The organism is Paenibacillus aestuarii, assembly GCF_027789125.1.
GTDB lineage: Bacteria > Bacillota > Bacilli > Paenibacillales > NBRC-103111 > Paenibacillus_E > Paenibacillus_E aestuarii.
Genome location: NZ_JAQFVF010000071.1, coordinates 1 through 46,671, shown reverse-complemented (window position 1 = coordinate 46,671; position 46,671 = coordinate 1). Strand labels below are relative to the sequence as shown.

47 protein-coding genes and 1 riboswitch are annotated in these 46,671 nt (G+C 49.4%); of the genes, 9 read left to right on the top strand and 38 right to left on the bottom strand.

Annotated features, from left to right (window positions below):
* Positions 1-152: 152 nt before the first annotated feature.
* Positions 153-401: a hypothetical protein gene (locus O9139_RS25300; protein WP_270884536.1), complete on the bottom strand. Its 249-nt coding sequence runs from the start codon at positions 399-401 to the stop codon at positions 153-155.
* Positions 402-743: 342 nt separating this feature from the next.
* Between O9139_RS25300 and O9139_RS25295 the strand changes: the two genes are divergently transcribed.
* The 3 genes from O9139_RS25295 (at position 744) to O9139_RS25285 (ending at position 2,350) form a co-directional block, all read left to right on the top strand.
* The gene (locus O9139_RS25295; RefSeq protein WP_270884535.1) at positions 744-983 is read left to right on the top strand and encodes a hypothetical protein; all 240 of its coding nucleotides are present in this window, start codon (positions 744-746) and stop codon (positions 981-983) included.
* A 176-nt stretch (positions 984-1,159) separates the two neighbouring features.
* Entirely contained in the window at positions 1,160-1,732 is a 573-nt protein-coding gene (locus O9139_RS25290) for a hypothetical protein (protein ID WP_270884534.1), read from the top strand.
* Positions 1,733-1,873: 141 nt separating this feature from the next.
* The gene (locus tag O9139_RS25285) at positions 1,874-2,350 is read left to right on the top strand and encodes a hypothetical protein (protein WP_270884533.1); all 477 of its coding nucleotides are present in this window, start codon (positions 1,874-1,876) and stop codon (positions 2,348-2,350) included.
* A gap of 199 nt (positions 2,351-2,549) precedes the next feature.
* Here the strand turns inward: O9139_RS25285 and O9139_RS25280 are convergent, their stop codons facing one another.
* The 5 genes from O9139_RS25280 to O9139_RS25260 all read right to left on the bottom strand — a co-directional run bounded on the left by O9139_RS25280 (position 2,550) and on the right by O9139_RS25260 (position 6,460).
* Positions 2,550-3,098: a hypothetical protein gene (locus O9139_RS25280; protein WP_270884532.1), complete on the bottom strand. Its 549-nt coding sequence runs from the start codon at positions 3,096-3,098 to the stop codon at positions 2,550-2,552.
* Positions 3,099-3,211: 113 nt separating this feature from the next.
* Entirely contained in the window at positions 3,212-3,874 is a 663-nt protein-coding gene (locus tag O9139_RS25275) for a PspA/IM30 family protein (protein ID WP_270884531.1), read from the bottom strand.
* A gap of 2 nt (positions 3,875-3,876) precedes the next feature.
* Positions 3,877-4,353 carry a hypothetical protein gene (locus O9139_RS25270; RefSeq protein ID WP_270884530.1) on the bottom strand — a complete coding sequence of 159 codons (477 nt, stop codon included), beginning with the start codon at positions 4,351-4,353 and terminating at the stop codon, positions 3,877-3,879.
* A gap of 129 nt (positions 4,354-4,482) precedes the next feature.
* Positions 4,483-5,796, bottom strand: coding sequence for a sensor histidine kinase (locus O9139_RS25265; protein ID WP_270884529.1), 1,314 nt, complete (start codon positions 5,794-5,796; stop codon positions 4,483-4,485).
* Positions 5,786-6,460, bottom strand: coding sequence for a response regulator transcription factor (locus O9139_RS25260; protein ID WP_270884528.1), 675 nt, complete (start codon positions 6,458-6,460; stop codon positions 5,786-5,788). Before O9139_RS25260 ends, O9139_RS25265 begins: the two co-directional genes overlap by 11 nt.
* 248 nt (positions 6,461-6,708) lie before the next feature.
* Between O9139_RS25260 and O9139_RS25255 the strand changes: the two genes are divergently transcribed.
* From O9139_RS25255 to O9139_RS25245, 3 genes are read left to right on the top strand one after another with little or no spacing between them, the layout of a single operon-like run.
* On the top strand, positions 6,709-7,125 hold the full coding sequence (locus tag O9139_RS25255; protein WP_270884527.1) for a hypothetical protein: 417 nt from the start codon (positions 6,709-6,711) through the stop codon (positions 7,123-7,125).
* Between the two features lie 30 nt (positions 7,126-7,155).
* Positions 7,156-8,907, top strand: coding sequence for an ABC transporter ATP-binding protein (locus O9139_RS25250; protein ID WP_270884526.1), 1,752 nt, complete (start codon positions 7,156-7,158; stop codon positions 8,905-8,907).
* Positions 8,891-10,777 carry an ABC transporter ATP-binding protein gene (locus O9139_RS25245; protein WP_270884525.1) on the top strand — a complete coding sequence of 629 codons (1,887 nt, stop codon included), beginning with the start codon at positions 8,891-8,893 and terminating at the stop codon, positions 10,775-10,777. The genes O9139_RS25250 and O9139_RS25245 overlap by 17 nt, the downstream gene beginning before the upstream one ends.
* A gap of 390 nt (positions 10,778-11,167) precedes the next feature.
* On the opposite strand, the gene O9139_RS25240 is transcribed toward O9139_RS25245, so the two are convergent.
* The 8 genes from O9139_RS25240 to O9139_RS25205 form a co-directional block, all read right to left on the bottom strand.
* A complete protein-coding gene (locus tag O9139_RS25240) occupies positions 11,168-11,992 on the bottom strand; it encodes a carbohydrate ABC transporter permease (RefSeq protein WP_270884524.1) in 825 nt (274 codons plus the stop codon).
* 15 nt (positions 11,993-12,007) lie between these two features.
* The gene (locus O9139_RS25235) at positions 12,008-12,937 is read right to left on the bottom strand and encodes a carbohydrate ABC transporter permease (protein WP_270884523.1); all 930 of its coding nucleotides are present in this window, start codon (positions 12,935-12,937) and stop codon (positions 12,008-12,010) included.
* 36 nt (positions 12,938-12,973) lie between these two features.
* Positions 12,974-14,293, bottom strand: coding sequence for an ABC transporter substrate-binding protein (locus O9139_RS25230; RefSeq protein ID WP_270884522.1), 1,320 nt, complete (start codon positions 14,291-14,293; stop codon positions 12,974-12,976).
* Between the two features lie 107 nt (positions 14,294-14,400).
* Positions 14,401-15,258, bottom strand: coding sequence for a MurR/RpiR family transcriptional regulator (locus tag O9139_RS25225; protein WP_456299769.1), 858 nt, complete (start codon positions 15,256-15,258; stop codon positions 14,401-14,403).
* Positions 15,259-15,483: 225 nt separating this feature from the next.
* The gene (locus tag O9139_RS25220; RefSeq protein ID WP_270884520.1) at positions 15,484-15,690 is read right to left on the bottom strand and encodes a DUF5808 domain-containing protein; all 207 of its coding nucleotides are present in this window, start codon (positions 15,688-15,690) and stop codon (positions 15,484-15,486) included.
* A gap of 238 nt (positions 15,691-15,928) precedes the next feature.
* The gene (locus O9139_RS25215) at positions 15,929-16,699 is read right to left on the bottom strand and encodes a dioxygenase family protein (RefSeq protein ID WP_270884519.1); all 771 of its coding nucleotides are present in this window, start codon (positions 16,697-16,699) and stop codon (positions 15,929-15,931) included.
* Between the two features lie 8 nt (positions 16,700-16,707).
* Positions 16,708-17,364 carry an alpha/beta hydrolase gene (locus tag O9139_RS25210; RefSeq protein ID WP_270884518.1) on the bottom strand — a complete coding sequence of 219 codons (657 nt, stop codon included), beginning with the start codon at positions 17,362-17,364 and terminating at the stop codon, positions 16,708-16,710.
* A 25-nt stretch (positions 17,365-17,389) separates the two neighbouring features.
* Positions 17,390-17,794 (bottom strand): DoxX family protein, encoded by a 405-nt coding sequence (locus O9139_RS25205; protein ID WP_270884517.1) that lies wholly within the window; start codon positions 17,792-17,794, stop codon positions 17,390-17,392.
* 148 nt (positions 17,795-17,942) lie between these two features.
* Between O9139_RS25205 and O9139_RS25200 the strand changes: the two genes are divergently transcribed.
* Positions 17,943-18,494 (top strand): helix-turn-helix domain-containing protein, encoded by a 552-nt coding sequence (locus tag O9139_RS25200; protein ID WP_270884516.1) that lies wholly within the window; start codon positions 17,943-17,945, stop codon positions 18,492-18,494.
* Positions 18,495-18,541: 47 nt separating this feature from the next.
* Here O9139_RS25200 and O9139_RS25195 read toward each other — a convergent pair whose 3' ends face one another.
* From O9139_RS25195 to O9139_RS25110, 18 genes are all read right to left on the bottom strand, one after another.
* Complete coding sequence (locus O9139_RS25195) at positions 18,542-19,573, bottom strand: alpha/beta hydrolase family protein (RefSeq protein WP_270884515.1); 1,032 nt, start codon at positions 19,571-19,573, stop codon at positions 18,542-18,544.
* Between the two features lie 20 nt (positions 19,574-19,593).
* Positions 19,594-20,127 carry a hypothetical protein gene (locus O9139_RS25190; RefSeq protein ID WP_270884514.1) on the bottom strand — a complete coding sequence of 178 codons (534 nt, stop codon included), beginning with the start codon at positions 20,125-20,127 and terminating at the stop codon, positions 19,594-19,596.
* Between the two features lie 87 nt (positions 20,128-20,214).
* Positions 20,215-20,347, bottom strand: a riboswitch (SAM riboswitch).
* 268 nt (positions 20,348-20,615) lie between these two features.
* Positions 20,616-20,975: a hypothetical protein gene (locus tag O9139_RS25185; RefSeq protein ID WP_270884513.1), complete on the bottom strand. Its 360-nt coding sequence runs from the start codon at positions 20,973-20,975 to the stop codon at positions 20,616-20,618.
* A gap of 77 nt (positions 20,976-21,052) precedes the next feature.
* The gene (locus tag O9139_RS25180; RefSeq protein WP_270884512.1) at positions 21,053-22,234 is read right to left on the bottom strand and encodes a cation:proton antiporter; all 1,182 of its coding nucleotides are present in this window, start codon (positions 22,232-22,234) and stop codon (positions 21,053-21,055) included.
* 152 nt (positions 22,235-22,386) lie between these two features.
* A complete protein-coding gene (locus O9139_RS25175; protein WP_270884511.1) occupies positions 22,387-23,778 on the bottom strand; it encodes a PAS domain S-box protein in 1,392 nt (463 codons plus the stop codon).
* Between the two features lie 119 nt (positions 23,779-23,897).
* Positions 23,898-24,596 carry a DUF2294 domain-containing protein gene (locus tag O9139_RS25170; protein WP_270884510.1) on the bottom strand — a complete coding sequence of 233 codons (699 nt, stop codon included), beginning with the start codon at positions 24,594-24,596 and terminating at the stop codon, positions 23,898-23,900.
* Between the two features lie 137 nt (positions 24,597-24,733).
* Positions 24,734-25,447: a DUF2294 domain-containing protein gene (locus O9139_RS25165; protein WP_270884539.1), complete on the bottom strand. Its 714-nt coding sequence runs from the start codon at positions 25,445-25,447 to the stop codon at positions 24,734-24,736.
* A gap of 278 nt (positions 25,448-25,725) precedes the next feature.
* Positions 25,726-26,634: a fumarylacetoacetate hydrolase family protein gene (locus O9139_RS25160; RefSeq protein ID WP_270884509.1), complete on the bottom strand. Its 909-nt coding sequence runs from the start codon at positions 26,632-26,634 to the stop codon at positions 25,726-25,728.
* Between the two features lie 72 nt (positions 26,635-26,706).
* Positions 26,707-27,480 carry an SDR family NAD(P)-dependent oxidoreductase gene (locus tag O9139_RS25155; protein ID WP_270884508.1) on the bottom strand — a complete coding sequence of 258 codons (774 nt, stop codon included), beginning with the start codon at positions 27,478-27,480 and terminating at the stop codon, positions 26,707-26,709.
* Between the two features lie 259 nt (positions 27,481-27,739).
* A complete protein-coding gene (locus O9139_RS25150) occupies positions 27,740-28,717 on the bottom strand; it encodes a bile acid:sodium symporter family protein (protein WP_270884507.1) in 978 nt (325 codons plus the stop codon).
* A 22-nt stretch (positions 28,718-28,739) separates the two neighbouring features.
* A complete protein-coding gene (locus tag O9139_RS25145; RefSeq protein WP_270884506.1) occupies positions 28,740-29,846 on the bottom strand; it encodes a glycoside hydrolase family 88/105 protein in 1,107 nt (368 codons plus the stop codon).
* A 28-nt stretch (positions 29,847-29,874) separates the two neighbouring features.
* Positions 29,875-32,088 (bottom strand): AraC family transcriptional regulator, encoded by a 2,214-nt coding sequence (locus O9139_RS25140; protein ID WP_270884505.1) that lies wholly within the window; start codon positions 32,086-32,088, stop codon positions 29,875-29,877.
* Positions 32,089-32,186: 98 nt separating this feature from the next.
* Positions 32,187-33,356: a mandelate racemase/muconate lactonizing enzyme family protein gene (locus O9139_RS25135; RefSeq protein WP_270884504.1), complete on the bottom strand. Its 1,170-nt coding sequence runs from the start codon at positions 33,354-33,356 to the stop codon at positions 32,187-32,189.
* 2 nt (positions 33,357-33,358) lie between these two features.
* A complete protein-coding gene (locus O9139_RS25130; RefSeq protein ID WP_270884503.1) occupies positions 33,359-34,264 on the bottom strand; it encodes a dihydrodipicolinate synthase family protein in 906 nt (301 codons plus the stop codon).
* A 39-nt stretch (positions 34,265-34,303) separates the two neighbouring features.
* Positions 34,304-35,770, bottom strand: coding sequence for an aldehyde dehydrogenase family protein (locus O9139_RS25125; RefSeq protein WP_270884502.1), 1,467 nt, complete (start codon positions 35,768-35,770; stop codon positions 34,304-34,306).
* Positions 35,771-35,809: 39 nt separating this feature from the next.
* On the bottom strand, positions 35,810-37,330 hold the full coding sequence (locus O9139_RS25120) for an extracellular solute-binding protein (protein ID WP_270884501.1): 1,521 nt from the start codon (positions 37,328-37,330) through the stop codon (positions 35,810-35,812).
* A 59-nt stretch (positions 37,331-37,389) separates the two neighbouring features.
* On the bottom strand, positions 37,390-38,271 hold the full coding sequence (locus tag O9139_RS25115) for a carbohydrate ABC transporter permease (protein WP_270884500.1): 882 nt from the start codon (positions 38,269-38,271) through the stop codon (positions 37,390-37,392).
* Positions 38,272-38,300: 29 nt separating this feature from the next.
* Positions 38,301-39,236 (bottom strand): ABC transporter permease, encoded by a 936-nt coding sequence (locus O9139_RS25110; RefSeq protein WP_270884538.1) that lies wholly within the window; start codon positions 39,234-39,236, stop codon positions 38,301-38,303.
* Between the two features lie 311 nt (positions 39,237-39,547).
* Between O9139_RS25110 and O9139_RS25105 the strand changes: the two genes are divergently transcribed.
* On the top strand, positions 39,548-40,630 hold the full coding sequence (locus O9139_RS25105; RefSeq protein ID WP_270884537.1) for a DUF3626 domain-containing protein: 1,083 nt from the start codon (positions 39,548-39,550) through the stop codon (positions 40,628-40,630).
* A 36-nt stretch (positions 40,631-40,666) separates the two neighbouring features.
* Here the strand turns inward: O9139_RS25105 and O9139_RS25100 are convergent, their stop codons facing one another.
* Positions 40,667-41,068, bottom strand: coding sequence for an ester cyclase (locus O9139_RS25100; RefSeq protein WP_270884499.1), 402 nt, complete (start codon positions 41,066-41,068; stop codon positions 40,667-40,669).
* 29 nt (positions 41,069-41,097) lie between these two features.
* Positions 41,098-41,442 carry an ester cyclase gene (locus tag O9139_RS25095; RefSeq protein WP_270884498.1) on the bottom strand — a complete coding sequence of 115 codons (345 nt, stop codon included), beginning with the start codon at positions 41,440-41,442 and terminating at the stop codon, positions 41,098-41,100.
* A 274-nt stretch (positions 41,443-41,716) separates the two neighbouring features.
* On the opposite strand from O9139_RS25095, the gene O9139_RS25090 reads away from it, so the two are divergent.
* The gene (locus O9139_RS25090) at positions 41,717-42,481 is read left to right on the top strand and encodes an ArsR/SmtB family transcription factor (RefSeq protein WP_270884497.1); all 765 of its coding nucleotides are present in this window, start codon (positions 41,717-41,719) and stop codon (positions 42,479-42,481) included.
* A gap of 86 nt (positions 42,482-42,567) precedes the next feature.
* Here O9139_RS25090 and O9139_RS25085 read toward each other — a convergent pair whose 3' ends face one another.
* From O9139_RS25085 to O9139_RS25070, 4 genes are all read right to left on the bottom strand, one after another.
* Positions 42,568-43,443, bottom strand: coding sequence for a DUF3298 domain-containing protein (locus O9139_RS25085; protein WP_270884496.1), 876 nt, complete (start codon positions 43,441-43,443; stop codon positions 42,568-42,570).
* 1 nt (position 43,444) lies between these two features.
* Positions 43,445-43,948 (bottom strand): RNA polymerase sigma factor, encoded by a 504-nt coding sequence (locus tag O9139_RS25080; RefSeq protein WP_270884495.1) that lies wholly within the window; start codon positions 43,946-43,948, stop codon positions 43,445-43,447.
* Between the two features lie 141 nt (positions 43,949-44,089).
* Positions 44,090-45,358 carry a nickel-dependent lactate racemase gene (gene larA, locus O9139_RS25075; protein ID WP_270884494.1) on the bottom strand — a complete coding sequence of 423 codons (1,269 nt, stop codon included), beginning with the start codon at positions 45,356-45,358 and terminating at the stop codon, positions 44,090-44,092.
* A 12-nt stretch (positions 45,359-45,370) separates the two neighbouring features.
* Positions 45,371-46,249 (bottom strand): NAD(P)-dependent oxidoreductase, encoded by an 879-nt coding sequence (locus O9139_RS25070; RefSeq protein WP_270884493.1) that lies wholly within the window; start codon positions 46,247-46,249, stop codon positions 45,371-45,373.
* Positions 46,250-46,671 lie beyond the last annotated feature (422 nt).

Here is a 46,671-nt window from a genome sequence, read left to right as displayed (position 1 = left end):
TGCGGAAGTGTACGGGGAGCGGTGTGCGGGCGGAAGCCCATTCGGCGGCCAGCTGGCTGCAGTTCGGAAATGCCCAATTGCAGCAGCTTCGCGCGTGCTTAAGCGGGCTGTAGTCCGAATTATCCGGACTACAGCCCGTTTTCACCCTCTAGTCAGCGAAACTGCCGCTGCAATTGGGTGAAATCGGACTGCAGCGCGTGCCTGCGCTTCGAGCCCCGCCGCAATTGGGCTAAACCGGACTGCAGCACTGCGCTGGTGCGGAAGTGTACGGGGAGCGGTGTGCGGGCGGAAGCCCATTCGGCGGCCAGCTGGCTGCAGTTCGGAAATGCCCAATTGCAGCAGCTTCGCGCGCGCTTAAGCGAGCTGTAGTCCGAATTATCCGGACTACAGCCCGTTTTCACCCTCTAGCCAGCGAAACTGCCGCTGCAATTGGGTGAAATCGCGCGCCCCAAAATCAAGTAGGCCCATGCGTAATTGCATGGGCCTCTTCACAGATCCTGACGTACGCATCAACGCATCCGTCGTATTTTTACACGCTATGCCTTAGAGAATATGTTTTTTTACATGTTATATGAACATTTTACTTTTAATGGACGTCTAATTCGATATATGGTAAATACTGAAAAAAATGAATTTTACCCATCGGATATAAAAAATGCTGCACCAGTTTGCAATGCTTTTAAGATCACAAATAAATACATAATTTAACGAATCATAATTTGCTGAAAAAAGGAGGTGATAAAGTGAAAAAGTTCTTGCTTATCTTGACAATACTTACAGTGGTTATTATTTCAACAATCTTATTGGACGACAAAATTATTGCTTCTCGTATCGACAAAGAATATAATCCTGCTAAAATTCAACAAGATCAAGAATTTACTCCAGCAAAACCAGGAGATGAAAACGTTATAACCGTCAATAAAGCGGTTATCAATGGTGATATTCAATATGCAAAACCTACTATCAAGCCAAGTAATAAATAAAAGTTGAAATTAATTTTTTACAAATAAAAGAGTAGGATTATACCTTCTCTTTTATTTTTTTGACAAATTTCCAAATATAGGTTTAATTAACTAGAATTATATGTTATATTATACATAATTCTTCCAGTTTACTAGTGACTCAAGAAGAATTAAATAAAATTATAGGAGAGAGTAAAATGAAATCAAAAAAAGTTATAGTTTCTCTACTATTAACATCCGCTTTTATTCTATCTACAGCCCTACCAGCCACTGCTGCTAAAATTTCGCAGGACAATTCTTTTACACAAGCTAATAGTGATGATATTTTAGTACGAAAGGTCAGGGAAGACGTGGAGTCAGGAAAAATTGATTATGCAACCCCCCTACCTGCGATCACTCCCTTTATAGCACAACATGCGATTTATGGAAATTCAGGGACGCAAGGTAATTTTTCTGGTTTAAATTCAGTAGGTGTATATAGTGGTGCATTTTTGTCCGATGGCGGCGATCTTCAAATAAATTCTTATGCACATAGAGATACCACCTCTACTAGCGGTACCTATTATATTACTCCTTATAAATTCAGTGACTGGAGTGCCGCATATACTGACAAAAAAACAACCGCTTCCTACCCGTCGACATCAACTGACTCTACATATGTTTATATTTGGAGTGGTGTAGGTACAGGCTCTTATAAAGCATTAATAAATACAGGCTCAGGTGACTCGTATACCATTTCAGGGCACATTACTGTATACGCCCAAAATTAAGAAAATAACTATTTGCGTTACAGAAAGCAGCCTCAGTGATTAAGCTCTGATGTTGCTTTTTCATTTCAAAAGCACAAGATTACAAAAATATGATTAGTAAATAGTAAATAATCTTCAATGATAGACATCAAGGAGGTAATCATGAAAAGATTTAGAACTGGATATATGTTCCTATTAATTTGTATCGTATTGTGCATAACTGGTTGTAGTAGCAAGTCTATTAAAAAAAGTGAAAATCAACACACTAACCAGACTACCACTCAACAAATTCAAGCTGAAAATTTAGTTAATAATTACTTAACTGCAGTATCAGAAAAAAAGATAGATGAAGCATATCAAATGCTTGATACATCAAATTTACCTGATAGAGAAATTTTTTCTAATAGCATTAATTCAGTAAAAATATCCGGTATTAGTATTACAAAATCCCAAAAAATTGATGATGCAAATTACAAGTTTTTCGTTAACTATACACAAGATGGAAATATATACGAAAATGTACCTTTTTCCACACGGTTAACCGGAGATAAATGGTATATAGTATTAGCAAAACCCGGAGATGCTGAGATAATTCCTCCTAAAGAATCTAAAACTCCTGTATACAACAATTCAAAATGAGCATGGTGATGTCCGTATTGCGTGCATCTTGCCAAGATCAAGAAACTAAATTGTAGGGGAAGATCGGATCCATTATACATTGCGCGTTGCGCTGGGCGCGAAACTGCTCAGCGCTCGTCAAGTCGGGCACATCCGCTACCCAACTCGCTACCCTGCACCGCCCGCGCACACGCCCCAAGCGCTCCCCCCAACCATCCATTCACAAAAACGCATGGATCAAAAACAAAACAGCAAATGCCACGCCCGTGCGCAGATGCCACTTCCGGTCTAGTCTCCTGTAGCGAAACAGTCCTGATACAGGTACTGGCAGCAGCACTAGCAAGGCGAGCAATCCGCTAATGTTGTTGAAATCCCATTTGAACCCGTACATAAACACAGCCACGGTATGCAAAAGGATAAAAGCAATCGCGATAATCGCCATCGGCGTATGCCATCTGCGGGCTAAACGCAGCAGTTGCGCTATCCATTTTTTCACCGTACTTAATCCATCCCACACCCGCAGTTTCATAACTAGCAGCAACACGTAATTAGCTAGCACAAAAAATAAAGCAATCCGGGCATTGGAGCCAAAGCCTTTAAAGGTTCGCTCGAATTGCCGGCTGTGCAAAGCCGCCGAAGAGAGCTGCAGAAGCCCCTTCAACTGCCAAAGCACCAATAGCACAGCGACCACCGCTGCTGCAATTACCCAAACACGATCCTTCTTGGGGATCCATGTTGATGGAGTGACCGTCCCTTCCCTGACACTCATGTTCTTTTCCCCCTTTTGACCTAGGTTTACACGACAAAAAAAGCAAGGTAAACACAAGGAATCCGCATCATCCATGTGTTTACCGGCTCTTCAGCATGCTCCTACTCGTGATGTTACACAGTCGGTCGTTTCAATTCAGCCAAGGCTAGCTCAATATCGTCCTTCAGACGCGGATCCAAATATTGCGGCGCCGTTCGCTTGGATGGGGCGGTGAAATGAGCCAGCGCCTCGACTTCCGCTTCCATCATCAATACCTGCTCTTCCGCTCGCGCAAACCCCTGCGAGGTTGGCTCTGTCTGAAAAGAAATCGCCATCTGATTCAACTGTTTCATGGAGCCTGCAATATTAGCCCGGGAAGCGAGCAGCAGCCGACGGTGATTGAATTCTTCAGCTTTTACGCGCAGTTGTTCAATCTTCTCTTCCAAAGATGCCGTCTGATTCTTGATCGTTTCATATTGCGCTTGATAAGCCGCCAATTTGCCCTCTTCCAGGATTTTTTCCTGCAAAGCCAGCTTCGCGATATGATCTTCGCCACGTTCCACCGCCAATTTGGCTTGGCGCGCTCTTTTAACAATAACTGCCTCGGTTTCGGCAACGAGCGCAGCTTGTCTTTTTTCAATAAATAATTGATTCGCCAGAGCCCTTTGCGCTTTCGACAACTCTTGATTAAACGAACGTAGATATTGATCGACCATATCGATCGGCCGCTCGATTCGATCCAACCACCCATTAGTTTCAGCTAAAACGACATGTTTAATTCGACCAAAAATCCCCATATTCACTCGACTCCTTTGGTATTCGTTGTATGTTGTTGTTCCCATTGATCCAGATAATCAGCTGTCGAAGGAAGCAGCGCCGCTGCAGAAGCCATGTTAGCTCCCTGCACAGCCGTAACGCCAATCGCTTTCTTTCTTCGCTTCCATACCCAATAAAGCGCTGCGCCACCGAGTACAACACCAGCAGCTGCCACTCCAGCTCCCGCCATATCGTGACCGCCAAACCCGCCGCCTTCATGTCTGCCTCCCCGTTCATGGGAGCTACCCGGCCGTTCCAGCGTTTGATGTTGGTTCTCCTTCTCCGTCAAGATGAGCCCTGTGTACGAGCCTACAGCTTGTCTGGCATGTTGAAACGCCTGCTCGTACCTGGATCCGCCCATCTCTTTAGCCGCTACTCCTGCACCAATACCAATAACAGCAACAATCAGCGCGGCAATGATCCATCTCTTGATCCAACGTTTCTCGGATCTGATTCTCATGTTTCTTCCATCCTTTCGTCCTGTTTCTATCTTGCTTACACCGATCACTATACCGATGAAAAGTAAAAGTACGGTAAATGCCCAAAAAAAACACCCTCCCTTCGCAATCGACGAAGAAAGGGCACAAATTTAGGCATAGGGTATTCTTACAATAAAGGTGCTGCCTTCACCTACAACACTGACAACTTCGAGCGATCCGCGATGCGCCTTGACGATCCACTTGGCAATCGACAAGCCAAGTCCTGCGCTTCCTTCCGCTCTTGAGCGGTGCTTCTCCACCCGATAGAAGCGATCAAAAATGCGCGGAACATCATCTGCAGGAATCCCGATGCCGGTGTCACGAACCGATAACGACCATTGCTTCGCCTCCCTGTCCAGGGCAACTGCAATAGTTCCATCTTCTGGCGTGTATTTGATCGCATTGTCCAATAAAATATAGACGACCTGCTTGATGCGCTCGGCATCCCCTGTAACCGTCAGCGTATCGGGGAGTTCTGCCCTTACCGAGATCTGCTTCTTGCTGGCCAAGGCTTCAAAGGATTGCACCCACTGGCGCACCTTTGGCGCTAAATCAAATGCAGCCAGCTCAATCTCGGCCGTGCCGGAGTCAGAGCGGGCTAACAATAGCAGGTGCTGCACCATCCGGCTCATTCGCCCTACTTCCTCTTTCATATCTGACAAAACTTCTTTACTGTACGGAGATAGGTCTTCCCCATGCTCGAGCTCAATGACCTCAAAGGAAGTATTCATGACGCTCAGCGGTGTTCGCAGCTCATGGGAAGCATCAGCCAAAAATTGCTGCTGCTGCTGATAAGCTTTTTGAATGGGAATCATCGCTTTTTTGGACATTTTATAGCTGAACCAAACGGCAACGATGAGAAAGAGAACGATTATGGTGAGAAACACCCAGAACAGAATTTGCAGCACTTCAAAATAAAACGTCAGATCTTGAGCCGCATAAATCGTCTCTATCTTCCCATCCTTGGTCGTAAACGGACGCGCTCCCACAAAAAGGAGTATATCCTCCCGCTTAGGGCCGTGTACTTCCCGCTCATGATGGTGAGGCTGGCGAATCCAGCTTAACCGGTAAGCTTCACGCTGCGGTTGCCACTCAGACATCTCTCGCAAATTCATTGTTCGAGTCATCGGAATCGCTTCACTGCCCGCGACAAAAGCTCCATTTTCATCCAGAACATAATAGAAAAATAGCCCGCTGCCGCTTGAATCCGTCAAGTCGGGAATAACCAGATTCCCGTTCTCTGTGGCATACATCGCCGCTTGCAAATTCGCCCTCTGCTCCTTGTAGACCACACCGAGCATAAGGCCAAACACGATGGCTGAGAATAGCACCAATAAAAGAATAATCAGTCCCGTATAGGTAAGGGTGAGTTTTTTTTGTGTTTGTACAAATAGGTCTTTCTTTGTCGCTGCTTTATTTCGCAAAGCGGTATCCAACTCCCCGGACACTATGAATCATTGGGTTCCCTCCAGCGTCCTCCAATTTTGTGCGCAGCATTTTAACCGTCACATCCACGTTCTTATAGGATACATCATTGCCGATTCCCCATACGCGGTCCAAAATCACTTCCCGAGACAGCACATGCCCCGTGTTCTGGACGAGCAGATCCAGGAGCTGGTATTCGCGCTGGGAGAGCACAACTTCCTCTGACCGTTTGAAAAGCTGATGGGACGTCCGGTTCAACACAAACTCGCCAAATGTCACGACATCGGCTTGAAGAGGCGCATAATTTCGCCTTGTGAGCGAACGAAGGCGGGCGAGCAGTTCATCCATTTCAAACGGCTTCGTCAAATAGTCATCCGCCCCTGCGTCCAAGCCGAGTATTTTATCTTGTAAGGAATCTTTGGCTGTCAGCAGGAGGATAGCCTGGCTATAGCTTGCCGCTCTTAACCGTTTTGACACTTCGATCCCATCCAGCAGCGGCATCATCCAATCTAGAATCAACACATCATAGGAAGCCGCATTGGCAAATTCAAGCGCATCTTGCCCATTTTCCACCCAATCCACATGATAATTACCCTTTTTCTCCAGCACATATTTCACTAATTTCCCCAGTTTCAGATCATCTTCTGCAAGCAGAATGTTCATCTGTCTTCACCTCCCCGAGCTTAGAAAGATAGCTTAGTATAGTTCATGAAAGTTAAAGTACGGTAAAAAGGATAAAAAACACCGGCACACTTCCAATCGTTGCCAAGCCCATCCTCCTCTATTCATCGTACTCTTTTCCTCCATCGCGTCAAAACATGGTTGACGAACGTCTTGGAAATCGTATACATTTGTATTCAGATAGTAACGTATACATATGTATACAAAACAAAAACAAGGAGGATACATCCATGCGTGAAGGCAGACATGAGCATAAAGAACATAAAGAGCACCACGGACATCGCGGTCACGGAGAACATCGGGAACACCGGCGGCATGACAAAGCTGACAAACACAAGTTCAAGGAAGGTTCTGAGCAGCGCTTCCAGAGCGCGCAAACGTTCCGCCGAGGCAGAGCCATCGCTTTCCTGGAGAAGCTGAATGTCAAGCGCTCGACTTTACAGCAGCAGCTATACCAGCCTGAATTCGAGGCGATCAAACAGGTGATCAGCGGTGAATTGAAAGCTGTGGACACAATCATTCAAGAGTTTATCTATACGTTCGAGCTGCGAGAACTGTCCTCAGAGCAGGAGCAAGACCAGGTGCATGAGCAGGGACAGCCGCACGAAGACGAGCAAGGCTCCCAAGCGAATTCACCGGGGGCTTAAGCAAATCTGACACAATGGAGATGAGACGGCATGTGGCAATTAAGATCGTATCTACAGCCTTACTGGAGATCTGCCCTATTCGCGCCATTGTTGATGGTGCTTGAAGTGTATATGGATTTGCTTCAACCGAAGCTGATGGCGCATATCGTCAACGACGGCATCATGCAAGGCAATCTGCCGCTCATCCAACATACGGGCCTGCAGATGATCGGGGTCGCGCTCCTCGGCTTGCTCGGCGGTGTCGGCTGCGCCATTTATTCCACGCGAGCTTCCCAGAACTTCGGAACGGATCTGCGCAGCGGCATTTTTCAAAAGGTGCAGACCCTGTCCTCCCGGCAGCTGGATCAAATCAACACGGGTTCCCTGATTACCCGCTTAACCAATGACGTGACGCAGGTGCAAACCCTTGTGCAGATGAACCTGCGAACGATTCGCGCCCCGCTGCTCGTCACCGGCAGCCTGATCATGGCCATGATGATCAGCCTTCGGCTTACCCTCATCCTGGCCTTTGCAGTTCCTGCGCTTTTTCTCGTTTTGCTTACGTTAATCCGACTTTCCTTCCCACTCTATGCGAATGTTCAGGCGAAACTGGACCGGGTGAATACCGTGCTGCAAGAAAATTTATCCGGCATCCGGGTCGTCAAAGCGTTTGTTCGGGCGAACTTCGAACGCGGACGTTTTGCCGAGGCGAATGAAAGCTACACCGATACCTCGATCAAAGCTGCCCGAATTCTGGCTTTAAACTTACCGCTCATGATGCTGATCATGAATGTCAGTATTGTAGCCGTGCTCTGGTACGGCGGCCCGTGGACATGGACCGGAGGCCTCACCGTCGGGGAGCTGGTCGCTTTTACCAACTATTTGACACAATTGCTCTTTTCGATGCTGATGCTCGGCAATATGCTGTCATTCATCCCGCGCGCGAGGGCATCGGCAGACCGAATACAGCAAGTACTGGCTATGAATCCCGAAATTGAAGATACAAAGAAGCTTGCCCCAGCTCCAGAGCACGCTGTCCATTCAGGCCAGCTGATCTTTGAGCAGGTTTCCTTTGGCTACGGCAGTTCACAAGAGGATATGGTGCTGCAGGATCTTAGCTTTCACGCCGAGCCCGGCCAGACAATCGCCATTCTGGGGGCGACCGGGACGGGGAAATCCTCTCTCGTGCATCTGATCCCCCGCTTCTACGATGTAAGCAAGGGGATCGTGCGGATCGACGGAACGGACGTGCGGCACATTCCGCTGGATCAGCTGCGAAGCCGGATCGCCATCGTGATGCAGCAGACGATTTTGTTCAGCGGCAAAGTGCGGGATAACATCCGCTTCGGGCGGCCCGAGGCTACACAGGAGGAAGTCGAGGCTGCTGCCAAGGCGGCGGAAGCACATCCGTTCATTATGCAATTGCCGGACGGCTATGACACCTACCTCGGTCAAAGAGGCGTGAACCTATCCGGCGGCCAGAAGCAGCGGATTGCCATTGCCAGAGCGCTTCTCATGCAGCCGAAAATATTAATCCTCGACGATAGCACCAGCGCCCTGGATCTTGGCACGGAGTCGCGGATTCAGATTGCGCTGCGAGAGCTGATGAAGATGAGCACGAACCTCATCATTGCGCAGCGGATTTCCTCAGTCATGGACGCGGATAAAATCCTTGTCCTGGAGCAGGGACGAATCGTGGCCGAAGGTAAGCATGGCGAGCTGCTGAAGAGCAGTCCAATCTATCAAGACATTTACCGCTCTCAATGGAGAGAGGAGGAGCTGTCCGATGTCAGCGCACGCTAATCAAACGCAAAGTCCCGGGGGGGCAGCTGGTCCACCGGCTCTCAGCGGACCAGGCGGACAAGGCACTCCCGGAGCCGCCGGCAGGTTCGTCGGCCCCAAGGTGAAGCCCCGCAACACGTACGCCACTGTCAGAAGATTATGGAGCTACCTGTACCGGCAGCGGGCCGGCCTGCTCATCGTCGCACTCCTCACGGTACTGGGCTCCGTTATCGGACTTGTCAGCCCTTATTTGATGGGCAAAGCCGTCGATGATTACTTGATTCCACACGACTACCCCGGCCTTGTCCAACTATGCTTATTCATGCTCGGCTTTTATCTCTTGGGCAGCCTCATTGCCTGGGTGCAATCTTTCGTGATGAATGGCCTGTCCGGACGGACACTGCAGACGCTGCGGCACGATGTGTTCGAGAAATTTCAGCAGCTGCCCTTGCAAGTTTTTGACAGCCGCCCGCATGGCGAGCTAATGAGCAGGGCCACGAACGATATTGAGAATGTGTCCAATTCCTTGAATCAAACGGTGATTCAATTGCTGACCAGTCTCATTACGATTGTCGGCTCGCTCGTGATGATGCTGCGGCTGAATTTGATCCTGACCGTCGTCAGTCTCCTATGCATCCCGCTGATGTGGATGGCGACCTCCAAGATTACGAGCTTAAGCCGCATTGCTTTTAAAGAGCAGCAGCAAGAGCTCGGGGCTTTGAACGGTTTTATTGAAGAAACGGTGAGCGGGCAAAAAGTTGTTAAAGCATTCCGCCGGGAAGCCGTAACTGTCCAGCAGTTCCAAGACATTAACGGCAAGCTGAACCGGGCCGGAATTAAAGCGCAAATCGTTTCCGGCATGGTCGGGCCGACGATGAACTTCGTAAATAACTTGAGCTTTGCGCTTATTAGTGCGGTCGGCGGGTGGATGGCCTTCCACGATTGGACGACAATCGGAGTTATCGTCAGTCTATTAAATTATTCCAGACAATTGAATCGCCCGATCAACGAGTTGGCCAACCAATATAACCTGATTCAGTCCGCCATCGCCGGTGCCGAGCGTGTTTTTGAATTATTGGATATGGACACCGAGTATCGCAAAGAACAGACAACGCCTGCCGTTCGAAGCGTACAAGGCGAAGTCGTTTTCCATGATGTTTCCTTCGGATACTCAGCAGAATCTCCGATCTTGAAGCAGGTTTCCTTCACAGCCAAACCCGGTGATCAAATTGCCCTGGTTGGACCCACAGGCGCTGGCAAAACCACGATCGTCAATCTATTAACACGCTTCTATGACATTCATGCCGGAGCGATTACGATTGACGGCGTCAACATCACACAGATCGAGAAGAACCGCCTGCGCAGCAAGCTGGGCATGGTTTTGCAGGATGCCTACGTGTTCTCCGGCAGCATTCGCGAGAACATCCGATACGGCCGCTTGGAAGCTACGGATGAGGAAGTCGAAGCAGCAGCCAAGCTGGCTAATGCTGACAGTTTCATCAAAAGGCTGCCGCACGGCTACGATACTATCCTGACAGCGGAAGGCAGCAACTTAAGCCATGGTCAGCGTCAGCTGCTGACGATTGCCAGAACCATCCTGGCTGATCCAGAGATCCTTATTCTGGATGAGGCGACGAGCAGCATTGATACGCGAACAGAGATGCATATCCAGGACGCTATGAAAACTTTAATGAAAGGACGTACGAGTTTCATTATCGCGCACCGCTTAAGCACGATTCGCGATGCTGATCTCATCCTCGTGCTGAGTGGCGGACAAATCATCGAGCAAGGGACACACCGCCAACTGCTCGCTGCCCAAGGCTTCTATTATAACTTGTATACAAGCCAGTTCCAGAAATCCGCAAGCGCCAGCGCGGGTGAAACCGGCTAAACCGGCTTGTGAACCCCAAACAATAACCCACGAAAGGAATAATAAATTCCATCGTGGGTTGTCTTTTTTACCTTTTACCAACATGACATAGATGCGCTCGTTCTTCACCGCTTCCCTCGCCATCAAAAACTATTCTACTTCAGGTATCAAGTAGAGGGAGACGCTGCTTACCCTGCAATCTGGCATGATTTCCCTCCCTGTTAAGGGAAATCGGTGATTTATGTGCAATTATTCTTCCGTTTTTGCAGGATACGAAAAAAGGCTGTCCGCAGTCATCCACGATGACCTAGGACAGCCTTTTCCTTGCGCCACTAGCACGCCTAGCGCGGCTCACACTGACGAATGGCGGAAGAGCCCTTCCGCTATCCCCTGTTCTGCTCGCCCGCCGGGCTACTTCACGGCGCCCGCCGTCATGCCGTCCATGAACTGCTTCGAGGCCATGAAGAACAAGACGATCATCGGCAGCGAGGACAGCGTCAGCCCGGCGAACAGCATGCTCAGATCGGTCGAATACTGGCCGAACAGCGAAAGCATGCCCACAGGGATCGTCTTTTTCAGATCGTCCTGCACAAAGATAAGCGGAAAGAAGAAATCATTCCAGGCGGTAATGAAATTCATAATCATGACCGTGCCCAGCGCAGGCCGGATCAGCGGCACAAGCACATGCCACATCACGCCGAAATCGGAAGCGCCGTCGATGCGCGCCGCCTCTTCCAGTTCTCTTGGCAAGGTGCGGAAAAAGCCGGTTAAAATCAGCACAGCCAGCGGAAGCCCGATCGCCGTGTACACACTGATCAACGACCAGAGACTGTTCAGCAGCCCGATTTTTTTCATCAGCAGAAACAACGGCACGATACCCAGCTTAAGCGGAATCATCATGCCAAGCAGAAAGAAAAAGAACAGCGCCGCGTTCCACCGGAACGGATATCTCGCGATATAAAAGGACGCCATCACGGCAAATAGCAAAATCAAAACAACCGAAACAATACTGACAAACACGCTGTTCCAAAAATATGTGCCGAACGGGATTTGCTGCAGCAGCTTGTTATAAGCTGCAAAGGACATCGAGACCGGCAGTGACAAAGGGTTTTTCAAAATTTGGATATTCGTCTTCAAGGAGGAGGTCAGCATCAGGAAAATCGGATACAAACTGACCAGTGCTCCTATGTATGCCCATGCGTACTGAAGCCCTCGAAAAGATTTGCTGGTTTTCATGCTTGGCCTCCTCCCCTAATGTTGTGCCGACTGGTTCCGCGTAAAATACAGGAACAAAGCCGATATGGTAGCAATGATGATAAACAGGACGACAGCCAAAGCCGAACCTAACCCTAGCGCAACCGAGTCGCCGCCAGACGAACCGCCGAAGGCGATGCGGTAGAAGAACACCGCAAGCGTATCTGTCGCATTGTATGGCTCCCCTTGCGATCCTTCCATGGCATATACGAGCTCAAACGCTTCGAACGCGTGGATAAACGTAAACACGGTAATAATGATCAGCGATTGACTCATCATCGGCAGGATGATCGAGCGAATCAGGCGGAAGCCTTTGACCCCGTCAATCCGGGCTGCTTCAATGACTTCCGTCGAAATCGCTTGAAGTCCTGCGAGGAAAATCAGCATGGAGAACCCGATGCCGAACCAGCTGTTCACCAGGGTGATCGAGGTGAGCGCCGTAGCCGGATCGCCGAGCCAAGGCTTCGCCCAGGACACAAGCCCCAGCTTTTTAAACAACACATTGACTACGCCATTATTCGGATTGAGCATCAATTTCCATAAAAATCCAACAACGATAACCGAAAGCAAGCGCGGTAAAAAGTAAGCCATTTTCAAAAAGCCTGAGCCTTTCAGCTTGCTGAAAATTAAATAAGCTAATAGGAAAGCGAGTACGTTCTGCACAACCATTTCAACTAGAAAATAATAAAGATTATGTCCGAAAGCGTTCCAGAACAAATGATTGAACGGTTCTTTGGTGAACAGGCTTACGAAATTGCCGAGCCCGATAAAATCGCCGCGAACGAGACCCTTCCAATCGTAAAAGCTGTATCCAAACGCCGCAGCAATCGGATAGATCACGAACATGATATAAACTGCGAGGGCAGGAATCGGGAACAGATGAACTGCTCCCTTTTTCCACCCGGGCGTTTTGGCCGTGTTATTCATGCCCCCACACCTCTTTCTTGCTTCATTACGGATTTATTATTTCTTAGGCTTGAACCAAGTGTCTGCGCTCTTCTGTACTTCTTCCGCGACTTGCTCCGGTGTCAATTTGTTCAAATACATCCCTTGCAGCGAGTTCTCCAGCGTAACTTTGGTCGTCGGATTGCCGGCGCTAAAATAAACAACGGCTGCGTAAGGCGTGGAGATGGAGTCTGCATTTTTTGTGATTTTGGCGACGAGCGGGTCATTCGCCTGAATGCCAGGGATGGTGCTAGGTTTTTGCAATTCATTCACGGCAACGATACCGAATGCTTTTGTTGTCAAAAACTCCATGAATTTGAGAGCTTCCTGCTTATGTGCGGATTTGGCGTTCACGGCAAACGATCCGTCAACCCAAGTTGTCACTGTTGGCTTGCCGTCCGCTTTTACCGGAGGAACCGGGAACACATCCATCTGCAGATCAGGGTTCGCTTTCTTCATGACCGCGTACTCCCAATCACCCATGACCATCATGGCTGCCTGCTCGGTCACGAACATATTGCGCATGTCATCCATGCCGATACCTACGTAGTTGTCAGGGAAATATGGCACCAAATCTTTCATTTGTTTGATCGAGCTCACGAATTCAGGGCTCTTGAAATTAGCGTCGCCGCTCAAAATTTTCTTGATGAAATCCGTTCCATAGACAGACGGCGCAAGCGCTCCCTGGGTCAGCGAAAGAATCCAGCCTTCCTTGGAACCGAAAGCGAATGGCGTCACTTTATTTTGCTTCAGCGTATCCGCTGTTTTGATCAGCTCATCCCATGTCTTAGGCTCTTGCAGGTTATATTTTTGGAAAATTTTCTTGTTGTAAAAAATTTGCGTGGAACTGAATACGGTTGGCACCCCGTACACTTTGCCATTGCTGCCAGTTGCAGCCAACAACGTGTCCTTGGAGAAAGTGTCCATACCCTTCACGCTATCCAGCGGCTCCAGATAACCGGCATCGGCGAGCGCTGCGCCAGCCGCATAAGGACGCAGATGAATAATGTCAGGACCGCTGCCGCTTTGCAGCGCTGTATTCAAGGACGTGTTGTATTCCGTGTTTTTGGTCGGTTTAAATTCAAGATCAATGTTCGGGTTCGTCTTCTTGAATTCAGCAATGATTTTCGCGTAAGCTTCGGTATCCTCCGTACGCCAGCTGCCGATTGTCAGTTTTACCTTCTCCTGTGCAGCTGTAGTTTGTGCTGGTGCTGCACTGGCAGAAGTAGCTGCCGGTTGCGCGGAACTTGCACTGTTATTGGTGCTGCTGCTGCAACCAGCCAGCATGGATGTTGCAGCAATCATCGTTACTAATGCCCCACTAAATACACGTTTCATTGAATAGCCTCCCTTTAATAATTGCATCTATGTTTAACCTCATGCGTGACATGAGGGCCAAACCACTTGGAGCTCTAATCGAAATCGTAAGCGGTTACAACACGTCGTTATCCGTTCCGTTTTCCAGCCTTAACCGCCTGTCTTGTATTCTCTAAAGATTGCACGCTTTCTTCGTAGTGATTGCCGGCAATGCCGATATACAAAATATCGATCACATTCAACTGGGCGATCCGGGATGCCATCGCGCCGCTGCGAATACTTTTCTCCAGCGTACTCGTAAAAAGCTGAATGTCGGCCAGCTCCGCGACAGGATTCGAACCGAAACGCGTCAGCGTAATGACGACGGCGCCATTGTGCTTGGCGATCTCCAGCGAGCGGATCATATCTTCCGTCTGTCCGGAGTAGGAGATCCCGAAGACGACATCGCCGGGCAGCAAGTTGGCGGCAATCGTCGCTTGCGCGTCAAACCCGGCGCCGATCTCGCACCAACGGTTAATCCGGGATAGCTTCTGCTTGAAATCCTCGGCGATCATAGCCGATGCTCCGATACCGAACAAACCGACCTTCCGTGCTGCGCTCAGAGCAGCAATCGCTTTTTCGACACTCTCAGGAGACAGCAAGGACAAAGTATCCTGGATCGAAACGATATTGTTGTGGGACACCGATTCGATGAGATGTCGCGTGGATCCGTCTGTCCGGATTTCCTGGTACGTCTCCGTCGACTGCAGCGTATGCGATAAGTCGCCGGCAATTCTCAGTTTTAATTCCTGAAAACCCTTACAATGGAGCGTTCGCGATAACCTCACAATCGTCGCTTCACTCACTTCCGCATATTCCGCGAGCTTCTGTACGGATAGCCCTACGACCTTTTCCGGATGCTGTAATATGTATTCCGCTACCTTACGTTCCATAGGCGTCAAACTGCCCATAGCTGTTTGGATACCAACTAATCCACCTTTTAGCATCGCATTCATCCTTTGTGATTGATCAGTAGCAAAACTCTTATGTATATTCTTATTATAGGAATAAAATTTCAAACCGTAAAGATGTTATTGAAATTTTGTTTCGAGAGCCAATAACCTTGTCATTTTGCCGCACAGCGCCGTGTATGTTTGTGCAGCGCGCTAAGGCAGAAAAGCCGCTTTCGGCGAGCCGGCGGCTGCCCTAGCGGCGTGTTTGCCTGATTTAATCTACTTGAACATGACCCGCGATACAATCACGCCAATAATGACCAAGATCGTCACCCACGAGAGCGGATGGGCCCAATTCAGCGTAAATCCAAAACCAAACGTTTTGGGGACAAACACATTGGCATCCTCTTTATTGTAGTAGAAAAGTGCGCCGTGCGTTTTTCTGTATGCATCGACTTCTTCGTTTGTCCATCTTCTTTTTGCCATCTTCCTTGTTCCCCTTTCAATCGCAACCATCGTATATGCCACATCACATCACTTTCTTATCCTTGTCCAGGGGATGAGCAAGTGCTTTTTTTCTATATTAGCAGGAAAGGGGGAAGTCAGTCATGAGAACAAAACCGATGGTTTTAACGACTAACACACAGTTTGTTATAAGTATTATCAACGAGATTAAAGTCGCTCGTAAAAATACCCCAACCAGCATCAGCCGGTTGGGGCCCTTTTAATTAAATTGCCAACAGCTTAAGCTCAAGTTGCCATACTGGTAACTGCGATGAACCAGCTTGGCCTGCCGATTGGCGTCGCCGGATCCCATCGCAAGCAGCAGCGGGATAAAATGCTCGCTCGTCGGCACCGCCTCCTGCGCATAAGGCGCTTGTTCATGATATTGGAACAAAGCTTCTGTATCCCAAGACTCGAGCTTATTCTGGAGCCAGTTGTCGAACTGCTCCGCCCACTCGTCGACTCCTTGCGAGCGCCAATTCAATTTCCTTAAATTGTGGACGGTTCCGCCGCTGCCGATAATCAGCACATCCTGCTCGCGAAGCTCCCCTAACGCCTGACCGATTTGATACTGCTGCTCGTTGGACAAATAGCGGTTCACGGATAACGCGATCACCGGAATATCCGCATCCGGGTACAACAGCTTCAGCACCGCCCAGGCCCCATGGTCGAGTCCCCGCTTCTCATTGATTACACTTTGAATGCCGTGCTTTGCAAATAGCGATTGAACGAGCCCGCTCAGCGCACGGTCGCTTGCAGCCGGGTAAGTCATCTGATACAGCTCGTCCTGAAAACCGCCGAAGTCATAGATCGTCTCAAACGTTTCCGCAGCGCCGATCGCTTGCACCTTCTCTTCCCAGTGGGCGGAAAAAAGCACGATCGCTTTCGGTTTAGGGGTTTGCTCTTTGAATTTTTTCAATAATTGGGTGTAAGCATTGTCTTCAAGTACGATTGATGGCGCGCCATGCGCAAAGAAATATGATGGCATCATAAAACAGCTCACTCCTTATTCATTAATCCGGCATCTTGCTGAAGCCAGTTCAGAACATCATGCTGGTTGTCTTCCGATACGCCGTGGTCAGTCGGATATAACTTAAATGTCAGGGATGGAGCAAGATCTTGGAAATAGGACGCATTCTCGTGCCCGATGCGAATGGGGAAGATGGAATCGTACTCGCCATGGGAAATAAATATCGACACGTCCTTCACGCTGCGCAGCGGGTATTCCGTCTTCACGAATTCTGGCACATACCCGTTCAGGGCCACGATCCCCTTCAGCTGATCTCCCATCGTCAGCGCAAGCGTCATGGCCAGAATGGCGCCCTGGCTAAAGCCGAGCAAATAGCGCTTGCTCGCATCGATCGGGTACTTCTCCGTAGCATATGCAATGAACGCTTGGAGCTTTTTCACCGCTTCGTCAAACAGTTCCCGAATGGGATTGCCCAAGCTTTTCAAATCGTAATACTGGTAACCCGAGCCGAGCGGCAGATCGCCGCGAATGCCGATAATGATAAAATCGTCAGCTAGCGGCGCGACCAAACCGAACATATTGTGTTCGTTCGAGCCTTTGCCATGCAATGTAAAGATGACCGGGTATTTCTTGGCCGAATCCATTCGGGCCGGCAAATGAATGTCATATAGATAAGCCGGATTCATTTATAGAATCCCCCTTCGTTGTAAGTTAAATGCTGAGCTTGTTCATAATAAGACGGTCAAGCGAAAGCGCCGGCGGATTCGCCACAACCAGATACAACGAGATTAAAATATATCCGAGCTCCAGCTCGTAACCAGGCGTTTGCGCATTGCCGAGAAGTCCGGCGGACAGCTTAGCTGTAGCAATTGCGCCGATGAGCATAATCACGAACAAAGCAGAGACATAACGAGTAAACAAGCCCACAATCATCAGGATGCCCCCGATAAGCTCAAGCATAGTCACGACATAAGCCAAAAATCCAGGTATCCCGATAGAGCTAAACCATGCATCCACATTGCCAAGTCCCATTTGTAGTTTGGCGATACCGTGGGATAAAAAGATAGCTCCCATCAGCACGCGCATAATGATAGAAACAATGGCTGTCTTCGACATTTGTATCATTCTCCTTCGAAATATTAGTTATATAAAAATAAATTTTATACAAGTAATTTATTATATTGTACTGTAGCGTGTCAATCATTTTTTTGTTAATATGTAATTATCTTTTGTATTACTAATATTTTATAAAGGGTGCTATCGTATGGATATCGGCTCTACAATCCGCGCGATTCGGAAACGGAAGAATATTACCATCGCGCAAATTTGCGAAGAAACCGGCTTATCTCAAGGCTTCATGAGTCAGGTCGAAACGAATAAAACGTCACCTTCCATCGCAACGCTGGAGAGCATTGCGCAAGCATTAAAAGTTCCTTTGGCCTATTTGCTTTTGAAAAAAGAAGAACGTATGCACATTGTCCGCAAAGACGAACGGAAAATAACGACAACCGGATCGGAGCAATTAAAGGTGGAGCACTTGAGCTCCACGAAGAACGTACGGATGAGGCTGGTCGAGTTCCCTCCCGGCACATCTACGGGGGATACGCCCCATGCGCATGAAGGCGAAGAAGTGCATGTCGTCATTCAAGGGAAGATCTATGCCGAGCAAGGGGAAGATGCGGCGGAATTCGGTGAGGGGGATTCCTTCAGTTGGAACGCTTGCACGCCCCATTTGGTGAAAAATATGGGTGAAGACACGGCTATCGTGTTGATATCGATCTACACCGAATCGGACAGCGGAAGCGATCTTCTGTAAAAGACAAAAAGCAGTCCCGAAAGTTTGCATTCGGAACTGCTCTTTTTTTATTGAACACGTTCATCCCATATCCGGTTAAACCAGTCGTAAGCCACTTGGCCTGAGATCTCATGATCCCCATCAAAAAGATCGAGTGCCAGCCGGTCCTCCTTGCCAAGCAGCTGGTAGACACGCTGAATCTGCTCGAACGCCTCCAAGGTGGATTTAACTGGAAAAATCGGGTCTCTGGTACCCGCTTCGACAAGCAGCGGTTTAGGCGCGATCAATCCGATGATATCCGGCATTTCCGCGACGAGCGAGAGGCCTGGCACATAATTGTCTATACAATGTTGAATCGATAAAATGCTATCTTTGAATGTATTGGTATAGCCGCTGACGACCGCTGCGGATATGCGATCATCGATGGCCGCGGCAAAGGAGCAGACCAAACCGCCGCCCGAAATCCCCATGCATCCGATCCGATTGGGATCCACGTCCTCGCGCTCCAGCAAATAATCGATACAGCGCAGCGTTTCGAACACGCGATAGCCCGCCATCGTTTGGCCCATCGCCAAGAGGAACGTCGACAAGCGATGACAACTGCTGGATGCTTCCGCTTGCGCATCACTCTCCAGCCTGCGGTCGCCAAATCCTAGCAATTCCGGCGCAATCGTGATATAACCTCGGCGCGCCAGTTCAACGGCAAAGTTTTTTTGATATCCGCTGTCCCCGCTCTTCTTCGCTCCGTCAGGGGTTAGGCCAACGATATCCTTGCTTCCATAGCCATGGCCGTGGCAAGCAATGACCGCGCCTGTTTGCGCTCCGCGTTCATGGGGAACGAGCACATAGACCGGCATATGGAGCCCGGGATAGGTCTCGATCTGAATCCGCTGGCGCATATAGTCACCGCAATCTTCGGATTCCAGCACGACAGGGGCGAGCTTGGGACTGTCCGCCGGAGGTCCGCCTAACAGTGACACGAATCGCGTTCGCAACCGCTCCCTCCACGCGCTCCATTCCTGACGTGTAGTTGCCTGAAAGTGCTCAGAGGGCGTCACGCCCCCGAATAGATCCTTGACATATTGATCCGGGTTCCACATGCAGGACTCCTCCTCATTTATTAAAATGACACGTACGCTTGCGCATGCTCAAATAAATACGCCCGGTCCAGCGGCTCACTTAGCTCCGTGTTTCCGGAAGGTTGTCCGAGCTTCACGGCTAGATCCATGACCGCTGCTGCCATCGTTTCGGCTCTCAACGGGCCCCAAGCCTCTTCCTTGGACTGCACGTAGTCCAAGCTCTCGATCAGGCTCAGCCCTTTCATCCGCTGAAAAAGCGAAGCCCATAAAGCAAAATCTGTTGTCATCGTTGACGATGCGAACGCAAATCCTTTTAATCCATATGCGCCTGAATGGGTCGAAATGACGAGGAGACCACAAATAGCGTCAGACCCGGTACCCCGCAGCAAGCTCGCTGACAGCTCCCGATCAAATCGGAAACATTCGATTCGGGTAATTTTGCACGGCTGGAAATAAACGGATGGTTGTGAGTAAAGTACGGCAGATTGACGCGGGCGCACGCTTAATTCATACGCGAAAGCTTTATGTATTTTCGTTGCTTGCAAACGTGAATAGTCAGGAATGGGTATCGGCATGTGTAGCCCTCCTTATGGCAATCTGAAAACAAAAAAACCTTTCTCCGGATCAGAGAAAGGTTATAAAAAATCAATGTAATAGCCTCACTCTTATCTCCCAGATTCGCTTTCATCATAGCGTCTCCGCAAGAATTAGCACCGTGCACGCCTCTGCCAAAACAAAGGAATGTCGGTTGCCGGGCTTCACAGGGCTCGTCCCTCCACCTACTCTTGATAAGAAATCGTTCGTATTCAGTTATTCCCATCATACTATAATGCGCTAGGTTGTCAAGAGACTAGCTCTCTTTAACTTTGCTTGCCAGCTGTCAAATCCGTCAATAATCAGGTAAGGTACCAGGTACCTGACAATCGTCAGGAAATGACCCGAGATCGGCAACGCGATCATCTGATGGACGTTTGTAAGAAGTCCTAGGCGCCATTTGTGAAGATCGAACCGCCAACAAACAAAGGAGCCCAGCCACATCAAGCGGCCTGAGCGCCTTCATCTTTCACTTCCGCTGCAGCAGCAGCCGCCAGCTGTCGGAGCGGCTCAAAGATCTCGTGTTACGCGCCGTATTCACAGCGCTAACAAGCAGAAAAATGGTCACATCCTCACCGCTCGTATTGTGAACCAGCACTTTGTTTGGGTTTAAATCGCCAGCTCCTCCTCTTGCGATAAACACACCCGGAGACGGCTCCGCCTCGATTTTGATCGCAAAGGCTTCATTATTGAACAAAAAGTTTAAGCTCCGCAATACGAGCCTTTGACGACTTTTCACGCGAATGACGATTTGCTGAAGCAGGATCGTTTTTCGAGCTCCAACAGCAATCGCCGACTTGCCTCCGACAATTCCGTTCAATTGAATCAACGTACTCACCCCCAAGAGACTTGTACACTACAATATTCAGCACAAGCTGCGAAGGGGAGGGCTTTGTTCCTAGGCTTTTATGCAATCTCCGACTGGCCTAAGGTAAAAAGGATTGGGGAAAACACGGACGTAATAATCGCTACAACGAGTATCGCATTCTCTACTTCGCGCGGGACAACGCCAAGCTTGGTCCCAATCGAAGCCGCAACCACGATGAGCGTTAGCCGCGAGGATAGCAAAAAACCGCCGGCAATCGCTTTACGGAATCCGAGCATCGGCCCCAAACAAAGCATGGGCACCAGCTTTACCACATACGCTGCAGCCGTCAATATGGGAACCCATGCCCAAGACTGCTTATTAGCTAGAAATTCATCCAATTTGAAGTTGTAGCCCACCATCACAAAAAATACAGGAATCAGAAATCCATATCCGAGAAGCTCCAAATGGTTCTTCAACTGAGTTTGACTGCTAGTCATAAAGTTGGATAGTAATAGCCCAGCTAAGAAGCTGCCTAAGATAGGTTCAGAGCCAGACAAATCGGTGAAAATCCCATACAACGCGATAATCGCGAGCACACCTTGCAGCTTCGCTAAGGAGTCCTCACGGATTTGTTTTTTCCAGAACACCGTACTCCGCACTTTTGTCAACACAAGAAAGGAAATCATAAACACCGGAATCAATATCCCTACCAAAGCAGAGCGCAGCTGCAAGCCTGATTGATATGAACCGGACAGCACCGAGAGAACAATAACGGTTACGAGGTCGGCTAGAATCGCTGAAGTTAATAAGATTTGCCCGTAATAACTATGAATCACGCCATTATCTTTTAAGACAGGCATCACGATTCCTAACGATGTCGTTAATAAAATGAGCATGATCATCCAAGTTTGCACGGCTGGATCGATTTGATGGATCCGCAACCCGATTAAGAAAGCGAGCGCCATCGTCCCTAAAAAAATCAGCAAAGCCACGACCAGCGGATTGTTTAGCCGATTAGAGCCGCGCTTAAAGCGGAGCAGGCTTACATCGATTTCTAACCCTGACAAGAACATCAAATAATAGAGGCCGAACTGGCTGACACCGTTTAACCAATTGATTTGTCCATCTTGATAAGGCCATATATGGGTATAAGAAATCACAATCCCTACAAGAATGTAAATTAATATGGCCGGCAATTTCACCTTTTTTAGCATGATCTGTAAAGTGAACATTACAAATAGCAGCCAAAACAAGGGCTGCAAGGTACCCTGCCATTCCAATATAAGCCCCTCCCTTCGAAGTCATTATTGGATGTATATGTTTGTCCGCCGGATGATTAGTACAGGCTGCCCCAAACATGACAAAAAGGAGCGGCTGCCACTGGCAACTGCCCCTCGGTTCCTGCATCCTTATTTTGCGCGTGCGTCGTTCCTTAATTGCCCCCTGAAGAAGTTAGAGGCAGCTGAATTTGTATCGTTGTCCCTCGCCCCTCAACGCTCGTAATGTTCAGCTTTCCGCCGTGGGCATGGATGATTTGCTGTGTGGCCACCAAGCCCAGACCAGTGCCATTTTCTTTGGTTGTATAAAAAGGCGAGCCGATTTTCTCAATAAGCTCTTGAGGGATGCCCTTCCCTTCATCGATCACCTCGATCATGACGAACTCGGCACTCGGCTTGGAGGTCTGGATGCTGATCCGCCCGCCTTCCGGCATGGCTTCCATGGCATTTTTGATCAGATTAATAAAAACTTGCTTCAACTGTGCGCCGACACAAGGGATAGCCGGCAAATCTTCCAAATGCAACGTTTGTATTTCAACTTTGTTGATTAGCGCCTGTGAGCTCATGAGCAAGATGACATCTTGAATAATCGGACTGATCTGTTCCATCTTAAACTCTTGGGCCTGCGGCTTGGCTAAGTAAAGCAATTCACTCGTAATCAGTTCTATTCGCTGCAGTTCGTCTTTCATAATATCAAAATAGTTCTTGTTCACTTCGGGTACAGCTTGTTCGATGAGCTGGACAAACCCTTTCAGCGATGTAAGCGGATTCCTAATCTCGTGAGCAATGGAAGCTGCCAATTGTCCGACTGCGGTTAGTTTTTCAGCTTGCAGCAGCATCATCTTATTTTTATTTTCCTGAGTTATATCTTTGGCTACACCATAAACACCCACTGTTTCATTATTGATAATAATCGGTATATTGGTGACCTTCACATCGATGGTCGTTCCGTTTTTGTGGTACGCCTTCGTTTCATAGTGCTGGGTAATTCCCTGGGCTGCTTGCAAAAAAAATCGCTTCGTCCGCTCCAATTCTTCTGCCGGAATAAGTGGAATAAACGACATGTTCAACAGCTCAACCTCGCTATAACCTAACAATTGCTCCATCGCCGGGTTCACCCGCTGGTAATTCCCTTCCAGATCAAAGGCAAAAACCGCGTCAGGGTTATATTTAAACAAGGATTCATAGTGCTGTTCCTTCGTCAACGATACCCCCTTCTTGCGCGTAATGTCTTGAAAGTAGATCGATAGACCGCTGGATGAAGGGTAAGCTCTCACTTCAAACCAACGCGCTAGAGGCGGATAATAGGCATCGAATTCAACCTTCACTTGCTCAAACATAGCTTTATGATAGTGGGCAAAAAACGGTAAATGAACCGCATCCGGCAATTCACTCCATATGCATTTGCCAATAAGATCTTCCTGCGTGCGGTACAAAATTTTTGCGGCTTCCTCGTTCATATAAGTGAATTCCCAAGCACTATTGACGGCAAAGAAGGCATCCGTAATTCGATCTAGAACTTCATAGTGTTCATGCAAACCGGCCATATTTTCCCCTCGTTTCGCTTTAAGTGCTTTCAGTCAGCAAAAAAGCCTAAATAAGAGCTGCGATCGCAACTTTTATTTAGGCTTATGTCCAGCGTTCTTTCTGGTTCATTACCGCCAACTTATTGACCCGGATTTAAAGTGAACACGATAACGCTTTTATCTAGATGAAAATCCCAGTCCACAAACACATCTATAACATCCGTTTTTAGAAATCTCTGAAAATGACCATTGTTATGCAAATGACTTTTTTCCAAACTGCGTTTGGCCAACCTCAAACTTTCTTCGTGTCCGATCCGAATTAACTCTTTCTCTATGCTGATCAGGATCCCCTTGCGAATGACGAGAAGAGTTCGCTCATTAATTAGATAGGAAAACAATTCGTCCGCCGGCTTCTCCACTTGTTGACTTATAGTTTGAATCTCGCGATGGAGCTCCTCTTTCCCTGTATATGCTGCTTCCGGGAAGGATTGTCCGTGCTCCTCCTCAGATTCGATGCCGACCATGATCCCGGATTGATTATGCAATCCCCAGTCATAATAAAATTCACGAATATTCATGCCAGCAAGCAGCAGCAGGTAAGCTTTGATTTCAGGAATCAACGACTTCATTAATAAGTCTCTGGTCGCCTGAATCGAATGAACCTGGTCTTGCTGAAGGAGAATCTTTTCAGTGGGTGATAAGAAGTTGCGTAAATAGAGAACCACATACGGGCGATTAATGCTGACAAAAATCGATTGGGGACCTTTACCAAAAGCCTCTCGAAGCAATCGGCCTACGTAGCCCGCGATTTCAGTTTGAGCCTGTTTATCCAAGATCATCCGTCCCTAACTGAGGCAAAAGCATTCAATCTCTCACCCTAGATTCATTGTAAATAGTTATTTGGAAGAAAACAACAGAAACTTCATCTATTATGCACATTTTGCAGCCATTTATCCACGATTGGGCAAAATCGAACTTACTTTTGATTCGGATTGAGAATAAACACGATGATGCTTTTATCCAGATGAAAATCCCAATCGGCAAAAACGTCCACAATAGGGGCTTTAATCATTTTTTGAAATTGATTGTTATTGCGTAAATAGTTTTTTTCAAGATTGCGCTCCGCCAGCTTCAGGCTATCTTCAAAGCCAAGGCGAATTAATTCTTTGCCAATGTTGATCAGGATACCCGTTCTGACAATCAGCAGTGTTCGTTCATTAATCAAATAAGAACTCGTCTCATCCGGTTTCTTTTGAATCTGACGGCTGATGCTGTCGATCTCGTAGTGCAGTTCCTCTTTACCTGGATAGCTTTCCTGCGTGCTGAACGCTGCAAGATCATTGTCGGGTTCGATACCGACAAGCACGCCGGAATGATTATCCAGCCCCCAGTCATAGTAAAACTCCTGGATATTCATACCCGTAAGCAGCAGGAAGTAGGCTTTGATCTCGGGTATCAACGACTTCATCACTAAGTCTCTTGTCTGCTGAACCGAACCGACCTGGTCTTGCTGCAAAAGAATCTTTTCCGTTGGCGATAAAAAGTTCCTTAAGTATATAACAATAAACGGGCGACTGATGCTAACATAAATTGATTGCGGTCCTTTACCAAAAGCTTCTCGCAGCAACCTTCCGATGTGACTCGCAATTTCGTATTGAGTTTGCTTTTCATTCTTGTCCAAAAAACCCATCCTCGATTTAGGTAAATCCATTCTTTTACCTTCATTTATTTAGTCACGCAAAGAAAGAAAAAATAGAGACAAAAAAAGCCTAAATAAAAGTTGTCGTAAACAACTCCTATTTAGGCTTATGTCCAGCGCTGTCTCTGGTTCATTAAGGCCGAATTGGTAGTTAATCGAAAAATAACTTAACAAGTAGAAGGTAAAAGCTTCATTTCATTTACCCTAGCCATTATTTTAATAATTTTTTTATCATTTCACAAGAAGAAATTTATCCAAATGAAGAATCGCTAGGCTTCGCTGACCATCCGATTGGTCAAAGCGCCAAGCTTTTCGATTTCAATGGTGACAACGTCACCTGGTTTCAAGTATACTCGCTGATCCTCGGGATAACCGAGAACAACGCCTTCTGGCGTTCCTGTCAGGATGATGTCCCCTGGAACCAATGTCATATGCTTAGAAATATAGCTGACGATTTCATCACAATGGAAGATCATATCCGAGGTGTGGGATTGCTGGCGAACCTCCCCGTTCACCTTGCAGGTGATCGATAAATCATTGGGATCGCCGACTTCATCAGCGGTGACGAGGTACGGCCCTAACGGGCTGAAATCGTCACACGTCTTGCCGAGCAGCCATTGCCCCGTTCTGTTCTGCAAGTCCCGGGCGGACAAATCGTTCACATTGCAATACCCGAAAACGTGCGCCTGCGCCTGCTCCCGCTCCACGTATTTCGCTTGCTTGCCTATAACAATGACCAATTCAGCTTCATAGTCCACTTGGCTCGTCACTCTTTCCGGCAAAGCAATCGGCTGAAGATGACCCGTCAACGTGTTGTTGAATTTGTTGAACAGAATCGGGTATTTCGGGATGGGCGCATTCGTCTCTTCCGCATGCCGCCTGTAATTGAGCCCGACACAAATGATTTTATTCGGACGGGTGACACAGGGACCGAACTTGATATCCTGTTCATTACATACATATGTACCGGCTTCTGTGCCTGTCAGGTTAATGCCTGCGATATAGCGCTGCAAGGCAGCAAGCGGTTCTGCACCCCCGGAGATGACATCCATAATATCCGTTGGTACAGCAGTGTCCGGGTATATGTCAAGCGCAGCTTTAATGTCAATAATTTGCTCTTGCTGCGTCCTGACACCTAGACGGAATTTCCCTTCCCGTTCAATCGTAACAAATTGCATATGTATAACATCCTTTCAATAAATAAAATTTATCAGTCCAAATCTGACATATCTATCCTATCTGTCAATCAGCTAAGCATTTTTCCCGAACGTTACCCCGCCGTCCATATACAAAGGTGAGCCCATCATGAACTTGGATTCATCGGAAGCCAGGAACAGCGCTGCCTGCGCGACGTCTTCCGGCGTGCCGAGATCTCCGCTGAGCTGTCTGGATTTCAGGGAAGCAATAGCGGCCTCAGGATCGTCATAGGAGCTTCTCAAATAATTTTCCACAAAAGGCGTCATGATCGTCCCGGGCAATAAGGCATTCACCCGGATGCCGTACTTCGCATAATCAACCTGCATCGATTTCGTTAAAGCAAGCACCGCGCCCTTCGATGCTGAATAAGAGGCTCTCCTCGCCAAGCCAATCTCTGCGATGCAGGAAGACATGTTGATGATGCTGCCTGAACGCTGCTCCATCATATGCGGCAGCACAGATTTCGAGGTCAAATAGACTCCGCGAATATTGACATTCATCACGCGATCCCAGGCATCGAGCTCAATCTCGTGGATGGCCCCGACACCGCTGATGCCCGCATTGTTAAACAGAACATCGATGCGGCCAAATCGTTCAATCGCTCGCTTGACCAGAAGTTCAACGGCATCCGGCTGTGTAACATCCGCTTGAATAAAAGCAGCCTGCCCGCCAAGGGCGGCAATTTGCTCCACTGTTTGCTGGCCAGTAGTTTCATCCACATCATTAACAATGACACTAGCGCCCTCTCGGGCAAATAATGCGGCGGCAGCCCGGCCTATGCCCGAACCGGAACCTGTAATCAATGCCACTTTCCCCTGCAATCTCATGTTCAACAGCTCCTTAGGTTTGATAGATGAACCGAAGCCCCTCTTCCTTTGAATCCGTTTACATGTTTATTATAAGACCTTTCTGCCCGTAAGAACAAATAAAATAGCCTCACGGACTGCACCCCATTACCTCTCACTTTCACCCTTGAAATTGGGCAAATCCGGATTACAGCAACTGAGCCCCTCACTTTCACGAAAAAATCCCTCAACAGCCGACTAAGGCCATTGAGGGGATAACGATTGAGAATTCTCTTCAGCGTCACGAAGTTGAGTGCCTCTGCTGTACAGGCTGCAGAGGCATCGAAGCTTGCGACTTGCAAAATAAATGCCCGAACAAAGAAGCAAGCAGCTGCTGGAATAGCATGCACATAATGACAGGCATAGCGACAGGCGGCGGAAAATACGAAACGGCCAGCACAGCTCCGGCGCTGTTATTCCTCATTCCGCTGTTGAACACCATTGTGACCATGACGGACCGGTCCCACTTCAGCCATTTGGCGAGCAGCCAGCCCAACACATAGCCCGTCGAGGCAATAAGGACGATGACACAAGCGGTCAGCACGAGTTTACCGTCAATTTTGGTAAAATAGGGGGCAACCACAGCGCTGTTAATGGCAATGGTGATCGCCAACGCGATTTTGGAGAATGGTGACAGTTTGCGTCCCACCCTCTCCTTCACCCTTCCCTGTGTCAACTGGTTGAGAAGCATCCCCAGCAAGGAGGGAAGGACGATCATGAAGATGAGGCCTTTCATCATGCCCGGCACATCCATTTTTACCTGAACACCCATGAGAGTCTCCATCGTTAAAGGAACGAGAAACGGCGACAGCAGTGTATCGATTAATATCACCGACAGGGTTAGCGCAATGTTGCCTTTATAGATCGACGCCCACATAAAACTGACTACACCGGTAGGAATAACGACCATTAAGATGAAACCGGTCCGCAAGTACACATCGTCGTGAAACAAAACAAGACCGATAAGCCAAGCAACCGCTGGCATCAGCACGTGCAAAGCCGTCATCGTCACGAAGATCGGGAACGGGTGGGCTAACGCTTTTTTCAAATCTTTAAAGTTCATGCTCAAGCTGCCCGCAAAGGTCATAAAGCCGAAAATCCACGGAACTAAATATGCGTACGATTTTAACCATACTGTCAAAACAATGCCAATCATGACACTCGCTGGCGTAATCAGCGGCAGCCATTTCTCCAAGCTTTTATTTAATGTGTTCAGCATGGTCTTCTCTCCCGTCTCCGCTTTACTCCGATAAAAGCTTTAATTCACAATACGCCATCAGCAGCGGTGCTACGCCATGGCCGTTATTATTCACGATCGCTTCGCTCTCCGTGTAGTACTTGAAGCTTCCATCCCGAATTCTGCCTGTATCCGGGTTCTTGCCAAGCCCTGCACTGCGGCAGATGCCGCCCAGAAGCACCTCCCCCTGTTCCTCGCGGAGATAGTGCCGGACGGTGCCCGCAAATGCAGCTTGACCGAGCTCAGCGTACCTTGCCGGCAAGAACCCCAGGCGCGCCCCCTTCAACATCGCATAAGCCAGCATCAAAGTCCCGCTGGATTCCAAATAATTCCCAGGTTGATCACCCAGATCGACAACCTGGTACCACATCCCCCCGCTGTGCTGGTAAGGCAGCATGCCTTCCACCGCTTCTTGCAGCAGCGCTTTCAACGGTTCGCTGTCAGCAGGCTCATCTTCCAAAAGCTCCAGCACGTCAACCAGCGCCATCACGAACCAGCCTACCGCACGCCCCCAGACATGCGGAGACATTCCCGTGGATTTGTCACACCAGAACATCTCCCGGCTCTCATCATAAGCATGGTAGTATAAACGATTCTGCTCATTGAAAATAAACTTCCGAACATTCATAAACTGATGAATCGTATCGGAATAATCTTTATTGTCCGCAAATTCCTTGATGTATCGTACCAGGAACGGCTGCCCCATATAAAGACCGTCGAGCCAAACTTGAAATGGATAATTTTCTTTATGCCAAAAATTCGCGTTCTTAGTTCTTGGATAAGTTTTCAATTGCTCATAGATCAAATCCATCACCTGCTTATAGCGGGGATCCTTTTCTTTTTGATAAAGGTCGAAGAGGACAGTGGCTGGTCTGATCTGATCGATACTATAATAGCGAACATCAATTTCCGGGATGCGCCCCTTCTCATCATAGAGCCGGTCGATGAACTGTTTGACGAAGCGGTAGTATTTGTCATCGCCGGATTGATGATAGCTGTCCAAATAAGCTTTGAGCAAGCAGCTCTCAATGTAGTGCCACCTCAAGGAAAACCATTTTCCTTCGCTTTCGATATACTGATCCCGCATTTGCTCCAACATTGGATTATTCATCCGATATCCCTCCCCTTTCTTGATTGACTCAGATTTCACGGTATTGGCCCGGGGTCATCCCGGTCAGCTTGCGAAACGTGCGGATAAACCCGGTGGAATTGGCATAATTCAGACGCTCGGCGATTTCCGAAATTTTCATATCCGTCTCTTTCAGCCATTTTTTCGCCATGTTCACCCGATAGGTCGTCAGATACTCGATGAACGTAACGCCTGTCTCTTTCTTGAATACACGGCTTACATAAACAGGGTGATATTTCAGCTGGTTGGCGCAAGCTTCAAGCGTAAGATCCTGCTCGTATCCCTCGTGAATCATTTCGATCATTTGGTGCGTGAGATTGATGTACTGCGAATCTGCGCGCCCTTTGAAGAAAGCAAGCGCCGGCGGCAGCAAATCGGACTTGAACCACGTCGTAATCTCCTGCACGGTGTTCAGCTTCATGAAAGAATGAAGCATGGAATTCGTGCCGATCAAGCTTTCCAGCGTACCGCCCTGCTTCTGAACCAGCCCGTGAATCCGCGTGATCAGCTCGACCATGACAAGTTGAAAATCGTTAAAACGAATATCCTTCTCCATTATCGATGCCACGAATTGGTCGAATTGTTCAAACGTCGACGTGGCGTCTCCGGTTTTTAACGCGTTAACCAAATAATCCGCCGACTGGCTCCAGGAAACTGTCAAATGCATGCTGTTCGCAGGCACGGACTCGATATCCTCGTAGTGGATAATCATATCGCTCCCCAGGCGAATTCTCCGCTTAAGCGCTTCCAAAGCTTCGGCGTGCGCGTTCATGGCATCCGTATAGCGGGTAAATACCCGGCTGATGCCCATGCTGACTTCCAGCTGAAGCAGCTCGTGCACCTTGGATTTGATTTCTTCCGCTGCCTGATGAAAACAGTTCTGCAGCTCCCGGTGATCATCCGTATCGCCGGTAAGCAGAGATACCTGGGACTGGTCCAGCAGCAGGGAGCCCAGCAAGCGGTGAGCGGGCAGCAGCTCGCTGACGATGTTATGAATCGCGAAGAGCAGCAGCTCCTTATCGCTCTCCAAATATCGCGTATCCTGCAAGGAATCGATTTGCAGCGCAATCACGCCCATAGCCTTCCCTTTTTCGGCGAAGCCGTACGTATCGCATTTGAAGGCGAACTCGCTCTCTGTCACCTGGCCCATGAACAGCTTCAACAAAAAGAACTCTTTCATCTGTCCCTTCTGGCCTTGAAGCTGTTGCTGAAACTGCTTGCGTGTACGGAATAAAGCATGAAATCGATCTTCGATAAAAGCAAATTCATCCTTCCTGCGCGTCTCCGCAGCTTCACCCCCGAATTGCTCCATAATCCGAAACAACCGGCGGATGGGCGAGTACAGTCGTCTGCTTCCGTAAAATGCGGCGCCGGCAATGATGACAAAGACGGCCAGACAGACGTTTACCGTAAAAAAAGCGATCTTCTTCGATTCCATCGTCACTTGATCGATAGAGACGACGGAAGCATAAATCCAATTATAGGAAGATGCCCGATAATTAACAGCCGTTGCTTTACCTTCGTAATATCCACTCGCACCGCTTACGGTTTTCAGAGCCGTCAAGAGCGAATCCGGGATGCCTGTTGCGCCTGTATTGCTTAAGAACGGCATGTGCTCGCGGTTCAGAACGTATATATCGCCGAGCTGCTTCGTTTGCGACAGCCCTTTCTCCAATTCTTTCTTCGACATCTCGATGATGAGCAGCGCTTTGGGCGTTGTCGAAGGGGCGATCATCGGCAGCTTCACCACCATCCGAATCCCTTGTTCATCGGCTTGCCAGAACAAATTGAGCGGATTCCGGGCATACGCCTGCAAGCGCTCGGGCTCCGTGTTCCCCTCCATTCCGGTAAAGCCCAGATTGCTGATCATCCAGTCTTTCTCCAAATTCACGAGCTGGGTGTCGGACACGCCCGATAAGGATTGCAAATTATATAAACCTTTGGCAAGGCTTGTTATCGTTTGGAAATCGTCATGAGTTAATGCATTGTAGAGGTTGTCATTGACAAGTGGCGAGTTTAAATATTGCACGGCTCCCATTTCTACATTTTTCAATACTTGCTCAATTCTCATCTGGTTCTGCAGCAAAATCTGGTCGTTGCTTTCTTTCACTTTCTTCTCTATATCCTGAGAGGAAATTTGATAAGAAATCATGCCGATCGTGATCACTGGTATGGCTACCAGCAGCATGGCGAAGAGGATCATGCGGTATAAATAAGTGCGCATCTTCGTTCTCCTCACTTCGGATAACTTTCGATCCAATGACCCTATTATATATCAAAACCAGACGCCCGGCTGGTAAAGTTCGGGCGACTGTTCACTTTTTACTTTTTCGTTTGCGCCGTACGATCTTGAAGCTGATGTACGGAGACGTTCCCCCAGCTCAGATCTTCCACTCGATAAAGATTGATCTGCTCCCAATCGAGCTCCATGCCTAGACCGGGCAATTCGCGTCCGGGAACGAGCAGATAGCCGTTCTCGTACTGCACCGGATGCTTGACGATGTCGCCGACATACAGCTTAGGCCCTGTCGGGTCCGACGTGTAGTTCAAATTCGCCAGCGAGCTGCCCAAGTGCGCCATCGCAGCCGTCCCTACGGACAGCTCCTGGGTCGTACCGATCAAGCACGACTTGCCGGCGACTTCCGCTGCTGCGGCTGCTTTCCGGGCGGAGGTGAGCCCGCCGATGAAAATCGGGGATATATTAAAGATATCGACCGAATCATGCTTGATCATCTCCGATTGCTGGCGGAAGCTCCACACATGCTCGCTCACCGGATATTCCGTGTTCATCCGGAAGTGATGCAGCCCTATGAAATCGTTCTGGACAGCCGGGCTTTCCACCAACTGGAAATCGTATTGCGACAGCCGCTTCGTCGCTTTCAGCGCCGCTTTCCAGTCCAGCAAATGGCTGAAATCCAGTGATTTAATGGTGACATTGGAACCGAATTCGCTCCTGACGCCATCCAGAAATGCCTCGTCTGCATCCAGATTTTTACCAACGTAAAGCCGGAATGTATCAAATCCTTGGCGCAGCCGCTCACGGACAATCGCCAAATTCTCCTGAACTTCATCCATAAAGCGATGTCGGAAGATCGGGTAGCACACTTTGATCCGCTCCTGAATTCTTCCGCCGATGAAGTCAGCGACGGAGATCCCCAGCGATTTGGCGCAAAGATCATGCAATGCTGCATCAATCCCGTTGCGGATAAAATTGCCCTTCTCATAATAGAACATCGTTTCCGGGAAGTTGGCGAGCAGTTCCATATTGATCCGTGAGATGTCAAACGGGTTCTGGCCCAGCAACATTGATTTCAGCACAACCGCCATGTCATGGATGTCCAGCGAATAATGCGGCAGATGGGAGAAATCGGACATCTCTCCGATGCCGGTTAAGCCAACGTCCGAGTCAATTTCCACAATGACATGCTTGCAGACAAACCCTGTATTTCGCGGCATTGCGATGACCGTCAAACGAAGATCTGAAATTTTCATCCTTACAGCAGCCCCCATGTTCGTAATATCATGCATACTTCCTTTTGGTCCGATGCGTTCAAAGGATCAACGGGTTCGCGCGTGACGCCTGCGCGCAGCCCGATTTGCTCCATCGCTTCCTTCACAACGACCACATTGTTGCCAGCGTTATACTTCGCGCGCAAATTCTCGAACGGCAGCACGTCCTCCCACAGCTTCCATACCGCCGGCCAGTCTTGATCGCGCAAGGCTTGCAGCATCCGTATGGACAGATCCGGATGCACGTTCATAAGGCCGGATGTAAAGCCTTTGGCGCCGGCATTGAAGAAGAACGGCGCCCATTTCTCCGCCGTGCCGCAGATCCAGGCGATGTTGTGCCCGGTGCCGACCCGGCGCACGGTATGGGTAAACCGCGGAAGATCGTTGATGGCGTACTTCACGCCAACACATTTGTCCAGCGGTGCCAGTGAGAGCAAGATATCGTCGGACACTTGCGCATCTTTGAGATAAAGGATGGACGGGATGTCCAGGCCTTCGATCACGTTCCGGTAATAAGTAACCGCACCGGACGTCGTGATATAAGGGTGGATCGGCTGGTGGATCATCACGCAATCCGCCCCAACCTGCTGCGCATGCCGGCCAAGCTCGATCGCGGTGGCAACGGAATAGCCGATCCCTGCCATGACAATGGCGCGTTGATTAACGATGCCCACGACCCGCTCCGTCACTTGCTTGGCCTCTTCCAGCGTCAGCGCATAGAATTCGCCGGTATTGCCGCACGGCACAATCACCTCTGCCCCATGTGCCAGCAAGAACTCAATGTTCGCTTCCAAGCCTCCGCAATCAATGCGGCGCGTCTGTTCATCAAACGGCGTAATATTGATCGCTGATATCGTTTCCAGTTTTTTACTGAATGCTGCGTAATTCATAGGCTTATCATCCCTTCGTTCGCGCTTCGTGCGAATGGATTACGGCGTAATCACAACCGTTTTAACCTGCGTAAAAAACTCGATGGCCGCTCTTCCCTGTTCACGGGAATAAGAGCTGGACAACTTCATGCCGCCAAAAGGGGCTTGCGGCTCTACGCCGGCGGTTTCCCCGTTGACCTTGATCAAACCGGCCTCGATGCGATTCACAAAATGATGGATATGCTTTTGATTGTGCGTAAAAATGGCGGCTGCCAAGCCGTACCGGACGCCGTTCGCCAGTTGAATCGCATGATCGAGATCATCGGCCTCATGAATGAGGAGCACCGGACCGAATATTTCCTCCTGCGCAAGCGTCGACTGCGGGTCGACATGGTCCAGTATCGTCGGCTCGATATAGTAGCCCTTGGCGAATTCGCCTTCTGTCTTCGCTTGCCCGCCGGCCAAAATTTCGGCGCCTTCGCGGACTCCGCTTTGGATGAAGTCGAGTATCGACGCATGCTGCCTTTTGGAAACGACCGGTCCCAAATAGCAGCCGCTGTCCCGTGGATCAGACAGTTGAATGCGCTTGGCCCGCTCGACGAGCAGGGAGGTCAATTGCGCCTTTACCGGCTTCTCGATGATGACACGGCTGGTCGCCGTACACTTCTGGCCTGCAGACCGCATCGCAGCACTGATGATGGTATCGGCCGCCCGCTCCAGATCGGCATCTGCCAGCACAATCGTCGCGTTCTTACCGCCCATCTCCAGCTGGTATTTCGCATGGCGGGCCGTGGCGGCTTGGGCGACCTGCTTGCCGACGGCGTCCGAGCCTGTGAAGGAGATCCCCGTCACGTCGGGGTGATCGAGAATACGCTGGCCGACAACGGAGCCTGAGCCGCTCACCAGCTGAACGACACCTTGCGGCAAACCGCTCGCTTCCAGCAGCTGCATGAGCCGTGCAGCCGTTATGGTGGCAGGCTCGGCCGGCTTCCAGACCACCGTGTTGCCGAAGATAAGTGCCGGGGCGAGCTTCCAGACAGGGATGGCAACAGGGAAATTCCACGGCGTGATCAGGCCGGCGACGCCAAGCGGCACTCGCGTCGTGTATAGGTGGGAGATCCCGTCCGTGGCAGGCAGGACGTCGCCGACGCTGCGCAGCCCTTCACCGGCATAATAGCGCAGCAGCACGCCAGCTCGGCTGACTTCTCCGCGCGCTTCGCCGAGCGGTTTGCCCATCTCCGCCGTCAGCAGCTGTGCCAAATCTTCCAGATGGTCCTCCAGCATCTGTGCCGCTTTAAACAAATAGTCCGCCCGCTGCACGCCGGACAATGCGGACCAGTTCGGGAGCGCCTGCTTCGCGCTCTGTACAGCCAAATCCACGTCAGCCGTGCTCAGCTGCGTGCTGCTCCCTACCAGCAGCTCGGTATTCAGCGGGCTGTAATGTGCCTTAGCCGGACGGCTGCCGGGTTCTACCCAGCAGCCATTGATGTAGCCGGTGCTTTCAATCACTTTTACATGGGTTTGCATGCATGTCCCTCCATATCTATGCGCCGATGCGTGTGAGCCTTACTTGTTCGTTTTGGCATATTCCGCCGTATATTCGTCGATGACCTTCTGCCCGCCCGCTTTCAGCCACTTATCCAGTTCGGCCTGCCAGCCGGCATCATCGATTTTCCCCATAATGTACTTGGTTTGCGCGTCGCGAATCATGTTATCCAGCTCTACGCCTTTTTCGGTATACGTTACCGAATTAAACGTCAGCGCTACGTTAGGAACGACGCTTTGCAGGTTCTCAGCTGCAATTTTTGAACCTTTCGCCTGCAGCTCGTTCTGCTTCAAAGGAATGCCTTTGCCCGTTGTCTCAAAAGACGGCAGGCTGTCGCGATATGGCTTCACTTCCAGGTTGAACAGCGTCAAATCTTTAAATTGGGCTTTGCCGTCCGCCGTCTTTGTGAAGTGCTTGCCTTCAATTCCTCTCGTCAACAATGTCGACATGTCAGCATCCAGCAGCTTATTGAAAAAGCCCAGCAGCCGCTTCAGCTCTGCTTCTGTCTTCACGCTTGATTTCGGGAACAGGTAGAAGCCGTTATTCCCCGTTTCTGCGGGAATTTTCAGGCCGTTGGGCCCTGTGAACGGTACGACATCGACAACGGCATTCGGCGTTGATTTGGACACGTTATCGAACGAAGTTGCTGATGCGGTGACCACGGTGTTCACGCGAATGCCGACCTTGCCCGCATTCCATTTATTGTCGGAATCTGCTGTTTGCACGATCGAGAAGTCTTGATTTATTAATTTTTCCTGGAACATGCGCCGGAGCAGCTTCATCGTGTCCATATAAGGTTTGGTCATAAACTCGGCGACAATTTTCCCGTTTTCAACGCCCCATTTATTCGGCGCTCCATTGGGCACCGACAGGCGCGTCATAAAGCTGTTGCTTTGCACCGGATCGTTATAGTTTTTGTCCAGGAAGAACCCGTACGTATCGGGTTGGCCGTTCTTGTCGGGATCTTTCTCGGCCATGGCTTTGGCCACATTGTACCAATCATCGAGCGTTACCGGCGGTTTAAGTCCCAGCGCATCAAACCAGTCTTTGCGGTATACGATACCGGCACGCCCAATGTCCCTGTATAACGGCAGCCCATACAGCTTGCCATCGACTTTAATGTTGTCGTAATACATCGGGCTGAGCTCCGATAAATTTTTGTAATCTTTTAACAGCGGTCCAATTTCCCAAAACAAACCGGACTGAATGGCGTTCAGGGTCGACGCGTTCGCCTTCACTTTAAAAGCTTTCGGCATTTCGCTCGAAGCGATCATGATGTTCTTCTTGTCTTCAAAAGCTGCATCGGGAATCCACTGAATATCGATTTTGGCATTCGTATACTTCTCCATGGCTTGCTCAATATCGCTGCCTTTCTTCGGCGCTTCCCCGACTTGCGGCGTAGCGATTGTCACCTCTAGCGGCGTATTGTCCGCCCCTGCCGACTCTTCTTTGGCTGGAGCGCCATTGCTGGTGCATCCGGCAAGTGTTCCAGCTGTGAACGCAATCGTGCAAAATAAAGCTACAGATCGTTTTCTATTCATTTGTACCCCTCCAGTAATCGGATCATGACAGTGCATCTTTATATGATAAACTTGATCGGTTATCCCTTGACGGAGCCTAACAAAGCACCTTTGGCAAAATGCTTCTGCAGGAACGGATAGACCAGTACGATAGGGACAGTCGCGACTACAATGGACGCCATGCGGATCGTTTGCGGCAAATAATCCGCCGGATCGGACTGCGAGGTTGAATCCCCGATCCTATCCTGGGACAGCAGAACAATTTGCCTGAGCACAACCTGTACCGGCCATTTTTCGGAATCATTGATGTAAATGACCGCATTGAAAAAAGTGTTCCAATGGCCTACAGCGTAGAACAGCCCGAACGTCGCCATTGCCGGCATAGACAGCGGCAGCACGATCCTGAACAAAATACCGATATCGTTGCAGCCGTCGATTCGCGCAGCGTCTTCCAAGCCGTCAGGGATTTGTTGGAAAAAGTTCTTCAGCACGACCAAGTTAAACGCGCTGATCGCCGTAGGGATCATAAGTGACCCATATGTATTGATGAGACCCAACGATTTGACGACAAAGTAGGTCGGGATCATACCGCCACTGAACAGCATCGTAATGAGAATCATCAGCATGAGTGTTCTTCGGCCCCGCAGCGTCGTGCGAGCCAAAGGATAGGCTGTGATCGAAGTGAGCAATAGATTGATCATCGTCCCTAAAGCGGTTACATAAATCGATACGCCAATGCTTTTCACCATTGTACCTGTTGAGAAAATGTATTTATAGGCGCTAAGCGTAAATTCAGTAGGCACCAATAGCAGTCCGCCTTTGACCACCTCTGAAGGTGAGGCAAACGAGACGAAGACAATGTAGATAAAAGGAATGATTGTGATCAATGAAACAAGGGTTAATAGCGCGTAGTTCACCCCATCGAACCATTTATTGCTGAACGTCTTGTCATTCATCGGCATTTGTTCACAGCCTCCTTCTTAAGCCATCACTAGTAAACGCCCTCTTCGCCGAATTTCTTCGCCAGCCTGTTCGCGCCGAGCACCAGCACGAGTCCGACTAGCGATTTGAATAGACCGACTGCGGCGCTGTAGCTATATTGGGCTTGGGTCAATCCTTTCATATAGACGTAGGTATCGAACACTTCACCGACTTCTCGGTTCATGGAATTGAGCATCAGGAAGATGTGCTCGAAGCCGGTATCGAGGAAGCTGCCCAGCCGCAGAATGAACAGGATTACGATCGTGCTGCGAATTGCCGGCAATGTGATATGCCATAGCTGCCGCCAACGGCCGGCCCCGTCCATGCGTGCAGCTTCATACAATTGCAAATCGACGCCGGACAAAGCGGCTAAGAAAATGATCGTTCCCCAACCTGCCTCTTTCCAAATGGATTGACCGATGATCATCGGTCTGAACCATTCTTCGCTGAGCATGAACGGAATCTTCTCCGCCCCGAAGCGCACAAGCAATTCGTTCACGACACCGCCTTCTGTGGTGAAGAGCACGTAGAAGATCCCAACCGCAACGACCCACGATATGAAATGCGGTACATACAGCAGCGTCTGGACAACTTTCTTAAACAGCGCTTGGCGCGCTTCGTTGATCATGAGAGCTAGAATAATGGGAAGCGGAAAGAAGAACACCAAATTATAAACGGCTAGCAATAATGTATTTCGAAACAAGGTCCAGAATTGGGGCTCTGTGAAAAACCGCTCAAAATGTTTGAAGCCAACCCAGGGGCTGTTCATAAATCCGGTAAATGGCTTGTAGTCCTGAAACGCCATCACCAAGCCAAACATGGGCACATATTTGAAGACGATAAAATATAAAATTCCAGGGATTAAAAGAAGATACATCCACCGATCTCTGATGAGATCTCGCAACAGCTGTGATCGTTTGAACGAGCTCACCTGGGCTCCTTGCATCTGCGCTTCCAATGGTTGCTGCACTCAGCATCCTCCTGACTGATTGGGATTGGCTACTAACTCGTATCATAAGTGACTGTTCGCGTTTCCGGCTACCGTACTCATTTAACTTCTTGTACGCACGGTGTGAAAACCCTCACATGGCGGAGGTTTACAGCGCCACGCAAGGGTGAGTTATCATTTTTTACAGTTATCGTCATGGTTTAACTTCATCCTGCGGAAGCAAAAAAGAGCAGGCTGCAATCGCCTGCTCATGCTTGAAATCCATATGTCGCTCATCATATAATGACCAAAAATAGGAGGTGGTTCATCTGGCGGCGAATTTATCCACGTCTCAGCAATTAGCACTTGCGCATATCTCTGAGTATGCAAAAAAGTACAAACATGAGGCGGACCCAACCATTGAGGAAATTTTGCGGATGTGTAACCTGGAGAGGACGACCTATGATCAGGCGATAACGAAGCTCAAAACCTATGCAAGAGTCGCTTTGCACTTTCATCCGGACCGGCCAGATCCAACGATGCGAAGTGTGGCGGAAAACCTGCTTGAACAAGGGGTTTATAAAAGTCAATTTGAGACCTTCCTATCCAACGGCAGTGTGTCGGCCTATCCAGGCGGGCACCGGGACGTGTGGGAGCGGCAGTTATTTAACGGAGCCTATGACGGCGCCGCCCCTAACGAGCGTCCCAAGTATGGCGCCCTGGATATCATGCTGCATCCGGATGGACCTGCACCTCGGTTTGGTTCGTGCTATTTCCTTTTATCCCCTGAAGTTTCCCGGCGCTGCACCTATACCTATTCGGATTCGCATCAAAACCCCAAAGAAAAGGGGACGTATGAGCAATTGGATCTCGTCCTATCTGCTCTTTTGAGCGATGCGTTCTTTCGTGATTTTGCCATCGGTGAAAAAAATATATCAGTGTCGAAGCTCATTCGCCATATGCTCGTTCAGCTGGAACAACCGTTCCAGCCCCCCTGCAACAAAGCGCCCAACCGCAATCTGAATCACTACATCGAAGCCCAGATTCATGGCGACATTTCGCTGCGAGATGATGTCAGCATCCTTGTAGCTGATCCATCCTTCAAGGGCACATCTATTGGTGGCGTCCTCGAACAAATATGCCTCAAGTATGCCATTAAGCTTTATTGGCATATGGGTTTTGTCCTCTCGATGGATGATGTGCCTATGGATTTTCGAGGTCCATCGATGCCTTCTCTGGCCCGAGCAATTGCCCGGAACGGACTCATTGATGCAAGCGTAATCGGCTTGGCAGCGATGGATTTGAAACGAAATCCAGACGCTTGGAGCGACAGAGGAACGTACGAGCAAGTGCTCCAAGAACTGAAACTAATGTGGCATGTTCTCGTACGGTACGGGAAGCCGATGCGATAGGCGGGATGGCTGAAGGCCAGATCGCCGTTCGACCGTTCAGTTGCCCCGCAGCTGATGCCACATCGTGACCATATCGATCCAGCCCCGGTGCTCGGTAATCTTGCCATCCACAACACGATATTGACGGTAAAGCGTGACATCCATCGTACGCCCTGTAGGCGCCGTGCCAAAAAACATGCCTTGATGCGTGCCTTTTACCGTCATTCTGACGAGCACCTTATCTTCTTGACCAATGATCGACTCGATCGTATAGTGTTTGTCGGGAAATGCCTCCAAGATCGTTAAGGCGAATTTCTTCAGGCCTTCCTTGGATTGGTAAGCAAGCTCTTGGTAATCATCGGACAAATAACGCTCCGTACTCTCCAATTCATTTTCGTTCCAAAATGCCTCGATAAACTCGTGTACCGTTTCCACATTGCGCTGTTCTAGTGTTTTCATGTTCAAGATCATCTCCTTTACGTCATGTTTCAAGCTTGCAGCTGCGGCAGAAGCGTGGATGTGTCGAGCCAGCCCCATTGTTCCGTAATGTTTCCCTCGCTCACGCGGAATTCACGGAATTGCGTCACTTTCACGATTTTCCCCGTCGGCGCATACTGTACGAATTGGCCCGAGTGCACAGCCGTTATCATGATTCTCGCGATGACCTTGTCGCCCTGGGCTAAAATTTCATCGACCGCGTACCGCCGATCCGTAAATGCCGCTGCCATTTGCAGAGCAAAGAATTGCCCCGTCTCCTCCAATAAACGCCGATTGTTAGCGTCCTCTATAAACGCGGTCACCGTTTCAGCATTTTTTTGTTCCAGCGTCTTCATACATACCATCTCCTTGTTTAGGTTTTTCACGACGATCAAAACGTTACCTTACAGTCACATATCAAGCAAAAAAAAATGACCTCATCAGTTCAATGTGAAGCTGCGCTAAAAGACTTCATCTTCGTCTGGCCGCTGCGGCTGACAAACTATTTTGCTTATGTTAATATGTGACTATAAAGTCACTTGTCATGTTTCAATAATACGTTACTAAATAGTCACATGTCAAGCGGTGCATACCCGTTTTTTTAGATTGCCATGAAAGGATGTGTTTCGATTGGACAACGATATTTTCAAAGCGCTCGCTGATCCCAGCCGCCGTATGCTATTGGACCTGCTTCAAGCCTCTGATGGCCAGACGCTGAATGAACTCTGCACTCCGCTCGACATGTCCCGCTTCGGCGTTATGAAGCATTTGAACGTCTTGGAGGAATCCGGACTCATTACGACAAGAAAAGAAGGCCGCGAGAAGCTTCATTATTTGAATGCAGTGCCGATTCGCCAAATTTATGAACGATGGGTAAGTAAATACACCGAGCCTTGGCTCATTGGTTTAACCTCACTACAAGACGAATTGGAGCGTGACAACGATATGAATAACATGCCTAAGCATGTGAACCGGATCGCGATTAAAGCAACGCCTGAACGTGTATGGCAAGCTTTGACGGACCCGGCGCAAACGTCGAAGTTTTGGTTCCAATGCGCCGTTCGATCGAGCTGGGACATCGACTCCCCATTTGAGCTTTGGAACGGTACGGAGAAAAAAGCGGAAGGGATCATCCTCGACATCGACCCGCCGCGAAAACTCGTGATGAGCTGGCGCTTTCTATCTTTCCCCGGCACGGAGAATGACGTCCCGTCACGGATGACGTGGGAGATCGTAGCCCATCCGGAGCTTCACGGCGTGACGCTTGTCACGGTTGTGCATGATGAAATCGAGCTGGCTGCGCAGACGGCGAATATCCTCATGAACGGCTTGCCGCTCGTTCTATCGGGTATGAAGACGCTGCTGGAGACCGGGGAAACGCTCGCTGGCGAATAAAACAAAACCACGCCGTTGTGAACCGCACCTATTTGTTAAACAAAATCTAACAGGTGGGGTCACATCACTATGGCGTGGTTTCCTCTTTATTTTACATATACACCGCTGACCAAATCATCCGCTATCGCCTCTGTAGGAATGACAAACTCTATCACGCCCATATACCCAGGGGCAACCTCATATTTGTTAAAAGAAATGACCAGCTTGCCGTCCGCATTGATATAAAAGTTTTGATCGGGGCCAATGTTTTTAAATGCTGCATTCGCCTGATTAGGTACACCTTCAACCCAATATACCTTTTTATCGTCCGCTTTCATCTGCGCCTTCATTTGTTCCTTAACGTTGTCACTGATCAAACTGATATAACGATCGTCTTTGAATAAGCTCGGCAGTGTGAGTAACACTTCATTTTTCTTATCGATGGTGTCATATTTGAATGTCGTTGAAGACGAGCCCACTGTGTTGACAACGTAGCGGCCGATCGCAAGAATTTGCTCATTATCGGTTTTCACCGTATAGCCGCTATTCACTCCCAAGTGGCCATCGCCGTTTTGCTTTAATTTTGCCACATCCGCGGTAAATTGATCATAAAGCTTTTTGTTTTCTTCCACATATTTGCTATTCAGCGCAGCCTCCAAAGACTGATTTGTCATGTTTGTAACTGCAGGCACCTGGAACGTTGCTTGCGCATTGCCCTCATTGACCACAACTTCTTTGAACGTCAACACTTTGACGATCGAACCGACAACCGGCACTTCCGATAACGCCTTGGCAAAAGCGGGATTGCTGTTAACCCCCGTCGTCGTGCAAACGATAATTGCCGCCGCAATGCCGATCACCCACTTCATATAGGCTGATTTTGTCTTTCTTTGTTTGATCGCTTGTTTTACGATGAAATCCAACTCCTTCGGAATCGAGATGTTCTCGTATTGTTCTTTCAACGGTTTCAGCTGCTCACCCATCTTATTTAACCTCCCGCAAAACGTCATCACTCATCGTGATGCGCAGTTTGTTCAGCGCTGTGTACAAGCGCGTCTTGATCGTGTTCACGTTCTCGTTCAGGACGTCGGCAATTTCTTCAATTTTCAAATCTTCAAAATATCTGAGCACGATAACGCTCCGGTAAAGGGCGGGCAATTCGTCCATCGCTTTTTTCAAATCCAAATTGGCATACTGGTCCTCGGAGACGGGGCCATGCACTTCAAGCGTCTGGTCATCCACAATTTGGATGCGCTTATGTTTTCTCAAGAAATCCAGCGAGGTGTTGACCACGATTTTATAAAACCAGCTCTTCATCGAACTCTCGGCTTTCAAGCTGCCGGCTGATGAAAAAGCTTTATGGATCGCCTCCTGCACAATATCTAGCGCATCATCGGCGTTTTTCACATAGCTGTAAGCCAGGCGGTACACATTTTCTTTGTGTTCGGTTATACACTCAATCAACAATTTCTCCATTTTCTTATTCATGCCAAAATCTCCTTTTGATACGCGCGTATCAATCACTTGCCTTACACTTGTAGGACGCAGGGGCGTCTGAAAAAGTTTGCGGAGACAAAAAAAAGAACCCCACATCGTAGAGACTACAATACGGGTCCTTCTATTTACTGCTTACTCTCCTTGCACATAAGGGATCGTCAGCGGGCCCAGCGGCAAAACCGCAACGCGCATCTCCTCGCCGTAACGCCCCTTAAGCTGCGCCAGCAGCTCGTCGATATCCGGCACCGGCGTGAACATCGCCTTGCTCACGTCCTCATCCGGCAGCGATGAATGGACGTACACGTCCGCCCAAACCTGCACAACCGCCTGCTTCTGCACCTGCCACTGATCAAACATTTGAAACGACCCGCTGTTGATCAGTTCCAAAATCTCCTGCGGCGTCTTGCGCAGCTGCAAAATTTCCGCATAGTTGCCATGATTGGGCAACCCGTCCGAGCATTCCGCAGCGCAGATGATCGCGCCGCCCTGCTTGACGATTTTATGCGCCGCGCTCATCCCTTTGACGGCTTGGTACAGATTCTGATCGAGCGGATAGCCGGAGTTCGAGGTGATCACCACGTCGTAGCGCGCATCGACCGCCACCATCGCGTGCTCCTTCACAAATGCACAGCCAGCCGCATGCGCCTCGAACAACTCGCCGGCAAACACTGACGTAATCGCTTTGTCCTTATTCAACGTCACGTTCAGCATAAATTCCGGCTTGCACATCCGGTTGACCTCCGCGGCCATCTGCTGCAGCGGGTTACCGGTCATGTTGCCCCAGGTGGCGAGCGGGTCGCCGATCATCCGGGCGTTATGAAATGTCAGGATGGTTTCGATGCCGGCAATCCCTGGCATAATACCCTTCGGACCTCCGGAGAACCCGGCGAAGAAATGCGGCTCAATAAAGCCGGTCACAATCCGGAAGTCCGCTTCAACATAATCTTTATTTAAGTACACATCACAGCCAAAGCTGCTTCTTCCGACATGCACGAGTTCTTCCTTTACTTGGCAATGATGGTTGATGACGCGCACACGCCGGACGACATCCGCCCCCAGCATCTGCTCCAACTCTTCAGGTGTTTGGTCGCGATGCGTGCCAGTTCCGTTAATAATCACGAACTGTTCATCCGGTACATGTGCCAGCTCTTCCAGCAGCCATGGCACCAGCTTATGGTTCGGCGTCGGCCTTGTAATATCGCTGATCACGATGGCTACCCGATCGGACGGCTTCACCCTCTCACGCAGCGGGCGGACATCTCCGATCGGCTGACGCAGCGCTTCTTCGAATGCCGCTTTCTCATCGTCGAACCCGTCCAAATGCTGCGGCTCAATAATCGTTGCTGAATCCGGTACTTCTACCGCAAGCTGTCCTCGGCCATATTGCAATAAAGTTTTCACTCGCATCACCCCTTAAGAGATGTACAATTTGAAAAGCGCCTGCGTCCCGCAGTCTTGATCCCCTTGCTGTACGAGCTGTTCATAGAGCGACTTAGCCAGTTTCACGCCATGCATGTCCAGCCCGATCTCTTCCGCAGATTGCAGCGCAATATTTAGATCCTTGATAAAATGCTTCACAAAAAAGCCCGGCTCAAAATTGCCCGCCAGCATCCGCGGCCCCAAATTGCTCAGAGACCAGCTGCCTGCAGCGCCGGTTTCAATGCTTTTCAGCACGGTTTGCGGATCCAATCCAGCCTTCTTGGCGTAGCTCAGCGCTTCGCATACCCCCATCATATTCGAGGCGATGGCGATCTGGTTGCTCATCTTCGTGAATTGGCCGGCGCCTGCCGCCCCTTGGTACACGATATTCGTGCCCATCGCTTCAAAAATCGCCTTAACCGCCTCGAACGCAGCCTGATCGCCTCCGACCATGATCGACAATCGGGCTTCCCTTGCCCCTACATCTCCGCCGGACACCGGAGCGTCCAACGAGAAGCAGCCTTTGGCCGATGCGGCCTGTTGGATCGACTGCGCGAGCGATGGACTCGACGTCGTCATATCAATCAAGTACGTACCTGGCTTGGCATTCGCCACAATGCCATTGTCGCCTAGATAGAGCTCCTCCACGTCATGCGGATACCCGACGATCGAGATCACAACCTGAACCGTGTGTGCCAGTTCAGCAGGACTATCGTGCCAAATTGCGCCTTCCACTATCAATTCATCTGCCTTGGACTTCGTCCGGCTGTATACGTGCAGCTCGTGCCCTGCCTTCATCAGATTTCTCACCATACTTTTTCCCATAACGCCCGTACCGATAAATCCGATGCTCGCTTGCTTGCCTAAACTCATTTCGTTGTCCTCCTTAGGTATGTATAAATACTATGACGATCCTTTCTTATAATTCTACCACTACTAGCTCAAGAAACAAAAAAAGAAGCAGCCGCCTCATCAGCAAACTGCTCTTCATCACCTTGCGGTTCCATCCACCTACTTCCCACACGCAATCAGATTCTACCCAATTGCAGACGCTACTCCCACCGCTAACACCGCTCCAGTCCGGTTTTGCCCAACTACAGACGCTACTCCCACCGCTAACACCGCTCCAGTCCGGTTTTGCCCAACTACAGACGCTACTCCACCGCTAACACCGCTCCAGTCCGGTTTTGCCCAACTACCGACGCTACTCCCACCGCTAACACCGCTCCAGTCCGGTTTTGCCCAACTACAGACGCTACTCCCACCGCTAACACCGCTCCAGTCCGGTTTTGCCC

Coding starts and splice junctions, on each gene's coding strand:
- O9139_RS25290 (WP_270884534.1), top strand. CDS start 1,160: ATGAAATCAAAAAAAGTTATAGTTTCTCTACTATTAACATCCGCTTTT.
- O9139_RS25285 (WP_270884533.1), top strand. CDS start 1,874: ATGAAAAGATTTAGAACTGGATATATGTTCCTATTAATTTGTATCGTA.
- O9139_RS25280 (WP_270884532.1), bottom strand. CDS start 3,098: ATGAGTGTCAGGGAAGGGACGGTCACTCCATCAACATGGATCCCCAAG.
- O9139_RS25275 (WP_270884531.1), bottom strand. CDS start 3,874: ATGGGGATTTTTGGTCGAATTAAACATGTCGTTTTAGCTGAAACTAAT.
- O9139_RS25270 (WP_270884530.1), bottom strand. CDS start 4,353: ATGAGAATCAGATCCGAGAAACGTTGGATCAAGAGATGGATCATTGCC.
- O9139_RS25260 (WP_270884528.1), bottom strand. CDS start 6,460: ATGAACATTCTGCTTGCAGAAGATGATCTGAAACTGGGGAAATTAGTG.
- O9139_RS25255 (WP_270884527.1), top strand. CDS start 6,709: ATGCGTGAAGGCAGACATGAGCATAAAGAACATAAAGAGCACCACGGA.
- O9139_RS25250 (WP_270884526.1), top strand. CDS start 7,156: ATGTGGCAATTAAGATCGTATCTACAGCCTTACTGGAGATCTGCCCTA.
- O9139_RS25245 (WP_270884525.1), top strand. CDS start 8,891: ATGTCAGCGCACGCTAATCAAACGCAAAGTCCCGGGGGGGCAGCTGGT.
- O9139_RS25240 (WP_270884524.1), bottom strand. CDS start 11,992: ATGAAAACCAGCAAATCTTTTCGAGGGCTTCAGTACGCATGGGCATAC.
- O9139_RS25235 (WP_270884523.1), bottom strand. CDS start 12,937: ATGAATAACACGGCCAAAACGCCCGGGTGGAAAAAGGGAGCAGTTCAT.
- O9139_RS25230 (WP_270884522.1), bottom strand. CDS start 14,293: ATGAAACGTGTATTTAGTGGGGCATTAGTAACGATGATTGCTGCAACA.
- O9139_RS25225 (WP_456299769.1), bottom strand. CDS start 15,258: ATGCTAAAAGGTGGATTAGTTGGTATCCAAACAGCTATGGGCAGTTTG.
- O9139_RS25220 (WP_270884520.1), bottom strand. CDS start 15,690: ATGGCAAAAAGAAGATGGACAAACGAAGAAGTCGATGCATACAGAAAA.
- O9139_RS25215 (WP_270884519.1), bottom strand. CDS start 16,699: ATGATGCCATCATATTTCTTTGCGCATGGCGCGCCATCAATCGTACTT.
- O9139_RS25210 (WP_270884518.1), bottom strand. CDS start 17,364: ATGAATCCGGCTTATCTATATGACATTCATTTGCCGGCCCGAATGGAT.
- O9139_RS25205 (WP_270884517.1), bottom strand. CDS start 17,794: ATGTCGAAGACAGCCATTGTTTCTATCATTATGCGCGTGCTGATGGGA.
- O9139_RS25200 (WP_270884516.1), top strand. CDS start 17,943: ATGGATATCGGCTCTACAATCCGCGCGATTCGGAAACGGAAGAATATT.
- O9139_RS25195 (WP_270884515.1), bottom strand. CDS start 19,573: ATGTGGAACCCGGATCAATATGTCAAGGATCTATTCGGGGGCGTGACG.
- O9139_RS25190 (WP_270884514.1), bottom strand. CDS start 20,127: ATGCCGATACCCATTCCTGACTATTCACGTTTGCAAGCAACGAAAATA.
- O9139_RS25175 (WP_270884511.1), bottom strand. CDS start 23,778: ATGGCCGGTTTGCATGAACACTATGAAGTTCTAGATCGAATTACGGAT.
- O9139_RS25170 (WP_270884510.1), bottom strand. CDS start 24,596: ATGATCTTGGATAAACAGGCTCAAACTGAAATCGCGGGCTACGTAGGC.
- O9139_RS25165 (WP_270884539.1), bottom strand. CDS start 25,447: ATGGGTTTTTTGGACAAGAATGAAAAGCAAACTCAATACGAAATTGCG.
- O9139_RS25160 (WP_270884509.1), bottom strand. CDS start 26,634: ATGCAATTTGTTACGATTGAACGGGAAGGGAAATTCCGTCTAGGTGTC.
- O9139_RS25155 (WP_270884508.1), bottom strand. CDS start 27,480: ATGAGATTGCAGGGGAAAGTGGCATTGATTACAGGTTCCGGTTCGGGC.
- O9139_RS25150 (WP_270884507.1), bottom strand. CDS start 28,717: ATGCTGAACACATTAAATAAAAGCTTGGAGAAATGGCTGCCGCTGATT.
- O9139_RS25145 (WP_270884506.1), bottom strand. CDS start 29,846: ATGAATAATCCAATGTTGGAGCAAATGCGGGATCAGTATATCGAAAGC.
- O9139_RS25140 (WP_270884505.1), bottom strand. CDS start 32,088: ATGCGCACTTATTTATACCGCATGATCCTCTTCGCCATGCTGCTGGTA.
- O9139_RS25135 (WP_270884504.1), bottom strand. CDS start 33,356: ATGAAAATTTCAGATCTTCGTTTGACGGTCATCGCAATGCCGCGAAAT.
- O9139_RS25130 (WP_270884503.1), bottom strand. CDS start 34,264: ATGAATTACGCAGCATTCAGTAAAAAACTGGAAACGATATCAGCGATC.
- O9139_RS25125 (WP_270884502.1), bottom strand. CDS start 35,770: ATGCAAACCCATGTAAAAGTGATTGAAAGCACCGGCTACATCAATGGC.
- O9139_RS25120 (WP_270884501.1), bottom strand. CDS start 37,330: ATGAATAGAAAACGATCTGTAGCTTTATTTTGCACGATTGCGTTCACA.
- O9139_RS25115 (WP_270884500.1), bottom strand. CDS start 38,271: ATGCCGATGAATGACAAGACGTTCAGCAATAAATGGTTCGATGGGGTG.
- O9139_RS25110 (WP_270884538.1), bottom strand. CDS start 39,236: ATGCAAGGAGCCCAGGTGAGCTCGTTCAAACGATCACAGCTGTTGCGA.
- O9139_RS25100 (WP_270884499.1), bottom strand. CDS start 41,068: ATGAAAACACTAGAACAGCGCAATGTGGAAACGGTACACGAGTTTATC.
- O9139_RS25095 (WP_270884498.1), bottom strand. CDS start 41,442: ATGAAGACGCTGGAACAAAAAAATGCTGAAACGGTGACCGCGTTTATA.
- O9139_RS25085 (WP_270884496.1), bottom strand. CDS start 43,443: ATGGGTGAGCAGCTGAAACCGTTGAAAGAACAATACGAGAACATCTCG.
- O9139_RS25080 (WP_270884495.1), bottom strand. CDS start 43,948: ATGAATAAGAAAATGGAGAAATTGTTGATTGAGTGTATAACCGAACAC.
- O9139_RS25070 (WP_270884493.1), bottom strand. CDS start 46,249: ATGAGTTTAGGCAAGCAAGCGAGCATCGGATTTATCGGTACGGGCGTT.